The organism is Salisediminibacterium halotolerans, assembly GCF_003814815.1.
In the GTDB taxonomy this organism is placed as follows: domain Bacteria; phylum Bacillota; class Bacilli; order Bacillales; family Salisediminibacteriaceae; genus Salisediminibacterium; species Salisediminibacterium halotolerans.
The window spans coordinates 342255-399392 of sequence record NZ_RKQQ01000003.1; the positions used below are offsets into that span (position 1 = coordinate 342255).

Here is a 57138-nt window from a genome sequence, read left to right on the forward strand (position 1 = left end):
TGCTCGGCGGCTATATTGCCTGTCCGCAAACAGTCAGGGATTACTTGATTCATAAAGCGAGACCGTTTCTTTTCAGCACATCTCATCCGCCGGCGGTGACAGCGGCCTGTTCTGAAGCAATCGATGTATTAATCGATGAACCGGAACGTATCAGCCGTCTGTGGGAGAATACCGCGTATTTTAAAGAAGAACTGTTAAAACTGGGCTTTGATACGGGCAAAAGCGAGACACCGATCACGCCGGTTGTCACAGGTGACGAGAAAAAAGCGCATGAACTATCTGATAAACTGGCTGATTACGGGGTGTTTGCCCAAGGGATCGCGTTTCCGACGGTGCCGAAAGGTCAAGCGCGCGTCAGGACGATCGTCACGTCGGATCATACGAAACCTTTGCTTGATGAAGCGTTGGCTGCCTTTGAAAAAGCAGGAAAAGAATTGGGGCTGATTTGAGCGAACATTCTTTTGCCGGATTGTTTAAGAGCCAGACAATTGTCTGGCTCTTAAAGTGTTGACAAAGTCATGACATCGATTGATGTCCTATTAAAAAGAACGGATGACTACGCATCGTCAGGCTTCTTTCCTGCGGGCGAGCGCCGAGCCGCTTCGGGCTGATGCCCTGCAGGGTCTCGCCTGTCTCGCTATCCCGCAGGAGAAAGCCGGAATGCTGGGTCATCCTCTTTTTTGAAGCGAGTGTATTCATAAAAAAGAAGCCATGCATCCACTCCTCCGACGCCTCCGGGAAAGCAAGAGACAAAGATCCGGATTCGGCGGCCTCAGACCGCCGAATCCTAGCTGAGTCCTTGCCCGGGGCAAGCGGAGGGTAGTGGATTCATGGCTGACATAAAAATATAGTTTGTCTACAGTCTGAGAGCCAGACGATTGTCTGGCTCTTTTTCACGCAGTTTCAACTGTTGTACAATCTGCGTATACACTTTATAATTTAAAGTTGCGGACCTATTTATAAAGGAGACGAGAGATGTATGAATGAAGAGCAAAAAAACGAACAAATGCGTGCAGTAGAAGAAGCTTCTTCCGCGGACAAAAAATCCGGACAGGAAAAAGACTACTCGCAGTATTTTCAAACGACATATACACCGCCTGACCTGAAACAAGCCAAGAAGCGCGGAAAAGAAGATGTCGATGTGCATTATGATTTTACGATTCCTGACGACATGAAAGAGATCGGTGTCGGAAAGAAATTTTTAATTCGGACATACGGCTGTCAAATGAATGAGCATGATTCAGAAAACATGGCCGGGATTTTACTGGAGATGGGCTTTGAATCGACAACGTTTCAAGAAGATGCTGATATTATCTTGCTGAACACGTGTGCGATCCGTGAAAATGCGGAAAATAAGGTGTTCGGTGAAATCGGCCATCTAAAGGCGCTGAAGAGGGAAAAGCCTGAGCTGATTATCGGTGTTTGCGGCTGTATGTCGCAAGAGGAGTCGGTTGTAAACCGTATTTTGGAGAAACATCAGCAAGTCGATTTAATTTTCGGGACACACAATATTCATCGCCTGCCGGAATTGATTAAAAACGCGATTTTTGAAAAAGAGATGGTTGTTGAAGTTTGGTCTAAAGAAGGCGATATTATTGAAAATATGCCGCGGGCCCGCAAAGGAAAAATCCAAGGCTGGGTAAACATTATGTACGGCTGCGATAAATTTTGCACATACTGTATTGTGCCGTTCACCCGCGGGAAAGAACGCAGCCGGCTTCCGGAAGATGTTATCGAAGAAGTCAGGCATTTGGCTAGAAACGGATATAAAGAGATCACACTGCTCGGTCAAAATGTTAATGCGTATGGCAAAGATCTCGTTGAACGTAACTACCGCTTGGCTGATTTACTCGATGAAATCCGGCAAATCGGGATTCCGCGCGTCCGTTTTACGACGAGCCACCCGTGGGATTTTGAAGACGAGTTGATAGAGGTGTTAGCTAAAGGCGGCAATATGATGGAACATATTCATTTGCCGGTTCAAAGCGGAAATAACGATGTATTAAAAATTATGAACCGCAAGTATACGCGTGAGGGCTTTATTGAACTGGCAGGAAAGATCCGTAAAGCAATGCCGCATGCGTCGTTTACAACAGACATCATCGTCGGTTACCCAAATGAAACAGAAGAACAGTTTCAAGATACGCTGTCTTTAATGACAGAAATGCAATTCGACGCAGCTTATACGTATATCTATTCTCCGCGCGAAGGAACGCCGGCTGCACAAATGGAAGACAACGTGCCTAATGAAGTGAAAAAAGAACGTCTGCAGCGTTTAAACGCCGTCGTGAACGATCTTTCAAACAAAAGCAATAAAAAGCTCGAAGGCGAAATTGTTGAAGTGCTTGTCGAAGGAGAAAGCAAAAAAAATGCAGAGGTTCTGATGGGCCGTACGCGGACAAATAAGCTCGTCAATTTCCGCGGCGAAAAATCTTTAATCGGTCAACTAGTCAATGTGCGGGTCACAGAAGCAAAAACATGGTCTCTCGATGGCGAAGTTGCTGAAACGGCAGGAGTGAAATAACAATGAGCGAAGGATATACGAAAAAAGAGATTATGGAAGAATCACGCAAGCTTGCCGAAAAAATTGCCGAAACCGAAGAAGTCGACTTTTTCAAACGTGCTGAAGCACAAATTAATGAGCATTTGCGTGTACAGGAAATCATCGGACAGATCAAATTGCTGCAAAAAGAAGCCGTTAATTTAAAGCATTATGAAAAGACAGAAGCCTTAAAAGAAACAGATGCGAAAATTGATGCGCTTCAAGATGAGTTGGATGATATCCCGCTCGTGCAAGAGTTTAAACAATCTCAAGGTGAAGTGAATGATTTGCTGCAAATGGTAAGCAATACGATTTCGAATACTGTCACGCAAAAAATTGTTGAATCGACCGGCGGCGATCTCTTAAAAGGCACGACACAAAAAAGCCCGTTTGACCGCTGATAATTCAGTTACCAGCTAAACGAGAAGGCTGTTTTCCTGCGGGAAAGCAGCCGTTATTCGTGTCATGAAAATCCATACAGCTGTGCTATAATGTAACACACAGTCTATGTTGGGCAGAAAATAATGATTGGATGATAACGATGGCAACAACTCCGATGATGGAACAGTATTTGCAGATTAAAGAGGAATACCAAGATGCGTTTTTATTCTTCCGCCTCGGCGATTTTTACGAGCTATTTCATGATGATGCGCTGCTTGCCGCGAAAGAATTGGAGATTACGCTGACAGGCCGCGGAAAAGGGGAAGAAAAAATCCCGATGTGCGGGGTGCCTCACCATTCATCGAAACAATACATTGCAACGCTGATTGACAAAGGGTATAAAGTGGCGATTTGTGAACAAACGGAAGATCCCTCTCAGGCAAAAGGCGTTGTCAAACGTGACGTCGTTCAAGTCATTACCCCCGGAACAGTGATGGAAACGAACGATTTGGGCGCAAAAGAGAACAATTACATAGCAGCCATTTGTGAGGATGGTTCAGCGCATTTCGCGATGGCTGCAGCAGATACGACGACGGGCGAAATGTTCGTAACGAAGCTGGAAAGTTATCCTGCTCTTGTCAGTGAAGCATCCGCATACCGTCCGAAGGAAATTGTCGTATCAGATTCTTTATCGAAAGCGATGCAAGCTCAGCTGGAAACGGACCTTGCTGTAACGTTGTCATATGCGGACGCGGCTGAAGACGGACGCAAAGAGAATTTGAGCGACCCGGCTCTGCAAAATGCTTTCGGAATCTTAATCGGATACTTGAACTATACAATGAAGCGTTCACTCGATCATTTGCAAGAACCGACGTTTTATTTGCCGCAAGAGTTTATGACGATCGATCAGCATTCAAAGCGGAATCTGGAGTTAAGTGAAACACTTCGTGACAAAACGAAAAAAGGTTCGCTCCTCGGTGTGTTGGATCGCACGTCGACGGCGATGGGCGGACGTTTGTTAAAGCACTGGCTTGAAAAACCGCTCGTAAAAGAAACAAGCATAAACGAACGTCACTCGTTAGTCGCAGCACTGATCGATCAATTTTTCACGCGAGAAACGCTGAAAGAGCAGCTGCGGGGGGTTTATGATTTAGAACGGCTCGCCGGACGCGTCGCGTTCGGCAATGTTAACGGCCGTGATCTGCTACAGCTGAAACAATCGCTCGGCTGTATTCCGGAAATGCTCGAGACAGTGCGCTCGCTGAATCATCCCGGGGCTGATCAAATGATTGCTCATGCGGATGAAGCGCGCCCGCTGAAAGAACTGTTGGAAGAAGCCATTCATGAAAACTGTCCGGTCAGTATTACAGAAGGGAATGTAATTAAAGACGGCTATTCTGAACAATTGGATATTTACCGTGATGCGATGACAAACGGCCGAACGTGGATCGCTTCACTGGAGAGGCAAGAACGGGAAATCACCGGGATTAAATCGCTGAAAGTCGGCTTTAACAAAGTATTCGGTTATTATATTGAAGTGACGCGCGCAAACCTTCCTTATTTGCCGGAAGGCCGTTACGAACGGAAGCAAACCCTGGCCAATGCTGAGCGGTATATTACAGAAGAACTGAAAGAGAAAGAACGGACAATCCTTGAAGCGGAAGAAAAAAGCGAAAAATTAGAACACGAGCTGTTTTTAGATATTCGCGAACGGGTGAAAGCGTACATTCAGCCGCTGCAAGATTTGGCGCGGATCATCAGCACGTTCGATGTTTTAACAAGTTTTGCGGACGTTTCCGAAGATAGGCGGTTTGTCCGGCCGTCGTTCAACCAAGCAGGGCGTCTGGACGTTTCTTCCGCCCGTCATCCGGTCGTTGAGACGATGATCGATCAGGGGAAATACGTGCCGAATGATATTTGTATGAATGGCAGCCGCGAGATGCTGTTAATTACTGGACCGAATATGTCCGGCAAAAGCACATATATGCGCCAGCTGGCGTTAATAGCGATTATGGCGCAGGCGGGCTGCTGCGTTCCGGCAGATAAAGCGGATTTGCCGATATTTGATCAAATATTTACCCGGATTGGAGCGGCTGACGATTTATCCCAGGGCCAGAGCACGTTCATGGTGGAAATGATTGAGACGCAGCACGCCGTTAATAATGCAACGGAAAACAGTTTGATACTGTTAGATGAGATCGGCCGCGGCACCTCAACGTATGACGGGATGTCGCTCGCGCAATCGATTATTGAATATATTCACAGCCATGTTCGGGCTAAGACGCTGTTTTCGACGCATTATCATGAGTTGACCCATCTGGCCGGAAAGCTTGACCGGCTGGAAAATGTTCATGTCCGGGCTAAAGAAGAAGACGGCAATGTCGTTTTTCTTCATCAAGTCATGGACGGACCGGCTGATCGCAGTTACGGGATTTACGTTGCTCAATTAGCCGATTTGCCGGACGAAATTATTTCGCGCGCCAAACATATTTTAGCAGAATTTGAAAACGGTGCAGGCGCAGAAGGAACTGAAGAACAAACGAACGAACAAAAAGCTGATCAAATTCCGCTTTTTCAAATCGAACAAGGAAACAGTGAGGAAGAATTGCCGGCGCATCTTGAAGAAATAAAAGCCGAAATAGCCCGGTTTAATTTACTTCAAACGACGCCTTTGGAAGCTATGCAGCTCCTGGAGAGGCTGCAGCAGAAATTAACTGACAGCTGATGGTTTAGCAGGAAAGGAGGCCGCAGATGAACGCGATTCACCAGCTCGATACATTTTTATCGAACAAGATTGCCGCCGGTGAAGTGGTCGAACGGCCGGCTTCTGTTGTGAAAGAGCTTGTAGAAAATGCCGTTGATTCCGGTTCCGCACAGATCAGGATTGATACCGCAGAAGGCGGTCTGGCGAAAATCCGCGTTCTCGACGACGGCGGCGGTATTGCTTCTGAAGATATTGCGCTCGCATTTTCCCGGCATGCCACAAGCAAAATTTTTGCAGACGAAGATCTGTTCAGGATTAAAACGCTCGGTTTTCGGGGAGAAGCACTGCCGAGTATTGCATCAGTTTCAAAAGTTACCCTCCGCACGAGTACGGGAGAAAAAGACGGGGAAGAGGTGTTTATCGAAGGCGGCGAAATCCGCGAACGAAAAACAGCGGCGCTTCGGCGCGGGACGGAAATTACCGTAACGGACTTATTTTACAATACTCCGGCGCGATTGAAATATTTGAAGACGGTTCATACAGAACTCGGTCATATTTCCGAAGCTGTCAACCGCATTGCCCTTGCCCATCCGGAAATTGCATTCACACTGACGCATAACGAGAAAACGTTGCTGCAGACGGCCGGCAACGGCGACATTGCCCGGGTCATTGCAGCGATATACGGTACGTCGATCGGCCGAAAGCTGTTAAATATCGAAGCGGAAGACTTGGATTTTCAAGTAACCGGTTATATTGCCAAACCGGAAGTGACCCGGGCCAACCGTAATTACATGACGACGATTATTAACGGCAGGTTCGTTAAAAATTACGCGCTCTATAAAGCCGTTCAAGACGGATTTCATACCCTTTTGCCGATTGGGAAATTTCCGCTTGTCGTGCTCCACATTGAGATGAACCCGCTTCTCGTTGACGTAAATGTTCATCCTTCAAAATTGGAAGTGCGGATCAGTAAGGAAAAGGCGCTCCAAGATCTGGTTAAAAAGGCGGTTCAAGAACGGCTGCAAAAAGAACGGCTCATACCGGAAGCAGAAACACCGCATCCTGTTCACGGTGAAGGGGGAAAACCGCTTCGAACCGAGCAGCTGAATTTAACGTCGAATCAGCCGGCGCCTTTTTCCGAACCGATCAAGGATCCGCCGCTTGAACACGTTAACCGGGGAGATGCCGCCGGCGAAACGGTGCATGAAGAACAGGAAGATTTACACGCATTATCCGCGCCTGAGCCTTTAGATCAAGGCGGAGACAACGAAGACCGTCAAGCAGACAACATTGCCAAACCGCCTGATGAACCGCCGTCTTCAAAAGTTCCTGAACTGGAACCGATCGGGCAGCTGCACAGCACGTACATTGTCGCTGAAAATGAAACCGGTTTGTACTTGATTGATCAGCATGCCGCCCAGGAACGAATTAAATATGAAGAATTTCGCGAAAAGTTGGCTTCGGCCGCGAAAGAAACACAAGAACTTCTGGTTCCGCTGACGATTGAATGCACAACATCCGAAGAAATGCAGATTGAACAGTCGCGTTCATGGCTTGAAGACGTCGGACTCGAGCTTGAACCGTTCGGCAAAGGCACGTATATTGTTCGTGCTTGTCCGACCTGGTTTCCGCAAGGTGAAGAAGAAGCGATCATTTTTGAAATGATTGAACATTTAAAGCAGCTTGACCATATTCATATCGGCAAAATCCGTGAAGAAGCTGCGATTATGATGTCATGCAAAGCGGCGATCAAGGCGAATCACTTTTTAAGAAAAGAAGATATGCGTTACTTGCTCGATGACTTGCGTGCATGCACAGAACCCTACACGTGCCCGCACGGCAGGCCGATTATTGTTCATTATTCGGTCGGCGAAATCGAACGGATGTTTAAACGAATTCAATAACGTGTGAAAGAGGGAAAATGAATGAACGAACACGCGCCGCTTCTTGTCATTATCGGGCCGACAGCTGTTGGGAAAAGTGAAACGTCGTTAAGGGCTGCGGCTGAATTAAACGGCGAAATAATAAACGGCGATTCGATGCAAGTCTATCAAGGAATGGACGTCGGGACCGCGAAAGTATCGGCTGAAGAACGCAATCTGATTCCTCATCATTTATTTGATATTTGCACACCGCAAGACAACTTTTCGGTTGCCGACTTTCAACAGGAAGCGAAACGGGCGATCGCGGATATTCACAGCCGGGGCAAATTGCCGATTATTGTCGGAGGCACCGGACTTTATGTCAGCGCGGTGATTTATGATTACCAGTTTTCTTCGTCAGGCGAAGATGAAACGATTCGCAAGCGACGGGAACAACAAGCAGCTGAATACGGTGATCTGTGGCTTCATGGGGAACTGCAAAAAGTCGATCCGGAAAGTGCAGCACAAATTCATCCCCACAACAGACACCGAGTGATTCGAGCGCTTGAAGTTTATGAGCGGACGGGCCGGCCGATCAGCGAGCGGGCAATGGAAGCGAAAACTTCGCCGTATGATGTTCGTATCATCGGTTTGACGATGGACAGAGAGCAGCTGTATGCGCGGATTAATGCACGTGTCGACCAGATGATTGAAAATGGACTGCTTGATGAAGTGCAAACGCTGCTTGAACACGGTTACCGTGAAACAAAAGCAATGAAAGGAATCGGTTATAAAGAGATGATCCCGGTTATTGACAAAACCGTGCCGCTGGCGGAAGCTTCTGAGCAGTTAAAACGAAACACGCGCCGGTTTGCGAAGCGTCAATTGACGTGGTTTCGAAACAAAATGGACGTGGAATGGTTTGATTTAACGGGAAACAGGGAAGAAAAGATAGAAGAAATCATTGCACGTCTAAAATGATGCTGTAAAAAGAAGCGGTTATTGCGGCGGCACAATGAACAGGGGGCGTGAAAGAAATGAAACAGCAGCCGGTAAATATTCAGGACCAGTTTTTAAATCAATTGCGTAAAGAGAATATGCCTGTGACAGTTTTTTTATTGAACGGATTTCAATTGCGCGGTCATGTGAAAAGCTTTGATAATTTCACTGTCATTCTAGAGACTGACGGAAAGCAGCAGCTGATTTATAAACACGCAATTTCCACGTTTTCGCCGCAGCGAAATGTTCAGCTCTATCAGGACAAAACACAGCCGGCTAACGACGCTGACTGATCATATTCCGACTGAGCTAAGCCTGGCAGCGCCAGGCTTTTTGACTGTTCCGATCCCAAAGATAAAAAGACGAGGTGGCCTATGATCGAAACGAATAAGTCGATTAAAAAAGAACAGCCCGCGGTTCTTGCAGGAGTAATGAGAAAAAAAGCGAAGGAAGAAGATTTTCAGCACCGGATGGAAGAGCTCGCATCCTTAACGAAAACAGCGGGCGGTAAAGTAGCGGCGAAAGTTACTCAAGCGTTGGAACACCCGCATCCGTCCACTTATTTCGGCAGCGGTAAATTAGAGGAATTGGCCGCTGTTTTTGCCGAGACAAATGCGGAACTGATCATCATCAACGATGAATTAACCCCGTCGCAGCTGCGGAATTTAACGAATAAGCTCGATGTTTTAATTATTGACCGGACACAGCTGATTCTCGATATTTTTGCGAAGCGGGCGCAATCGAAAGAAGGAAAGCTGCAAGTCGAACTTGCTCAGCTGAATTATTTGCTTCCCCGGCTGCGCGGACAAGGACATGTATTAAGCCGTCTTGGTGCAGGGATTGGGACACGCGGTCCCGGGGAAACGCAGCTGGAAATCGACCAGCGTCATATTCGCCAGCGGATGGATGACATCCGCAAACAGCTCGATAATGTCGTGAAGCACCGCGAACGCTACCGCGAGCGGCGGAAAAAAAATCAAGTGTACCAGATTGCGCTTGTCGGTTATACGAATGCTGGGAAATCGACACTGCTGCATCGACTTGCCAATGCGGATATTTTAATTGAAGACCAGCTGTTTGCGACACTTGACCCGACGACAAAACAAATCAAACTGCCGTCAGGTATGCAAGCTGTTCTTACCGACACCGTCGGTTTTATTCAGCAGCTTCCGACATCTTTGATTGCAGCTTTTCGCTCAACATTGGAAGAAGTAACGGAAGCGGATTTAATTTTGCATGTTGTCGACGGCTCTCATGCAGATGCGCTCAACCACGAGTATTCTGTCAATGAACTGCTGCATGAACTTGGAGCTGACGCGATTCCTAAATTGACCGTATATAATAAAAAAGATCAAATGAAGCGTGACTTTATCCCGCCTTCAAATGATCCGTCCGTCGTGATTTCCGCTATGGACGAAGCTGATTTGCAGAAACTTTTAAAGGAAACGGAGAACAGCATTTTATCGTCTTTTATTCCTTACTATACAAAAGTTGATGCATCGGACGGAAAATTCCTTCACCGGCTGAGAGAAGAGACAATTACAGAAAAACAGCACTTTGATGAAGAAGCAGCCCAGTATTTTGTTAAAGGCTACGTCGATAAAAACGCGCGTATTTACGATGAAATTATCAAGCGCAGTGCTGAACAGGAGGAAGAGTGAATGACTAGTGAGATCGATCGATGGAAAGAAGAAGCTGAAGCAGCATTGCAGCCTCTTTTTACAGCACGAAATCGGATTGCTGAAAAAAACCAGCGTAAAGTATTAGAGGCATTTCGTGCCGAAGGTGTGTCAGATTTTCATTTTGCCGGTTCGACAGGTTACGGCTATGACGATCAAGGAAGAGAAAAATTAGAACATATATACGCCCGTGTATTTGAAGCCGAAGCGGCGATTGTCCGCCCTCAGCTGATCTCCGGTACGCACGCGATCAGCACCGTACTGTTTGGCATTCTCCGTCCCGGTGATGAAATGGTTTATGTCACAGGAAAACCGTATGACACTCTGGAAGAAGTGATCGGCGCTGATGATCAAGACGGAAGCGGTTCGCTGCGCGATTTTGGGATTTCTTACCGCGAAATCCCGCTTAAAACTGACGGCCAAGTCGATGTCGGCGCGTTTTATAATACGCTTACGTCAAACACGAAACTCGTCGGTATTCAACGTTCGCGCGGTTATGATGACCGTCCGTCGTTAACCGTTTCTGAAATCGAGACGATCATCGGCCGCATCCGTGAAACGGCACCGCAGGCGGTGATTTTTGTCGATAACTGTTACGGGGAATTCGTTGAAGAACGTGAACCGACTCAAGCAGGAGCAGACATCATCGCCGGATCATTGATTAAAAATCCGGGCGGAGGATTGGCGAAAATCGGCGGTTACATAGCAGGCAGACGCGAATTGATTGAACGGTGCGGAAACAGATTAACGGCTCCGGGAATCGGCTTGGAAGGCGGACCGACTTTGCAGACGATGACGGATTTTTACCAAGGTTTTTTCCTTGCTCCGCACGTCGTCAATGAGGCTATGAAAGGTGCTTTGTTCACCGCGCACTTGCTCTCTTCAGCCGGCATGGACGTTTCCCCCCGGTGGGATGAACCGCGGACCGATTTAATTCAATCGGTCGCTTTCCCGGACGCGCAAGCAATGATCGCTTTTTGCCAGTCCGTTCAGGCGGGTTCGCCGGTAGATGCGCACGTAACGCCGAACCCGAGTCAGATGCCCGGTTATCAGAGCGATGTCATTATGGCTGCAGGGACATTCGTCCAAGGATCAAGCATTGAATTGACCGCAGACGGGCCGATTCGTCCTCCGTACCGAGCTTATATCCAGGGCGGCCTGACCTTTGAACATGTAAAAATTACCGTAACCGATGCGTTAAAACAGATTAATAAACAATAAGAAAAGAGAATATTCTCTTTTCTTATTGCAAATATATGACAACGCTGTCATTAGCGGTAAAAGCGATGAAACCAGCTGAAGAGAAAAAACTTTTGAGATCTGTCAGATAATTTCTCTGTCAGATAATCTGACAAAGGCCTACACTTTTTGACGGAACTTCGTTATTATTTACACATCGAACAAAAGAACACTTTTCAGCAAAATTTTTTGAAAAGATGGATTCTTTTGAATTATTGATTATTTCCGTGGTTATGACGGAAGCTACTATTTAAAGGAGGCGTACAAACAGATGAGCAACTATTCGAAAGAAGACATTCTACGCATGGCTAAGGAAGAAAATGTCCGGTTTATCCGGCTGCAGTTTACCGATTTATTAGGGATTATTAAAAACGTGGAAATCCCGGTCGATCAATTGACGAAAGCGCTGGATAACTTGATGATGTTTGACGGATCATCGATTGAAGGGTTTGTCCGGATTGAAGAATCGGATATGTACTTATACCCTGATTTGGATACATGGGTGATCTTTCCTTGGACACCGGAAAAAGGGAAAGTTGCTCGTCTCATTTGCGACGTGTATAATCCAGACGGAACGCCATTTGCCGGAGATCCGCGCGGTGTCCTTAAACACGTTATGAAGCAAGCAGAAGAACTCGGATTTACCGATTTCAACATCGGTCCGGAGCCGGAATTCTTCCTCTTTAAAAACGATGAGCGCGGTGAACCGACACTTGAACTGAACGATAAAGGCGGTTACTTCGACTTAGCGCCGACGGATCTCGGTGAAAATTGCCGGCGTGACATTGTGCTCGAACTTGAAGACATGGGCTTCGAAATTGAAGCGTCTCACCACGAAGTCGCACCTGGGCAGCACGAGATCGACTTTAAGTATGCAGACGCCGTCACGACGTGTGATAATATTCAAACGTTTAAGCTTGTTGTCAAAACGATTGCGCGCAAGCACGGATTGCACGCAACATTCATGCCGAAGCCGCTCTTCGGTGTCAACGGAAGCGGCATGCACGCGAATATGTCGTTATTCCGCGGAGAGAAAGAAAACGCATTTTATGATGAAAACACAGAAAGCCAGTTAAGCGAAACGGCGATGCAGTTTTTAGCGGGGACGCTTAAGCACGCTTCGGCGTTTACGGCGATCACGAATCCGACGGTCAACTCCTTCAAACGGCTTGTTCCAGGCTACGAAGCGCCGTGTTACATTGCCTGGTCGATGCGCAACCGTTCACCGCTTGTCCGTATTCCGTCTTCGCGCGGCATCAGCACACGGATTGAAGTCCGCAGTCCGGACCCGTCGGCCAACCCGTACTTGGCGATGGCAGCTATGCTCGCTGCCGGTCTTGACGGCGTGAAAAATAAGATGACACCGCCGTCGGAAACAGACCGCAATATTTATGCAATGGATGAAGACGAGCGCAAAGCGGAAAAAATCGAGGCGCTGCCTGAAACGCTTAAAGGTGCGATCGATGCGTTGAAAGAAAATGATGTGATTTTGAAATCTCTCGGCGAGCATGCCGTTGAACACTTCATTGAAGCAAAAGAAATTGAATGGGATATGTTCAGAACGCAAGTTCACCCTTGGGAACGCGAGCAATATATGCAAATGTTTTAATCAACATCCTCCGGCACAAAACCGTGCCGGAGATTTTTTTCATCTGTAAGCAGGATAATAAAATTTTTTTACAATTATTTGTTTGGTTTTTGCCGGGACGGGGATAGACAGGTAGGCACTTAAAAATAGGGAGGGGATGGTTATGAAGCATGTGATTCAGCCTTGTCTTTGGTTCGATAATCATGCAAATGAAGCGGCGGATTACTATTCACACGTGTTTCAACAATGCACAGTATTATCCGCATCGCCAATGACCGTTCAAATTGAAATTGAAGGACTGCCGTTTACGCTGTTAAACGGCGGTCCGCATTTTACTCCGAATCCGTCGATCTCGTTTTTTATCACGTACGAGTCGGAGGCGGAATTGGATGCCGTTTGGAACAAACTGTTGCCGGGCGGAGAGTTGCTGATGCCGCTTGCAGAATACGAGTGGAGTAAAAAATACGGATGGATCCAAGACCGTTACGGAATTTCATGGCATCTGTCGCTGGGCCGGATCAGTGATACCGGCCAAAAAACCGTGCCGTTTTTGCTGTTTGTCAACGAACAATACGGCCTTGCAGAAAAGGCGGTTGATCACTATACAGCGATATTCGATGATTCGTTCATCGACGGCATTCTCCGCTACAGTGAAGAGGAACGGCCCGAACGTGCCGGCTCTGTAAAACATGGTCAATTCGGATTGAAAAATGAAAAATTTATGATCATGGAAAGCAGCGACGACCACCGGTTTTCCATGAATGAAGCGATATCTTTGATTGTTTACTGTAAGACACAAAAAGAAGTTGATTATTACTGGGAGCAGTTAACGAGAGGCGGACGCGAAGTGCAATGCGGGTGGCTGAAAGATGCGTTTGGCGTTTCGTGGCAAGTGTGCCGGTGCAATTGATCGAGCTGTTGAAAGATCCGGCCAAGCAAGAGCGGGTGATGGACGCCTTCATGCAAATGAAAAAAATTGATATTGCCAAGTTGGAAGAAGTGTAAAGCGGTTAATATAAAACAGGGACATTCTGAGAATGTCCCTGTTTTAGAGGAGGGAAGTAAGTTGAGCAAACTCCTCCGTGATTAATGAAGCGAACGGAAAACGCCGACAACTTTTCCGAGAATTTGCACATTATCGAGAATAATCGGCTCAAGCGTCGTATTTTCCGGCTGCAGGCGGAAATGATCCTTTTCTTTGAAAAAACGCTTTACAGTCGCTTCGTTTTCATCCGTCATAGCGACGACGATCTCGCCGTTAGCGGCCGTGTTTTGCTGCTGGACGACGACGTAATCGCCGTCGAAAATCCCCGCTTCGATCATCGAATCTCCGGAAATTTCCAGAATGAACGATTCTTCATTATGGACGAGTGTTGCCGGCATCGGCATGTATTCCTCGATGTTTTCAATCGCAGTGATCGGTTCGCCGGCAGTGACTTTTCCGATCACAGGCACTTGAATCGAGGCAGTTTCGCTTGCAACTTCGTCATTTTCCTCACCGATTAATTCAATCGCTCTCGGTTTTGTCGGATCGCGGCGAATATGCCCTTTCTTTTCCAAGCGGGCTAAATGGCCGTGGACCGTTGAACTGGAAGCGAGACCGACAGCTTCGCCTATTTCACGAACAGAGGGCGGATACCCTTTTTGTAATACCTCGCCGCGGATATAATCGAGGATAGCCTGCTGTCTGGCAGAAAGTTTCTTCATAGTTATGCACCTCATTTGTAAGGGATGGTCTTTAAGGGCGTTTCAATTATTCATAACCAAATTGTAGCATGAGAACAGATGTTTTACAAACATCCGTTCTATTTTCCCTTGACACGAACAAGCGTTCTTAGTAAGATTTATAGGAACACACATTCTTGTTTGGAGGGGATTTTATGTTTAACGAAGTAATGAAACGGGCGAAAGACGGGAGTCTTTTCGTGTTCGCAGTTTCTGTGTTATTGTTTTCGTGGACATGGATAACGGACGGAGGTGCCGAAGAACCAGATTCGCTGCCGACAGAAAGTTATCAAATCTCCGAAGGCGAATCCCTTTGGATTATTGCTGAAGAAACCGCGGATTATACCGAGATGAATATCGAACAGACGATCGATTGGATGATGAAACATAATGATATGGAATCGGCTAAAGTTGTTTCTGGAAAGACAATTGAAGTGCCGATTGAAGTGAAAGGGGTAGCAGGTGAGTGAAAGGAATCGTTTATTGCCGGGTAAGCACTGAAAAAGAAGAACAGGCGTCTTCGCTTAAAAGACAAGAACGCGAGTTAACGGCAGCTGCTGAACAATGGGGAATAACGGTTGTTAACGTTTTAAGCGACCAGTCGTCCGGATACGACACCGAGCGCGAAGGTGTATTGCAGACGCTTGATGATTTCCGTGAAGAGAAGGCGGATACATTGCTCATTACTGATGAAACACGGCTCGGGCGCGGCAATGCACGGATTGCATTGATTCATCAGCTGAGAAAAATGAACGTCACCATTTTCACGTTGCAACACAGCGGAGAAATTGCTTTATCCGAAGCCGATACCATGGTACTCGATATTGTTTCCGTCGTAGAAGAATATCAGCGAAAACTGCACAATGCTAAGATAAAGCGCGGAATGCAGGCTGCTATTGAAAGAGGGTATCAGCCGGGAGAAAACTTGAAGGGGTCGCAAACGCACGGAGGAAGAAAAAAGAAAGACGCGCCGCTAGAAGAGATTATTCGCTTGCGGCAGCGCGAGTGGACGTTTCATGACATTGCTGTTGCTTTGCGCGGCCAAGGTTACAGTTTGTCAAAAGCGACAGCGCACCGGCGCTATCAAGAGTATGTAAACCGTACTCAATCAGAGCAGAAAACTTGATTCAAGTACTGATTTCTATTAGAATGAAACGAAATTCATAGGTTATGGAGGGAATTTTGTGCTCGATCAAGCTAAAATTACACGGATTAACGAATTAGCCCGTAAATCAAAAAACGAAGGTCTTAACTTAAAAGAACAAAAAGAACAAAAAGAGCTTCGAAGTGAATATTTGAAAAATGTCCGCAAGTCTTTCAAAAACCAATTGAAATCGGTGAAAGTTGTGGATGAAGAAGGGCAAGACGTGACGCCGGAAAAGTTAAAAGAAGAAAAACGAAACTCCGGATTGAATCATTAAATAAAAACGGCAGGGGCTGAATTCTCCTGCTGTTTTTATTTATGCAGATGTTTTTGCAAAAGTTTTATTAAAACGCTGTTGTCTAACCTTGTCAGAACATATATGATAGAAATAGTGATTGTATTCTATCAAGAAAAGAGAGGTTGATGTCAGATGTCAGTTCAATTGGATGACTTGGCAGTTAATACGGTGCGGACGCTTTCAATCGATGCGGTTGAAAAAGCAGCTTCCGGTCACCCCGGCTTGCCTATGGGAGCAGCTCCGATCGGGTATAAGGTTTTTACTGAATTTATGAAGCACAATCCGGAGAATCCGCAATGGTTTAATCGCGACCGGTTTGTTTTATCTGCAGGACACGGATCGATGTTATTATACAGCCTTCTTCATCTCTCGGGTTACGATGTAACACTCGATGATTTGAAAGCGTTTCGCCAATGGGGAAGCCGCACGCCGGGCCATCCGGAATTTGGACACACCCCAGGAGTCGAAGCTACTACCGGACCGTTAGGCCAAGGGCTCGCAATGTGTGTCGGTATGGCGATGGCTGAAAAACATTTGGCTGGTAAATACAATACCGAAGACTTCAATATCATCGACCACTATACGTATGGGTTATGCAGTGACGGCGACTTAATGGAAGGCGTTGCAGCTGAAGCGTCTTCTTTGGCAGGTCATTTACAGCTTGGAAAATTGATTCTGCTTTATGATTCCAATGACGTATCGTTGGACGGCGAACTCAATCAAGCTTTTTCGGAAAATGTTCTGAAGCGTTATGAAGCTTACGGATGGCATGTTGAATACGTCGAAGACGGCAATGATCTTGAAGCGATCGGTAAAGCGATTGAAAACGCTAAAAATGATGAGCGGCCGTCGATGATTGAAGTACGGACGGTGATCGGGTACGGCTCGCCGAACAAATCAGGCAGCTCCGCTTCGCACGGCGCTCCGCTCGGTGAAGATGAAGTGAAGCTGGCAAAAGAATATTACAAGTGGGAGTCTGACGAAGCGTTCCATATTCCGGACCGCGTGCGTGAACACTTTGCTGAACTGAAAAAGCAAGGTTCCGCGAATGAAAATGCATGGAACGAACAATTCGCCCGTTATAAAGAAGCTCACCCTGAACTGGCGGCAGAATTGGAACAAGCAATAAACGGTGAATTGCCGGCCGATTGGGCTGACAATCTGCCGGTTTATGAAGAAGGCGATAAAGAGGCGACACGCGCAACCGGCGGTGAGGCGGTAAATGCGCTGTCAAAATCTGTCCCGTCTCTGTTTGGCGGTTCAGCTGATTTGTCTGTGTCGAATAAAACAATGATTAAAAATGAGCAAGACTTTGCGGCGAACAATGCAGCAGGGCGAAACATTTGGTTTGGCGTGCGTGAATTTGCTATGGCGGCAGCCGGAAACGGCATGATGCTTCATGGCGGCTTGCGGCCTTACGTTTCGACATTTTTTGTCTTTTCCGACTACCTGCGCCCGGCGCTTCGTCTTTCGGCATTAATGGGGGCACCGGTTACGTACGTGTTCACACATGACAGCATTGCTGTAGGCGAAGACGGCCCGACACACGAGCCGATTGAACACCTCGCTTCATTGCGTGCGATTCCTAACCTGTCTCTTATTCGTCCGGCAGACGGCAATGAAACGGTCGCAGCCTGGAAAATAGCGCAAGAAAACCGCAAACAGCCGACAGCGCTTGTGTTAACACGTCAAGGGCTGCCGACGCTTCCGGGCACGAAAGACGCTGCCTATGAGGGTGTTCGACGCGGAGCTTACACGGTTTCAGAAGCAAGCGGCCAAGTGGACGGTTTACTGTTGGCTACCGGTTCGGAAGTTTCTTTAGCAGTGGAAGCGCAAAAAGAACTCGAAAAAGACGGTATCCATGTTTCGGTCGTCAGCATGCCGAGCTGGGACCGCTTCGAAGCGCAGCCGGCTGATTATAAAGAACAGGTGCTGCCGAAATCTGTTAAAACACGTCTGGCAGTTGAAGTGGGCGCCCCGATCGGTTGGGAGCGTTACACCGGCGATCAAGGTTCTGTACTGGGAATCAACGGCTATGGCGCTTCAGCACCGGGCGACCGTATTATGAAAGAATACGGTTTTACAGCGGAAAACGTAGCTGCACGGTTTAAACAGCTGATCGAAAAATAAGTATAAGCAAACGATGAAGCGGGCATTCGCAACGTGCGGGTGCCCCTTCATCTTTTGTTTTGCACATTTCAAAATGAATCTTCCCAATCACAGCACATTCATGTATAATGAACAGGGTTGTTTGAAAGAATGAAATGCAGATGTAAAGGAGGTCAACGCCGATGTGGGTTAATATTTTAATCGGTGTCATTGCACTGTTGGCAGGACTTGCCCTCGGGTTTTTTATCGCCAGACAGTACATGATGAACTACATGAAGAAAAATCCCCCTATTAATGAGCAAATGCTTCGCACGATGATGATGCAAATGGGGCAAAATCCTTCACAGAAAAAGATTAATCAAATGATGAAGGCCATGCAAAGCCAGCAAACAGATGATAAGAAACCGAAAAAGACCAATGATAAGCAACAGAAAAAGAAGAATTAACACTCCGATTTGGGGTGTTTTTTCATATAAGATTCTTTAACGAAATAACCGGCTGCGGGGAGGGCGGGACATGCGTGTCTTTTTAGAATTAAAATGGTATTTTATCCAAGAACGTCGGCGTTACAGTCTTGGGATTTTAATATTAGCGTCGGTGTCGCTATTGTCGCTGCTTCCTCCTTATGTTGTCGGGATGATCGTCGACCATATTGATCAAAATACGCTCACGCCGCAAATTCTGTTCAATTGGATGACCGCTCTTTTTGGCTTGGCTGTTACGGTGTACATACTCAGATATATTTGGCGGATTATGATTTTCGGGTCATCGATTCGCCTTGCCAGGCAGCTCCGTAACGACCTGTATGAACATTTTACGAAACAGTCAGCGCGTTTTTTTCAAACGAAACGCACTGGCGATTTAATGGCACATTCAACCAATGATATTCGGGCCGTCGAGCAAACAGCCGGCGCAGGAGTGTTAACGCTCGTTGACTCTTTAACACTGGGCGGATTTGTCATTATTACGATGGCGGTATCGATCAGCTGGGAACTGACGATAATTGCGCTTTTACCGATGCCGTTGATGGCGTTAGCCGTCAGTAAATACGGTTTTATGCTCCATAAACGTTTTTCCGGTGCTCAAGCGGCCTTTTCGCGGTTGAATGATAAAGTCCAGGAGAGTATGAGCGGTATCCGCGTAACGAAAACATTCGGAAATGAAAAAGATGACGTCGCGGCTTTTCGGGATGAATCGGCAAACGTCGTTAAAAAAAATATCGATGTAGCCAAAGTGGATGCCCTTTTTGATCCGACGATTATGCTGATCGTCGGAAGTTCGTATTTTCTTTCAATATCCGCCGGGGGATACCTTGTCGTCAATGAAACATTGACAATCGGACAGTTGACGAGTTTTAACGTCTATTTAGGCATGCTGATTTGGCCGATGCTTGCTTTTGGCTGGCTCTTTAATATTGTCGAAAAAGGCCGGGCGTCGTACGGAAGAATCCGCACAATCCTTCAGGAAGAACCTGACATAGAAGACCGTCGCAATGCTGTAAACACCCCGCCGCGAGGTGATATTTTCTTTGACATAAAGCGGTTTTATTTTTTTGAGGACCAAAAGCCGGCGCTTGAAAACATTTCAATTGAATTACCCCGCGGTCAGACATTGGGGATTGCCGGAAAAACCGGTAGCGGTAAATCGACGCTTGTCAGAACACTGATTCGCGATGCGGAAATCCAAGACGGGACGATTTATTTTGCCGGCTTGCCGATTGCAGAGTACACACTGGATGCGCTGCGATCATCAGTCGGGTACGTCCCGCAGGATCATTTTTTGTTTTCCGCGACGATAGCCGATAATATAGCTTTTGCCCGCCCGGATGCATCGTATACGGAGATTATCAACGCGGCTTCATACGCAGCGGTGCACGATGATATCACTGCATTTAAAGATGGTTATGAAACCGTTGTAGGTGAACGCGGCGTAACCCTTTCAGGCGGACAAAAACAGCGGATTTCCATTGCCAGAGCGCTTTTGGCTGATCCGGAAGTATTGATTTTGGATGATTCATTGTCAGCGGTGGATGCGAATACGGAAGAGATGATTTTAACTAATTTGCGTACGCTGCGCAACGATAAAACGACGATTATTACTGCTCACCGGCTAAGCGCGATCCAACATGCCCGGCAAATTGTCGTGCTTGAGAACGGCCGGATCGCCGAACAGGGAACACACAGTCAGCTGATGCAAAAACCCTCATGGTATCGCCGCATGTATGAGCGTCAACAGTTGGAATCGTTAATTGAAAAGGGCGGTGATGATCTATGATTGAACGTCACCGCCACTTAATGACCCCGTTAAACCAAAAAGAAACATTCAAACGCTTGATGGGTTATGCAAAAACTCATTGGAAAAAGCTTGCTATCGCGCTTCTTCTTTTGCTCGGCGGGACGGCTTCGGAACTGATCGGCCCAATTTTGATTCAAATATTTATCGATGATTACTTAACGCCGCGGGAGTTTCCGCAAAATGAACTAGTCATGCTCGGTCTGCTGTATATTGTTTTACATCTCGGCGCGGCCGGGATGAATTACGTGCAAATGCTGTTTTTTCAAAAAGTTTCGCTGGAAATCATTCAGTCGCTTCGGATCGATATTTTCGCAAAAGTTCAAAGCCTCGGTTTGTCTTTTTTCGATCAATTTCCTGCCGGAGGTCTGATCAGCCGCATTACAAATGATACGGAACAAGTGAAAGAACTTTATATCAGCGTTCTCGGGACATTTATTCAAAATATTGTCTTTTTACTCGGGATTTTTGTTGCGATGTTTTATTTAAACCCGCAGCTGGCGTTGTTCTGTTTAGTTCTGATTCCGCTGATTATCGGGCTGATGCTTTTGTACAAGCGGTTCAGCTCGCGGTACTATGCGCGTATGAGTGAAAAACTGAGTGAGTTAAACGCTCGTTTAAATGAGTCGATTCAAGGTATGGCGGTCATTCAAATTTTCCGACAGGAGCGCCGGATGCTGCGGGAATTTAAAGCAGTCAATGAAGATCATCACCAAGCGTGGCTGAAAAGCATTAAATTGGACGGACTGCTTCTGCGCCCGGCAGTCGATTTTATTTCGATCGCCGCGCTTATCTTCATTTTGTCTTATTTTGGCATCACTTCGTTCGATCAGCCGGTTGAACTCGGCGTTTTATATGCATTCGTGAACTATTTGGACCGTTTTTTTGAACCGGTCAATCAGATTATGCAGCGCTTATCGGTATTTCAGCAAGCAATGATTTCTGCAGGACGGGTCTTTCGTTTAATGGATCATGACGAACCGTCGCCGGGGCAAAAAGGAACAGGTTCGCCGGTTATTAACCAAGGCAACATTATATTCGAAAATGTGTCTTTTTCGTATGACGGACATGAAGATGTATTAAAAAATGTCTCATTTACGATTCATGAAGGGGAAACATTAGCGATTGTCGGCCATACAGGGAGCGGCAAAAGCAGCATTATCAATTTGCTGCTAAGGTTTTATCCGTTGGAAAGAGGAGAAATTTACATCGACGGTGTAGCGCTGTCCCGTTACAATAACAAGGAACTGCGGGAGAAAATCGGCCTCGTTTTACAAGATCCGTTTTTATTTGCCGGCGATATATCTTCGAATATCCGGTTATACGATCAGCGTTTAACGGATGCAGATGTGCAAAAAGCAGCCGAGTTTGTCCGTGCTGATCGCTTCATCGAAAATTTAACCGGCGGATACGCCCACCCCGTAGGTGAACGGGGGACGACATTTTCCGGCGGTCAGCGGCAATTAATCGCGTTTGCCCGCACGATGGCGAAAGCACCGAAAATCCTCGTTCTCGATGAGGCCACAGCCAGCATTGATACGGAAACTGAAGAAGATATTCAGCATGCGCTGGAAAATATGCGCAAAGACCGGACGACGATTGCGATCGCTCACCGCCTTTCGACGATCAAACATGCAGACAAGATTTTAGTGATGCATCAAGGAGAAATTGTCGAACAAGGCACACACGAAACGTTGATCGCAGAACAAGGTTTATACGAAAAAATGTACCGTTTGCAAAAAGCGTATTAGCAGCCGGTGCCGCACAGCAGTAAAACACTCCCGTCAGCGGGGGTGTTTTTTAGGGTATCTGTCAATAGTGTTTAACCGCTCTTTATATAGCAAAGGGTAAGTACCCCGGTTGACAAATATACATACCTGGGGTAGGGTATACTTAACAACTGAAATGAGGTGAGAAAATGGATGATGCAAAGCTAGACATTCCGTTATCTCCGGAAAAGACACCGGTGAAAATGCGCACCGAAGAAGATAAAAAACAGCTCGTCCAGCGTTTGAAGCGGGTGGAGGGGCAAGTTCGAGGCATTCAAAAAATGATCGATGAAGACCGCTACTGTGTCGATATACTCGTTCAAGTGTCAGCGATCAACGCGGCTTTAAAAAAGGTCGGTTTTCAGCTGCTTGAAGACCATACAAAAGGCTGTGTAACAAAAGCTGTCCAAGACGGAGAAGGCGACGAAACGATTGAAGAATTGCTTAAAGTATTTCAGCAATTTACAAAATCATGATCAGTTGAAGGCAGGTGAATGAAGTGGCTAAAACGAAAGTCGAACTTCCGGTTGAAGGCATGACGTGTGCGGCTTGTTCCTCACGGATCGAAAAAGTATTGAATAAAGAAGAAGGCGTTCAAGCCTCGGTGAATTTACCGATGGAACGGGCGACGATTGAATATGATGACGAGCGCTTTTCTCCTGATCAAGCGATCGGGAAAATTAACAAAGCGGGATTTTCCGTCCCGGAAAAACAGCTTAGTCTTGATATCGAAGGCATGACCTGTGCGGCCTGTTCAGCAAGGATTGAGAAAGTGTTGAACAAGCACGAAGGGATCCGCGAAGCTTCTGTCAATTTAACGATGGAGACAGCAACGATTACGTATATTCCCGGGCTGATTGACGAAGAGACGATATTTGAAAAAATCGAGAAAGCCGGGTTTCGAGGGAAATATCAGCAAGAAGCTGACGAAGCCTCTTCTGAAAACAAAGATGCAGCTTTGAAAAAACAAAAATTCTTGTTTATTTTTTCACTCATTCTCAGCTTGCCGCTTTTTACAACGATGATTGATCACATGTATCCGCAAGAAATGATTTTGCCTCACTGGCTGATGAACCCGTATTTACAGTGGGCGTTAGCGACACCGGTGCAATTTTACGCCGGACTGCAGTTTTATAAAGGGGCGTACAAGTCTCTTCGCGGCGGAAGCGCGAATATGGATGTGCTTGTCGCTATGGGGACGTCAGCTGCCTATTTTTACTCTGTATTTCTCGTCATGAACGGCGAAGTGTATTTGTACTTCGAAACGAGCGCGGTTATTATTACGCTTGTGCTTCTCGGGAAAATGCTGGAAGCGCGGGCGAAAGGACAAACCTCCGAAGCGATTCAAAAACTGATGGGTCTCCAAGCGAAAAAAGCGACGGTTCTGCGGGGCGGATCTGAACAGCAGGTTGCGATTGAAGACGTGCAAATCGGCGACTGGATCCGGGTGAAGCCGGGAGAAAAAATTCCCGTCGACGGTGTGGTCAAAGAAGGGGCTACATCAGTCGATGAATCGATGCTGACCGGGGAAAGTCTCCCGGTGGAAAAATACGCCGGGGACGAAATGATCGGCGCGACGATCAATAAAAATGGAACGGTGACGTTTGAAGCGACGAAAGTTGGGCGCGAAACAGCGCTGGCGCAAATTATTAAAGTTGTTGAACAGGCGCAAGGATCGAAAGCTCCGATTCAGCGGATGGTCGATGTTATTTCCGGTTATTTCGTGCCGACGGCTGTTGCGATTGCTATATTATCGTTTGGCGGATGGTATTTTATTGCCGGGTTGCCGTTTGAAGCCGCGCTGATCAATTTCACTGCTGTACTTGTGATCGCCTGTCCGTGCGCTCTTGGCTTGGCGACACCGACTTCAATTATGGTCGGCACAGGCAAAGGGGCCGAAAACGGGATTTTGTATAAAGGCGGCGAATATTTAGAACGGGCGCATCACACAGATACGGTCGTTTTGGATAAAACCGGAACGATCACGAAAGGAAAACCTGAAGTCACTGATATTATCCAGTTTGCCGGACTGTCTGATCAGGATCTGCTCCAAGTAAGTGCGACGATCGAAAACTATTCAGAACATCCGCTCGGTGAAGCGATTGTCGAAAAGGCCTCCGAGGAAGGTGTGCGATTGTCGGAAGCGGAAAAATTCGAAGCAGTTCCGGGACACGGACTGACCGGGACCGTTGACGGGGCCGCTGTTCTGATTGGCACCCGGAAACTGATGCATGAACACGGGATCAACGCAGCTGAAGCGGAAGAAACGATTCAAAAACTCGAGCATGCGGGAAAAACTGTTATGCTTATTGCCAGCGGCGGAGAACTGGCTGGTGCGATCGCGGTAGCTGATCCGCTGAAAACATCCTCAGTCCAGGCAGTAACATCGATTCGAGAACTCGGCTATCATGTCACGATGATGACCGGTGATAATGAGCGCACAGCTCAGGCGATCGCGGCATCAGCGGGCATTGATGATGTCTTCAGCGAAGTGCTTCCTGAAGAGAAAGCAGATAAAGTCGCGCAGCTGCAAAAAGCAGGCAAACGCGTTATTATGGTCGGTGACGGCATCAATGACGCACCTGCGCTAGCAACTGCCGACATCGGGATGGCGATCGGCACCGGCACGGATGTGGCGATGGAAGCAGCCGATATCACACTCATGCGCGGCGACCTTCGCTCGATACCGCAAGCGATTATGCTGAGCCGCAAAACGATGCGCAACATTAAACAAAATTTATTTTGGGCGTTTGTTTACAACTCGATCGGCTTGCCGATTGCGGCATTCGGGCTGTTAGCCCCGTGGGTTGCCGGTGCGGCTATGGCATTTAGCTCAGTGTCTGTAGTGACGAATGCGCTCCGCTTAAAACGGGTGAAGCTTGATCAAACGAAAGGCGGCGGCAACGGCCGCGATCCGAAAAGAACGGAAAGCGAGCCGGCAACGGCCTGAATTTTATAAAAGGAGGGTATTTATGAGTGAAGAAACGATTGAAGTGCAAGGAATGACGTGCAAACATTGTAAAGCATCTGTTGAAGGTGCTCTGAGCGGTTTGGACGGCGTAAATAAGGCTGAGGTAAACCTTGATAAAAATCAAGTGACGGTCGATTTTGATGATGACAAAGTTACGATTCAAAAAATGAAAGATGAAATCGAAGACATTGGTTTTGAACCCAAATAATGAACAAGCCGGCCGATTTGATCATAACGCAAATCGGCTGGCTTATGTTATACTCGCATACATACCCCGAAGTGTATAAAGGACGTGTAAACGTGTTAATCATGAAACGAGGTTTATTTTTAATCATGGCGGTGTCTGTCGGCTTCTTTCTGTGGCTTGGACAAGAGCAGGAAAACATTGATGACGGACAAAGCGTCAGTTATCCCCAACCCGGGCACGAGGCTCCTGCCTTTGAAGCCGGGGCGTTTGGCGGCGGCGAATACAGCTGGGAAGAGGGACAACCGGCGGTGCTTTATTTTTGGACATCATGGTGCCCTTATTGTCAAGCCTCAAGTGAAATGATAGAAGAGGCTCATCACCGGTACGGAGATGAGGTTGAAATGATCGGTGTGAATGTGCTGACCCAAGACCGTCAACAAGATGCAGAAACATTTATACGAGAGAACGGGTTATCGTTTACCAATCTGCAAGACAGTGAAGGAGCCATTTCGGATATGTATTACGTACCGCCCGTTCCGACAACCGTTTTCATTGACGAAGACGGGGTGATTTCGCATCGCAAAACCGGTGCGATCGCTGAAGGAGAATTAACTTCTGAAATCAGAAGCTTGAAAGGGGGCGGGGAGTAATGTTTCCTCCGTATGAAACGTGGACGCTCGGACCGCTCAGTTTGCAGACGGAATTGATTTTTCTGCTTCTTACGGCTTTGATCGGAATTTTCACCTTTTCGTTGTATTTAAAATACATCGGTGCAGAAAAAGAAAAGGATATGTCGGACAATATTACCTGGGCGGTCCTGGCTGCAATCGGCGTATTTAAGTTTTGGCCGGTTATCACCTCGCCGGCGCTTTTAACCGATCCGATGAATTTAATTTATTTTACCGGCGGTGCCGGAGCTTTGCCGGCGGCGGTTATTGTCTTCGCCGGGGTTATGACTTTCTTTTTCTTTCGCCGGAGCTGGCCGGTGGTGATGTGGGAAAGTTTGCTCGTCAGCGTAATGACGGCAGCGGTTGTTTATTTTGCGGCAATTGTATTTTACGGGACAGTATCGCCGCTGTCTGTCGGGTACAATGTCAATGATGAAGTCGTACATCCGGTTAATTTATATGCAGCGTACTTATTAGCGCTCACACTTGCAGGTTTGCCGGTCTTTTTTCAGCGCAGAACACGCTGGTATGCGCCGCTCGTCTATTTAATAGCGGCGGCGGGGGCAATCGCATTTCTTTTGCAGCCGTTTTATGTTTCTTCATGACGTTGTATGATACAATATCACAGGAAACATAAAGGAGTGACAACGGATGTACGGTGTAATTTTATCTGTTTTGGCCGTATTGATGGCTGTATTAGCGATGTTTGTCCGCATGAAAGCGATGAAGCGGCCGGCGTCGGTAAAAAAAATTCTTTTGCCGCCGGCGGCAATGTCAACAGGCTTTTTGATGTTTTTGTACCCCCCGGTCCGTGAAATCACGGCGTTGCAAGTTGCCGAAGCGTTCACGGTCGGCCTGATTTTCTCGATTATTCTCATCAAAACGTCATCTTTTGAAATTCGTGACGATCAGATATACATGAAACGGTCAAAAGCGTTTCCGTTCATATTGATCGGGCTTTTAGTCGTGCGGATTCTCTTGCGCCAATTTTTCGGCATATACGTTGAATTAGAAGTGCTCTCCGGGATGTTCTTTATTTTAGCGTTCGGGATGATTTTACCTTGGCGTGTTGCCATGTATGTAAAGTTTAAGCAAGTGCAAAAACAGCATACAGCTCCGTCGGCATCCTGGCAGACGTAAATCCCCGGAAAGATGACGAATGCGTCAGCTTTCCGGGGGTTTAGTTTGACTGAGAAAAAATATTTTCGTACTGCTGTTCATCAATATTTTTTTCCCGGAGTTTTTTACGCAGAAATTTGTGGTCACGTTTTGGTGTGGCGAGTATATACCCGCGAATCAGCAATTCTTCGGTAATCTCTGTTGCCCCCTCGTTTAGAGCAAGTTCGCCGATCTTACCGGCGATTTTTTCTTTTGCAACATCGCGGAAAATTTCCGGGACCGGCTCGACCAATTCGTTCAGAAAGACCTTTTGATCTTCGGTCCATAGATGGAGAGTTTCTTGAATGTAGTAATCTTGCCAGTCCAGTATCGATTTGCCGTCTTCTTTCGGCATTTTTTTCAAAAATTTGCGAAACATAAAATAACCGCCGATGGCGACCATAACAAAAATGAAAACAGACCATAGAAAAATAAACCACATAAACCAATCGTTCATTAAGATCGCTCCTTCCTCCATTTGTATTTTACGATATAGCTACAGTGTTTTAAAGAGAAAGGTCGCAGTGTCCGATCCGACGATAGGAACAAATGTTCGAATCCGCTTATAATCAACGATATTATATGGTAAAATAAAGGCACAGCAGAAAACGCAGATGGGCGGCTGACACTCCCTTATGAAAGGGGGTGATCGGGAAGTGGTGACATACGACACGCTTAATATCCTGATTCAATTCGGGATTTTTCTTACGACCGGTCTTGCTGCAATCGCGGCAATATTGGCGATAGTCACCGACAGCAAAAAAAAGTAACCGCCCATCTCCTCTGCCAAGGTGTGTGGGGCGGTTACCGTCCGTCATTTCACGCATGTTGGTCAGCCGCCGTCAAACGGCGAACTGCTGGATATTCGGCCGGACAGTTAATGTCCGGTCGTTTTCTACTTCCAGTATACACAATGATGCGGCCTGTCTGCAAGATAAATTGTTCAAGCGTATTCGAAGTTGACGTGTTAAAATGATGAAGTTGGTAGATAAAATTCGATGAAACAGAGGGTCGTTATGTCTGAGGAAAATATTACACGCCTGACAGTGAACAATAAAGAGGTTATCTTAATTGGCACTGCGCACGTCTCGAAGCGAAGTGTAGAACAAGTAAAAGAAGTGATTGAAGCTGAAAACCCAGATTCAGTCTGTGTTGAACTGGATGAACAGCGGTATCAATCCGTTATGCAAGATAACCAATGGAAAGACATGGACATATTTAAAGTGATTAAAGAAAAGAAAGCCTCTCTTTTGCTGATGAATATGCTGCTGTCATCGTTCCAAAAACGAATGGCGAAGCAAATGGGCGTTAAGCCCGGCCAAGAAATGATTCAGGGAATTGAATCAGCTGAAGAAACAGGGGCGGAATTAGTGCTCGCGGACCGAAATATTCAAGTGACATTCGCCCGTATTTGGGGCCGGGTAGGTATATGGGGAAAAGCGAAATTGATGGTTTCTGTTTTCGGGAGTATTTTAAACAATGAACAAATCACCGAAGAAGAACTCGAACGAATGAAATCAGAAGACATGCTCAATTCAGCGATGGAAGAGATTACAAAAGCTTTTCCGGGCCTTAAAACGCCGCTGATTGATGAGCGGGATCAATATTTGGCGCAAAAAATTAAAGATGCCCCCGGTGAAAAGGTCGTCGCCGTTTTAGGTGCAGCGCACGTGCCCGGCATCAAAGAACAGCTGTATGCAGAACAAGACCTCGACGCTTTAAACGAACGACCGCCGAAATCTAAAGCGCCGAAGTTTTTTGCCTGGGCGATTCCGGCGATGATTATTGCCATTATTGCAGCAACACTGATTACTAACCCGGCAGCTGGTATGCAGCAAATTGTCAGCTGGCTCTTATGGAACGGCTCGTTTGCTGCGCTCGGGGCGCTGCTTGCCTTCGGACATCCGGCGGCTGTAGCGACGGCCTTTGTGGTCTCGCCTTTGAGTTCGTTAAGTCCGCTGTTAGCCGCCGGCTGGTTTGCCGGCATGGCGCAAACGTATTTTCGCCGCCCGCATGTGACTGATTTTGAGGAGCTATCCGAAGATGTTTACAGTTTTAAAGGGTTTAAAAATAACAAAGTAACCCGAATCCTGCTTGTTGTTATTTTCAGCAACATCGGCAGCACGATCGGTTCGCTCGTCGGCGGAGCAGATGTGATCCGTCTTTTCCTGCAAAATTTCTTTTAAAATTGCATCATTATAAAGAAAAACCGGGCTGATTTATCGCCCGGTTTTTCGTATGGATGCTTGATTTGACGGGGGTTGTCAAATCATTATATTAAAATAACTCCCGTCTTCGAGCGTGTCTCTCTCAGAAGGACATAATGTACGCTATAAAGAACGGCAAGGGGCAAAAAGACCCTCTGTATGATAACAGAGGGTCGCAGTCATTTTTTTGGCGGGACCGTCTGGGAATCGAACCCAGCGGAGACGCCACGCGCCTCCCTGATGGTTTTGAAGACCACGGCAAGCACCAGCTACGCATCCGGCCCCAAGATTTAAAATCCGACCTTCATTATAGCTTGCACGCAGTTTTCCTGCAAGCAATTTTTGACTTTTGAAGCGTCTGAACTTATGACATATGCTAAAATAGGCAAGGTAGAAGCTGATAATCTCAAGAGGTGAGAATATTGTCAAAAAGGTATTACACGATTGGAATGGCAGGTCATATTGACCATGGTAAAACGACGCTGACGAAAGCTCTGACAAACGTTGATACTGACCGTCTAAAAGCGGAAAAAGAACGGTCAATCTCAATCGAGCTCGGGTATGCCCCGCTCAAATTGGATGACAATATGGAAGTTTCAATTGTCGATGTTCCCGGTCATGAGAAATTTATCCGGCAAATGATTGCCGGCGTGGCAGGAATTGATTTAGTGCTGCTCGTCGTTGCGGCGGATGAAGGCGTGATGCCGCAAACAGTCGAACATTTGGATATCTTAAACCTTCTCGGTATTCATGAAGGCTTGATCGTTGTAACGAAAGCAGATTTGGTTGAAGATGATATGGAAGAACTGATTGAAGCGGATATTGCAGACCAGGTAGCGGGTACATTTTTCGAAGGAGCTGATCTTCACTTTGTAGACAGTGTGTCCGGCCGCGGGATCGATGACCTTCGCAGTGCGATCCGAACGAAGCTCGCAGACGTGCAGATGCGCGATGCGCGCGGAGCATTCAGGCTCCCGGTCGATCAAGTTTTTACTGTGCACGGTCAAGGGACGGTGGTCCGCGGAACGGTATATGAAGGAAAGGTGACTGAAGGTGATACACTTGAAGTGCTTCCGGAACGAAAAAAAGTTCGTGCTCGGCAAATTCAGGTTCATCACGAAAAGCAGCCGTCAGGGCGTGCCGGCCAGCGGGTTGCGATCAACCTCGGCGGTGCATCGAAAGATGAGCTGCAGCGCGGAGATGTCCTCGTTTCCACGCAGTATTACAGCACGACGACAACGGTAGATATCACATTGGATACGGTTGAGAATTTAAGGTTTCCGTTAAAGCAGCGCGGATATATTAAACTCCACCTTGGAACAGCCGAGGTGTACGGGAAGATTGTCTTTTTTGACCGCAATGAGCTGGTCGTCTCCGGCGGGCAAGGAATCCTCTGTCAACTGCGTCTCGACCATCCTGTCGTGACAAAACGCGGCGATCGCTTCATCTTAAGGCGCCCGTCGCCTGTTGAGACGATCGGCGGCGGTTTTGTTATTGAGCCGAACGGTCAAAAATACCGCTTCGGTGAAGAAACGATTAAACAATTAGAACGCAAACGGGAAGGGACGCCGGAAGATCTTCTGTTTGATCTGTTAAAAACGGAGCGCTCAATGACACGCAGAGATTTAACTGAAAAGCTCGGTACAGCCGAAGAAGAACTGGATGAGCTGCTCGTTGCCCATATAAATGAAGGGACAATTCGAACTGAAGCCGGCCGGATTTTTCTGCAGTCAGTCGCTGAAGAACTGCTGGAGCTGATTCAAGAAGATCTGGCTGCGTATCATCAATTGTATCCGCTTCGGGACGGCAAAGACCGTGCCGTTTTACTCCAAGAGTTTATATCGTACGGAAAAGAATTAACGTCACTCGTTCTCGATGAAGCTGCTGATCGCGGTGAATTAAAAAAACATGCTTCGGCTGTTGCACTTGGAGATTTCGCGCCGGGTTTTCCGAAGCAATGGGCGAAAAGAATGGAACAAGTGGAGCAAACGATTAAAAATCAAGGGCTTGAAGTCGAACAAGAGAGTGAAATATTTGAACGTGCCGGGCTTCCGGCTGAATGGATACAGGAACTTCGTCATTATTTAATGCGCAGCAAGAAAGTAATTGAGCTCGATGAAAAACATCTGCTCAGTGTTGAAGCATTTAATGAAGCGGCCCGTAAGCTCTCTGCTGAAACAACAGAGCGTTTCAGTCTGCAAGATGCGAAGCAAGTTCTCGGTCTGTCGCGAAAATACCTCGTTCCGTTGATGGAGAAGTTTGATGAAGCCGGTTGGACGAGGCGCGACGGCAGCGAGCGTCTCTGGGTGAAAACGCCTGAATAACGGTAAACCCGCCTTTAGTTAAGCGGCGGTTTGAACATTCGGAAAATTTCGACTTAATATTCTCTTAATACAATCGCAATCTTCTTATTATTAAAATTCATATTCTGATGTTTTAGAATACAATTTGTCGGGAAAAAAAGCAGACTTTTTTTAAAAGAAACTATACATATCAGGAGGATGAATTTTAATGCGAAGATTATCAGCGAAGATTGCAGTAACGACGATTGCAGCAACTATGGCATTTGGAGGAACTGCGGCAGCAAGTGAAGTAACGGTAAGTTCTGGCGACAGCTTATGGAGCATCGGCCAAGAAAACGGCGTCTCAGTCAGTGAACTGAAAGATATCAACAACTTAAGCAGCGACATTATTCATGCAGGCGACACATTGCAAACTTCAAGCGGAGGATCTTCGTCGACAGATGAAGCTTCGTCAGCTTCCAATAGCAGTTCCGGCGGCGAGGTTACCGTTCAAGCAGGCGACACACTCTCTGCGATTGCCAACCGCGAAGGTGTCACAGTCAGCCAGCTGCAAGACTGGAACAACATGAGCGGCACATTGCTTATGGTCGGCGACACATTGCAAGTGGAATCTTCAGGCAGCTCCGGCGGATCAAATGACAGTGCAGAAAGCACATCGTCAACAGGAAGCAGCAACGGGACCGTTGAGAGCTATATCGATACGGCTAAAAGTCAAATGGGCGCACCGTATCAGTGGGGCGGCACAACGCCGGCCGGCTTTGATTGCAGCGGCTTTGTAAATTATGCGATTGACGGCGAAGGATTGCCGCGCACAGTCAGTCAAATGTACAATTCCTTGACGCCCGTAAGTTCCCCGGACCGCGGCGACATCGTCTTTTTTGATACTAGCGGCGGACCGTCACATGCCGGCATTTACCTCGGCGGCGGAGAATTTATTCACGCTGGCGCTTCCACAGGTGTGACCGTCTCGAACATGAACTCTGGTTATTGGAGCAACGCATACCTCGGTGCACGTACGTATTAATAGTAAAAACCGAATTTAAAAATAAGCGAGGCTTCCCGATCTTTCGGGAAGCCTCGCTTTTGTTAGGTCGGCTTACTTGTTGTGATTCACGGTAATCGGTGTAGCGATTTTTTCTGTGACAGAGCCGATAATTTGCGCCTGAAACGGGCTTTTGCTGTTATAGGCTTCGATGTAAGCATCTGCTTCATCAGCCGGAAGACTGATTAATAATCCGCCGCTTGTGATCGTGTCACATAAAATCAATTCATCGCTTTCACTAAGAGATGGATGATAATCGACAAAATCAGCAAGGTAAGCGCGGTTATCTTTGGCGCCTCCGGCAGCGATTCCGTTCTCGGCATGCTTTTTAGCGCCTGCAAGAACGGGAACCGTTTCGTAATCGATATGAAACGTCACTTCGCCGCCGGTCATTTCATAAGCGTGGCCGAGCAAACCGAAGCCGGTCACATCGGTTACAGCAGACGGATGAAATCCTTCAAGCGTTTCGGCGGCCGTTTTATTTAATTCAGCCATAACCGCCATATTTTCATCGATTTCGCTGTCTGCCGCTTGTTTGCGCTTAATCGCTGTCGAAATAATTCCTCCGCCGAGCGGTTTCGTTAAAACAAGCACATGGCCGGGCTTTGCGCCGACATTTTTGAATATCCGGTCCGGATGAACCGTGCCGGTGCAGCTCATGCCGTATTTCGGTTCCTTATCGTCGATCGAGTGTCCGCCGGCGATGACAGCCCCTGCTTCGGCCGCTTTGTCAGCACCGCCGCGCAAAATACCGGCAAGCACTTCCGGGGAAGCCTTTTTAATGGGATAACCGACGATATTCAGCACTGTAATCGGGGTTCCGCCCATGGCATAAATATCGCTTAAAGCGTTCGCAGCTGCAATTTGCCCAAACATGTACGGGTCGTCACAGATCGGGGTGAAATAGTCGATCGACTGCACGATCGCCAAATCTTCTTTTAATTGATAAACACCGCCGTCGTCGTTTGTGCCCAAGCCGACAAGCAGCTTTTCGTGTTCGTCTGTTGCAGGTAAATGACGCAAAACTTGCGCCAGGTCGCTCGGACCGATTTTACATCCTCAACCGGATTTCGCGGTCATTTGTGTTAATGGAAGATCAGTATATTGAAAATCTTCAGCCACTGGAACCACCTCCTTTTCCCTTACAGTATAATCTCCCGGATTGACGTTCGGCAAGAATGAACTTACAATAGCACATACAAAGTCTGTCACAAAATTTTCACAAAGGAGCCGTTGTGTAATGAAATTACGGATTACAGTTGAATTTTGTATGCAGTGAAACTACGCGCCCAAAGCTGCGAGTTTCGCAGAAGATGTTTTTGAAGATATGACGCACGACGTTGAAGTGTTTGAGATGATTCCCGGTTCCGGCGGTGTTTTTGAGGTTTATGCAAACGGAAAAAAAGTCTTTTCCAAGTTTGATACCGATCAGTTTCCTGATCATAAAGAAGTGATCAACAAGCTTCAGTCAATCGTTCAATACGGTTGAAAAACCGGTTCGCTGTATAATTAATCCCGCGGTTATAAAGGGATTAACCGAAAGTGAAGCTTTTCACGGCGCCGGAGTTTTTGTATAATGAAGGAGTGTTAATTCAGTGAACGTTTGAAAGGAGAGAAGAAAATGAAATCATTGTTAAAGATTGTCGGAGTTGTTGTCGGCGCCGTTTTTGCTGTTTATGCAGCAAGTGTTGCGCGGGATGCAAAAGAGCAAAAGGAAATTTTCCGCGAGCGGGAAACGTTCGGCACTGGCAAATAAAAAGGCGGTCTGCGGACCGTCTTTTTATTTGCCGGCTTGCTGTTTTTCAAGTGAAGACGTTTGGAGGACGGTAAAGATGAAAACGATATTAAAAAACCTGCCGTCAATGCAAGAGCTGCTGGCGGAAGATCAGGTGCAACGAATAAAAGAACAGCATCAGATTCCTGAAAAAAAGGCAAAAGAGTGGATGAATGAAACGCTCGATCAGTTTCGAAAGCAAATTATCTCGGACCCTGACAGTTATAAACATTATACAAAAGAGGCGTTCTTAAAAGAAGTTGTCTCGGCAGCGGCAATAAAAATGACATCCGAATCGAAATACCGATTAAGACCGGTAATTAACGGCACGGGGACCGTTCTGCATACCAATCTGGGACGTGCAAGATTAAGTGATCATGCGGTTCAGCACGTTGTAAATACCGCCCGGCAATATTCAACATTGGAATATGACTTAACGACAGGCGAGCGCGGTTCAAGGCATTCGATAATTGAAGAGCTCTTGAAAAAAGCGACCGGCGCAGAAGCGGCGATCGCCGTCAACAATAATGCAGCGGCCGTGTATTTTATTTTGCGTGCACTTGCCCAAGACAGCGAAGTAGTCGTCTCCAGGGGCGAATTAATTGAAATCGGCGGTTCGTTTCGCGTGTCTACTATTATGAGCGAGAGCGGCGCCCGGTTGACAGAAGTGGGGACGACGAATAAGACGCACCTTAAAGATTACAAAGACGCGCTTCACGACGGGACAAAGATGATTATGAAAGTTCATACGAGCAATTTTGCCCCCGTCGGATTTACGGCCGAAGTGACGGTTCCTGAGCTGCGGACATTCCTTGATGATCAAAGATTGCAAGAAGATATTTTATTATATGAAGATTTAGGCAGCGGTTCGCTTTTTCCGTTTGCAGAAGAAGAGATCGGCAATGAACCGATTGTGGAGCAGTCGCTGGCAGCCGGGGCGGATCTCGTGTCGTTCAGCGGCGATAAACTGCTGGGCGGTCCGCAAGCCGGAATTATCGCCGGCAAGAAAGAAGTTATCGATCAGTTGAAAACTCATCCGCTCGCACGCGTTTTGCGTTTGGATAAAATGACGCTGGCTGCACTTGAAGCAACCTTGTTTGATTACATTTATGATGACGAAGCGCGCAATCAAATTCCGGCGCTAAAAGATATTCGCGCTTCAGCAGAAACGATTTATCACCGTGCAACAACGCTTGCCGAACGGATAAACGAGAAGGCGGATCATTTCCATGCTTCCGTCCGACAGGATACATCCAAAGTCGGCGGAGGAACGATGCCGCTCGTTGAACTGCCGACGTATGGGGTGTTTCTCTCTAAAGACGGATGGCGGCCAAATCAGATCGAACGTTATTGCCGAGCATTAAATCCGCCGCTGATCGTGCGGGTGAAAAACGACGGGGTCTTCATTGACTGCCGGACGCTCGATGAAGAAAACGCGGACACTGCAGCTGAAATATTGACCGGCGGTTAACCGCCGGTCAGAGACTGTAGACAAACTATATTTTTATGTCAGCCATGAATCCACTGCCCTCCGCTTGCCCCGGGCAAGGACTCAGCTAGTATTTGGCGGCCTGAGGCCGCCAAATCCGGATCTTCGTCTCTTGCTTCCCCGGAGGCGTCGGAGGAGTGGATGCATGGCTTCTTTTTTATGAATACACTCGCTTCAAAAAAGAGGATGACCCAGCATCCCGGCTTTCTCCTGCGGGATAGCGAGACAGGCGAGACCCTGCAGGGCGTCAGCCCGAAGCGGCTCGGCGCTCGCCCGCGGAAAGAAGCCGGACGATGCGTCGTCATCCGTTCTATTTAACATGACATCTAACGATATCATGACTTTGTCAACACACTAAGACCGGCGGTTAACCGCCGGTCTGTCTGTTATTGCCGAGAAGAGATGTGACGATTTTTCGAAAAAAGGTTTTAGACAATTGTGACAATCTGTTATATGATAGGGGATGAAGGAGGGAGTACATATGTCCAATCCAAACGATACTTTGTACAACGCAAAAAAATCTTTTGAAGTGAACGGCAAGACGTATCATTACTTTGATCTAAAAGCAATGGAAGACGCCGGAGTTGCAAACGTTTCCAAACTTCCGTATTCCATTAAAGTTTTGCTTGAATCGGTGTTGAGACAATACGACGGCCGCGTGATTAAACAAGATCACATCGATAACTTAGCGAAGTTCGGTGAGCCGGATGCAAAAGCGACGGACGTTCCTTTTAAGCCTTCGCGTATTATTTTGCAAGATTTCACAGGGGTTCCGGCGGTTGTCGACCTTGCTTCGCTTCGTAAAGCGATGAACGATTTCGGCGGCGATCCTAAACAGATCAACCCGGCGATTCCCGTTGACCTCGTTGTGGACCACTCTGTCCAAGTTGACTCGTTCGGTCAGTCGGATTCGTTAATGCGCAACATGGAATTAGAATTTAAACGAAATGAAGAACGCTATAAATTTTTAAACTGGGCGCAAAAATCGCTTGATAACTACCGTGCAGTTCCGCCCGCTACGGGGATCGTTCACCAAGTCAATTTAGAGTATTTGGCAGATGTCGTGATGGAAAAAGAAGAAAACGGCGAAACGATTGCTTATCCGGATTCACTCGTCGGCACCGATTCCCACACGCCGATGATTAACGGCCTCGGTGTACTCGGCTGGGGTGTCGGCGGGATCGAAGCGGAAGCCGGCATGCTGAAACAGCCTTCTTATTTCCCTGTACCGGAAGTCGTCGGAATGAAATTCACCGGTGCGATGCCGGAAGGGGCGACGGCAACCGATTTGGCGCTTAAAGTTACGCAAACACTGCGGGCGCAAAACGTGGTCGGGAAATTCGTCGAGTTTTTCGGACCGGGATTGCAAGATATGAGCTTAGCTGACCGGGCGACGATTTCCAATATGGCTCCGGAATACGGGGCGACGTGCGGTTATTTCCCGATTGATGATGAAACGCTGAACTACATGCGTTTTACCGGCCGTTCAGAAGAACTTGTCAACTTGGTCGAAGCGTATGCTAAGGCAAATGACTTGTTTTATACCCCGGATAAACCCGATCCGAACTTTACCGAGGTTGTGGAATTAAACCTTTCCGAACTGGAACCGAATCTCGCCGGTCCGAAGCGGCCGCAAGACCTGATTCCGCTTTCGTCAATGAAACAACAATGGCATAAAGCCTTGACGGCTCCGGTCGGAAACCAAGGCTTCGGTCTTTCAAAAGAAGAGATCGACAAGAAAGTGAAAATTGAGCACCCGAACGGAAAGACGTCCGAAATGACGACCGGGTCGCTCGCGATCGCGGCGATTACGAGCTGCACGAATACGTCAAACCCGCACGTCATGCTCGGCTCCGGCTTGCTGGCGAAAAAAGCGGTCGAAAAAGGCTTGGATGTGCCGGAATATGTGAAGACAAGTTTTGCTCCCGGTTCGAAAGTCGTAACAGGCTATTTAGAAGATTCCGGCCTGATGCATTATTTGAATGAACTCGGATTTAACCTTGTCGGCTACGGCTGCACGACGTGTATCGGCAACAGCGGTCCGCTTCCTGAAGAAATTGAGCAGGCGGTAGGAGAAAATGATTTAACCGTGTCATCGGTGCTGTCCGGAAACCGTAATTTCGAAGGGCGGATTCATCCGCTCGTCAAAGCGAATTACTTGGCGTCGCCTCCGCTTGTCGTTGCTTATGCGCTTGCCGGAACAGTTGACATCGATTTTCATAAAGAACCGCTCGGCAAAGATCAAAACGGACAAGACGTTTACTTCAAAGACCTTTGGCCGACGAACGAAGAAATTCAGCAAGCGATGGACGAAGCGGTTGATCCAAAGCTGTTTAAACGCGAATATGAGCGGGTCTTTGATGATAATGAAGAATGGAATAACCTTGAATCATCCGACGGGGATTTATACGATTGGGACCCAGAATCTACCTATATCCAAAATCCGCCGTTCTTTGAGAACCTTTCGTCTGAACCGGAAGATGTTAAGCCGCTCAGCGGATTGCGCGCTGTTGCGAAAATGGGCGATTCCGTGACAACGGACCATATTTCTCCAGCCGGGGCCATTGCGAAAGACAGCCCTGCAGGAAAGTATTTAATGGAGAAAGGTCTGAAGCCGTCTGAATTTAATTCCTACGGTTCGCGGCGCGGAAATCACGAAGTTATGATGCGCGGCACATTTGCAAATATCCGCATAAAAAATCAGCTGGCACCCGGCACGGAAGGCGGCTTCACAACATATTGGCCGACCGGCGAAGTCATGCCGATTTACGATGCCTGCATGAAATATAAAGAAGACGGCACCGGGTTGTTGGTGATGGCCGGAGAAGACTACGGCATGGGCAGCTCGCGCGACTGGGCTGCAAAAGGTACGAATCTGCTCGGTATTAAAACCGTCATTGCCGCGAGCTTTGAACGGATTCACCGCAGCAACCTTGTTTTAATGGGGGTTTTGCCGCTGCAGTTTAAAGAAGGTGAAAACGCTGATACGCTCGGTTTATCCGGAACGGAACATTTTGATGTAGATGTCAGCAATGATTTGCAGCCGCATGATTATGTGACGGTTACAGCAAAAGACCCGGAAACCGGAAAGGAAACATCCTTTGAGGCGCTCGCACGCTTCGACAGTGAAGTGGAAATTGATTACTACCGTCACGGCGGTATTTTGCAGATGGTCCTTCGCAACAAACTGCAAAGTCAATAAAGACGAACGAACCGGTGCCGGCAGACTGTTCTCTGCAGCGCCGGTTCTTTTTTTACTTGCATCGCTCGGCAATACATATGATAATGAACGGGCAGTAGAATAGTGGAGGAGTGCGCTGACGATGGCAAAGAAAACACAACTTAAGAAAAAGCAGCCGCGAAAAAAAGGGAATTCAAACGGCCGCTCCCGTTTGCGCTGGTTATGGGCAGCCGGTCTCTTTATCTATCTGGCCGGGTTGTTTTACATCACTCTGTTCGCATGGAACCACGGATCTTCTTACGGAAACTTAGGACCGGGCGGCCGAAACTATAATTTGGAACCATTTTTAAGTATATATAATATTCTTACGTTCAGTGACGGCCCGCAAGATCCGCTGAGAATTCTTGCCGGAAATGTCGTGCTTTTTTTGCCGTTCGGTTTTTTGCTCAGCGCTTCTATAGAAAGTTTCAGACGGAATCGTAAGCGGTACAGCCTTTTGAGCGCTGTTGTAATGTCCGCCGTTGTGTCGACAATCATTGAAGTGAACCAGTTTCTATTTACTTACCGGGTCGCCAATATAGATGATGTGATTTTAAACACAGCCGGAGGATTGCTCGGTGCGCTGTTGTACCGTTTTTTCTCGCGGAAAAAGGGGAAGAATAAAAAAAGCAAGCGAAAATAAGCAAAAAAGCGCCGCTTGAAAGACGGCGCTTTTAAGAAACGATTTATGAAGAAAGATTGTTGACCGCGGTTTGCTTAATTTTTCCTGTCCAGTACCGGTAGCCGGTATAAACAACGGCGAGGAAACTTCCGTAAATGACAGCCATGTACACTAATTCCGCCGGGTCTGTCACGATTGTATGGCCAATCATAGCGAATAAAGTCATCGCGGGGATTTTCCCGAGACCGGATGCTGTGGAATAGAGCAGAAAATGTACGCGGCTCAGTGCGGCGTAAGCATTTATGACGATAGAAGGAATAACAGGAATCATCCGGAGCACGGTAAGCGACATGAACGCGTTTCGTTCAAATAACAGCGTAATTTTTTTCGTTACCGGGTATTTGAGCAAAACCTTTGTCCCGAGCTTATGAAACCCGCCGTAGCGAACCATCAAAAAGAAGAGCACGGAAGCGGAAGTGGAGCCGATCCAAATAATCAATGCGCCTGTCACCGTGCCGTAGGCCGCACCGATCACTCCGCCGACAATCGGATAAGGAATAACAGGAAATAAGCTCATTAACGTCGCGATTACTGAGGCAAGCAGGATATGATCCCCTTCTTGTCCGTGTATCCATGCTAAAAAAGATTCGTGATACACAGCTAAGAGCGTAATGATGATAAGGCTGACGGCCAGAACAGAAATTTTTCGGTACATACAAGACGCCCCGCTTTCATTAAACTATTCAAACTATAACAAACTGTTTTATTAAAGACCAATAATAATTCCCGAAAGGCTGATGAATCCGTATGGAACATCGTGAAAAACCGGAACAACCATTTTCGGAAAAAATTGAAGAGCTGCGGCGAACGTCATTCAGCCGCTTGAACGAAGCCCGGCTTGTCAGGCTTTACGAACAAGCAGCCGGCGGCGCGCTCAGTCAAGAAGAAGAAGCGGACCTCCAAGCGATGATGGCTGCGGCGCGGTTCGAACGGAAAAAAACCTGGGATGTCCGCGTCGATCAATGGCTCCGTTCGGCTGTGGCGGCTGATCCTTCCCCGTATGTCAAAAACACGCTGGAATACTTAATTGCCGCGTTAATGGATGAACCATGGTTCACAGCGGATATTCCGAAAATTCGTGAAACGGATCACAGCCAAGGTAAAAAAACGAAAACTGAGGCGGTCATTTCGCTGATGAAAGAAGCGAACGAACGTTATCATAAACTTCAAGGCATTTTTTCGATGCTGCAAGCTTTTCAAGCTTCTTCATCAGCAACGATTCGTCAAGCGGATGATCTGCTGAAAGAAATCGGCGCGCTTTTAAACCGTGTAATCGATGATGCCCGGGCATATGAAACGACGATCAGCGGAATATATGCTTCGAAAGAAAAAAAACAACAGTTTGACGAAAGCTTGGCGGCGCTGTTTCATTATATTGAACAATGGGAAGCGCTGCGCGAAACATCATCAGAAAGCCCGCACAGCCCATTGCGGGACTTGCAGCGGATGGTCGGCCTGGAGGAAGTTAAACGAAAAGTTGAAACGTATTATTATTATCTAGAGTATCAGCGCGAGCGAAAAAAGCAAGGGTATCATTTTGAAGATGAACGAAGTCTTAATATGGTGATCACCGGCAATCCAGGTACCGGTAAAACGACGATCGCCCGGATGCTCGCGCGGATTTATCATGAGTTGGGCGCTCTCCCGCGTGAGGAAGTGCTTGAGGTGGACCGCTCGCATCTTGTGGGCGCGTACGTCGGACAAACGGAAGAGAAGACAATGAATGTGATTGAACAAGCGGTCGGCGGTGTGCTTTTCATTGACGAGGCATACAGTTTAAAACGTGAAGGTGCCGGCGGGGCCGATTACGGACAGACCGTTATCGATACGCTCGTTGCAGCGATGACAAGCGGAGAATATGCCGGCCGGTTTGCGGTTATTCTTGCCGGTTATCCCGAGGAAATGCGGAGATTTCTTTGGAGCAATCCCGGCCTGAGAAGCCGCTTTCCGGAAACGAACCATATCCATTTGCCGGATTTTTCGATGGACGAACTTGTTGAAATTGCTGAGCACGTCGCTCTTGATAACGATTTTACGTTGACGGATGAAGCGGTCCGCCGTTTGAAAAATCACATCGAAAAAGAGCGGGTCGATGAATCATTCGGCAATGCTCGCGCCGTCAAAAACCTCGTACTGGAAGCGATTTTTTACAAAGGCGCTGAGGCGGCAAAAGAGAAGAATTACTCCCGGCATATGCTGACGGTGTTGGATGAGCATGCTTTTTCTTTCGATGACGACCATTCTTCCGGCAATGAACAAACGGCTTGGACAGAACTTGACCGCCTCATCGGTTTGACGGAAGTGAAAGAAGAAGTGAAGAAATTGTCCTCGTTTGTCCGTATTCAGCAAGAAAGGGATCAAAAAGGCTTGCCGTCGATCCCGATCCAGCTGCACGCCGTCTTCAGCGGTCCGCCCGGAACTGGGAAGACAACAGTAGCGAAACTTTACAGCCGGATTCTTTACGAACTCGGGCTGTTGAAAAGAGGCCATCTCGTCGTTACCGGTCGCAGTGACTTAGTGGCGGGCTACGTCGGTCAGACGGCACTGAAGACGAAACAAAAAATTCGCGAAGCGCTCGGAGGCGTCCTCTTTATCGATGAGGCGTATGCACTTTTAGAAGGTCAAGGGACGGAAGGGTTCGGCAAAGAAGCTGTCGACACTTTGGTAGAAGAAATGACAAAACATGAGGAAAACTTGATCGTCATCCTGGCAGGGTACGAACAGCCGATTCAGCAGCTCTTGGCATCGAATCCCGGCTTGTCTTCAAGGTTTAAAAAGTTTATTACCTTTCCGTCTTACAATGTCAATGAACTCGGTGAGATTATTACGTTCTTTACCGAGGATTACGGTTATGAACTTCAGCCGGGAACCCTCGAAGCACTGATCAATTATATGGATGAAGCTCCGCCGGAAGGCAACGCCCGTGCGATGAAAGATTGGGCGGAAGAAGCGATCCAGCGCCAAGCGTACCGGCTTGTTCATCAACAATACAGCGATGATGATTTGACTGTATTGAAAAAAGAAGATTTTTTATTAACGGAGTGAAACGGAGGACTGTGTCATGAAAACGGCATCTGCTACTTTCCCTGTCCGCTATGCGGAAACAGATCAAATGGGCGTCGTCTACCATGCTAATTACGTCATTTGGTGCGAAATCGGCCGGACAGCCTTAATTAATGATTTCGGCTTTTCATATAAAGAAATGGAAGAAGCCGGTGTCATCTCACCGGTTACAAATATTAACCTTTCTTATAAAAAGCCGGCGAAATACGGCGATGATATTACTGTGCATTCCTGGATTGAAGCATATAGCGGAGCGCGGGTCACTTACGGGTACACGATTGAAAATGCAGCCGGCGACCGGTTGTCAGAAGGAACGAGCGAACACGTCTGCTGTGACGATCAATCGTTTCGGCCGATTCCGTTAAAGAAACGTTTTCCGGCCTGGGATCAAGCGTATAAACAGCACCGCCGCAAGAAATAAATGCTGTGAAGTTTTTTGACGATTTCTTGTCGTTTGCTTGAACTGCCGGTTCGTCTAAGTTTAAGATAGAAACAGAAAGGGGCTTTCCGATGGCGTTTGGTGTCACAAAACGAGAACTGTATGAGTGGAAGCAGGAAGCCCGGCAAGGGGAGATCGCGTTTTTGACCCATTTTTGGTACGATGAGCGATTTCCAACCTGCACGACCGTGACAAAAGTGGCGTGCAGCGATGTGCAACGGTTAATCAGCTGGGGAAGACAGCACGGATTACATCCTGACTGGATTCACATACGCGAAGATTATCCGCACTTTGATTTGCTCGGCAAGACGCAAAGGGAAGTTTTAAAGCGTGAAAGCCGCGAAGATAAGCTGGATGAACTATTACAAAGAATTGAGCAACGTGAGGGAGGCGGTGCAAGTGGACACAATGCAGAATGAAATTATCCGCGAGATGGGCGTGAAGCCGGCAATTGACCCGGAAGAGGAAGTTCGCAAGCGAATTGATTTTTTAAAAGCGTATGTTAAAAAAACAGGTATGAACGGGTACGTTCTCGGCATTTCCGGGGGACAGGATTCATCGCTCTTGGGAAAACTGCTGCAAATGGCGATGGAAGAATTAAATCGTGATGAGCAGACATCCGTGTATACGTTTAAAGCGCTTCGCCTCCCTTACGGAGAACAAAAAGATGAAGATGACGCGCAAAAAGCGCTGCAGTTTATTGCGCCTTATGAACAGTATACGTTTAACATTGAAGCGGCGGTCGCTGCCTCACTCGCAACGTTTGAGCGCGCGACCGGGGAAGTGCTGAATGATTTTGTCAAAGGGAACACTAAAGCCCGGGAGCGGATGAAGGTGCAGTACGATCTCGGCGCGCATACGCGCTGTCTTGTTGCCGGAACCGATCACGCCGGGGAAGCTGTAACGGGATTTTTCACGAAATTTGGCGACGGATCCTGCGATGTTGCCCCGCTCTTCGGGTTAAACAAGCGCCAAGGCGCTGAATTGCTGAAGTATTTAGGCGCGCCGGCTGATATTTTTGAAAAAGCTCCGACCGCAGACTTAGAAGACGACCGGCCGCTCATTGCAGATGAAGAGGCGCTAGGCATCTCCTACAAAGATATTGATGATTATCTTGAAGGCCGAACGATTGCTGAGGACGTACAAAAAAAATTGGAACATTTATACAAAGTGACCGCTCATAAGCGCGCCCTTCCGGTAACCATTTTTGATGATTGGTGGAAAAGACTTTGATTAGCAGGCGGGAAAACAAAGCGGATTTGCATATGCACACACTCGCTTCAGACGGGGGGTATTCCCCGGCTGAGCTCGTTCGCAAGTGCGCGGAAGCGAATGTCACTTTAATCGCCATTACCGACCACGATACGACTTCAGGGTTGGCTGAAGCGGCGAAGGAGGCGGCAAGGCATGGTCTGTCATTTGTGAACGGAATTGAATTATCGACACGCTTTAATGAAGAAAGCATCGATATTCTCGGATACGGGATCGATCCTTCCGACGCTTCCCTGCAGGACAAACTGGCGTTTCACCGCAACCAAAGGATGAAGCGTATGACAGAAATGATCGGCAAATGCCGGGAACAGGGGTTTGAGATCACAGAAGAAGATGTGAAAAAGTTTGTAACCGGTGACACGTATTCGCGGCCGCATTTAGCGAAGGCGTTGGAGGCGAAAGGGTATGTGCGCAATGTGGCGGATGCATTCGACCGTTTTATCGGTTACGGCCGGCCGTGTTATGTCCAAAAAGCTGAGGAAATGGATCCGCGTGAAGCGATTCAATTGATTCATTCAGCCGGCGGCGCGGCGGTTCTGGCGCATCCGGTATACTATCAGCTCGATGATGAGGTTCAAGAATGGGTGCGTTTATACGGATTAGACGGGATTGAAATTTATCACCGCGATCACAGCGAAAAAGATATTGCTCGTTTTAAGAAGCTGGCAGAACAAATTGAGCAGGATCAGAGCTGTTCGTTGTTTCGTACCGGAGGCAGCGATTTTCATCATGAATCTTACGGCCGAACGGGTGAAGAAATCGGTTTGACGAAGCTTCCGTTTAAATATGCTCGTTCCTTGGCTGATGCTTTCAACGTGAAATAATCCAGGTGAGTTGATTCTTTTTTGAGATGACAGGCATTACAATCTAACAAAACATATGATAAAGGCAGCTGGGAGGGACAGATCTTGGAAGCTCATGATGTAATCGATCGTCTTGATCAGGTTTTCCCGGTTTTTCAGCCGGTTTTTAATACGGAAGAATTTCGTATTATCGGTTATGAAGTGCTCGGGCGGATTGAACAAAACGGTGAGCCGCGTTCATTGGCCTCGTTTTTTAATGATGAAACGGTTCCGGCTGAATACCGCTGGGAAGCAGAAAAAACCGTTCAAGATCAAGCGGTAAAACAAGTCTTGGCGTCAGCAGAAAAACCGAAATTGTTTTTTAATTTGAACGCGAAAGTGATTTTTCAGCTCGATTGTCTAGAAGAGCTGATGGAGCGCTTTGCCGACTATGAAGCGAAAGGACTCCCGCCGGATCGGGTCGTGTTTGAATTTCAAGTTGACCGGCTGAAAGAACAGGAAGAAGATTTCAGCCACATGTTGATGTATATGAAAGCAAGCGGGTTTCACGTCGCAATTGACGACATTCGCATTAACGAAACGAACTTAGACCGTTTTTCACGTTTGGAGCCTAATGTAATGAAAATTGATCTTTCTGATTTACGAAGCGGGAAAGATCCGAATACGTATCAAGACGTGCTGAATGCTCTCGCTTTGTTTGCCCGAAAAATCGGCGCGATCCTTCATTTTAAAGGGATCGGCGAATCGTTTCAGCTCTTGCAGGCGTGGCGGCACGGCGGCCGTTTTTTGCAAGGGACGTATTTAATGAAGCCGGTCCAGTCTTTTCAGGATCCGTTTGCCGCCCGTCCGCTGCTTGAATCAAATATTCATGCATTTATTCAAGCCCGGCACCGTAAATTGAAAGATCAAATTGCATTTATGCAGTCGCTCGAAAAAGTGCTGGAAGCAAATGTAAAGGGCAAACAAGATGATCCGGACGCTTTTATCCGCTCGATAACTAAACGTGTTCATGAAGTGTCGTCACGTATTTACGTTTGTGATGAGTTCGGTTATCAGATCAGTTCGAACTGGGTGAAAAATGAGCGCGGACAATGGGAGATGGACCCCGAAGCGGAAGGGAAAAACTGGAGCTGGCGGACGTATTTTCTTGATTTAATTATGCAGATGAAATATCGGAAATCAGGTATGCTCTCGGATAAATACCGCGATATCGAAACGAATGTGTTTATTCGCACGTTTTCGTATCCGATTGATCATAAGCGGTATGTATTTATTGATATTGATCCAACGTACTTATTCGAGAATGATTGGCTCATGTAAAACGGACTCTTTATAACGAAGGGAAGTACTTATGCAATCTACGTGGAAATTAAAGGGCATGTTGTTTTTCTTTCATGCCTCAATGACAATTATGATCAGCTATTTACCGGTTTATTTTCAGTATTTAGGCCTGTCCGGTTCGGAAATCGGCATTTTGCTCGCTGTCGGTCCGGCGGCGGCGATTATCGCCCAGCCGTTTTGGGGATTTATGAGCGATAAATGGAAAACGGTTAAACGGGTCATGCTCCTTTGTATGAGCAGCGCGGTTGTGATCGGGTTCGTCGTCTTCCAAATGACGGCCTTTCTGTTTATTTTGCCGGTTTTATTCATTTTTTTCAGTTTTATGTCCCCTTCCGGAGCGCTCGGTGACAGCTTGGCGCAAAAGTTATCGCAGCAGCGCGGCGTGTCGTTTGGGAGCATCCGGATGTGGGGGTCGCTCGGGTTTGGCAGCGCTTCGTTAGCGGGAGGTATTATTTTAACGGAGATCGGCATCTGGAATATGTATTATGTTTATGCTTTTTTTATGCTTCTGGCGTTGACATTTACGGTTTTTGCCCCGGACAGCGAGCCGTCGAAAAAACCTGTGAAATTATCTGCAGCATTGAAATTGCTGAAAAAACGTCAGCTTCTGTTGTTTTTAGCGGTGATTTTTTCGGTCAGTTTAACGCATCGGATGAATGATTCTTTCATCGGTCTCTACATCGTTGAACTTGGCGGCAACGAAACATTTATCGGCTTGGCTTGGTTCATCGGTGTTTTAACCGAAGCGCTCGTCTTTGCGCTCAGTTTTTATTGGGCAGGTCGGGCCCATCCGCTCACATTCATTTCCATTGCAGCTCTCCTCTACGCTCTGCGGTGGCTCTTAATGATTTTTGTCGGCGATCCTGTTTCACTCCTTTTCGTCCAAGTTCTGCACGGTGTGACGTTCGGGCTCTTTTATTTAACCGCATTTCAGTTTGTCACAAAGCTTGTTCCGGAAGAGCTCGCATCAACCGGGCATTTATTGTTTATTTCCGTCTTTTTCGGGATTTCCGGGGTTATCGGTTCTGCATTTGGCGGTTTTGTGATGAACGCCTTCGATGTGAATGCTTTGTATATTTTAATGTTTTTCTTCGCTTCCGGCGGCTTTATCGGTTCGCTTATTTATCGTAAATACATTTTTAAGCGAAATGCGGCTGCGGCCGGTTCCGTTTAACGGAAACAGAACAAGCACGGCTTGTTTTCGTTTAGTTTTCAGCGAATCTCCGCTATAATAAAAGTAAGAAGTTTGGCAGAGAAATACAGGTGACGTGTATGAAGCCGTATGTACTAACCGTGATAACTTTGGCGCTCGCAATTTTTGTCTGGTCGCAGTGGGAGTGGATTCTTGAACTGCGTAATGAAAATATCCCGTTTTTTGCGGAAACGCTCTATGCCCGATGGGGGCACGGTCTTTTATTTATTACACTTCCTTTGATGGTTGTGCAAAATGTCATAACGATTTTTCCGATCATTGTTGTGATTATCGTTCATTACTTGGTGTTCGGTGTTTGGGAAGGGTTTATTTACAGTGCGGCCGGCACCTCGCTCGGAGCGCTGTATTGTTTTTATTTAGCGCGAACGGCACTGTGGCGCCGGATTTCTTCGTTTTGGCAGAAAAAAGAGCAGGATTTGCAACGGATTCTTCGTTTGCTCGAGGTTTACGGGGTATGGATGATTGTCTTGCTCCGGAGCATTCCGGTTATGCCGAGCAACCTGATATCAATAGCTGCTGCCCTCAGTCCGATTCCCGCCCGTACTTATTATTGGTCGACGCTTATCGGCAATATGTCGATGGTCTGGATTTTAAGTTTCATATCTATGCCGTTCTGGCTGCAAGGACGTCTCGATCCACTTTATATCCCGGTGTTTCTGCTCTTTTTGTCCGGTATTGGCGCGGTATTTTTCCGAACGGTTGGATTAAATCGTTCAAGGGAGGGGACAGAGCGTGAATAATGTCTTGTTTTTATCGCTTTTTATCGTGTTGGCGGCAGTTTCGCTGATTTTTCTCTTCATTGACCGGAAGAAACGCACTCCGAAAACAGGTTCAGCAGCGGAAACAGAAAGGGTGTTCCCGCCGGTTTTGGCAAAACTTGTCGACGGGACAGGCGTCGTCTCACGCCACATGACGGCCGGTCTGCTTTCGTTCGTGCAAGACAATTATGCCTCATTAAACAGGGAAGGGACGGAAGGGATGCCGGTGTTTACAGCCGTGGAAGAACCTCCAGGGGCGAGCGCCGGCTATCTTTACCGTTGGCTGTTTTATAAAATTGGTGAAAACGGCCGATTCGAACCGGACCGGCTTTTTATGTACACTTCTGCCGAACACGGCAAAAGAGCTTTTTTTGAAGACCTCAACGAGTGGGAAACGATTATGGAAAAAGAACTGACAGATACCGGCCTTCTTCGTCCGTTCACCCCGCTCAGAAAAACGATCGTCATGCTGCAGCTGTTTATGATGGTATTTGGCAGCGCGCTGTTAATCGTCTCGCCTTGGACCGGACTGTTATATCTTATGTTTGCTTTAGCGGCGTTTATTACCGTATTTGCCTCGTCGCCGCGCTCAGCTGAAGGGGAACGGCTTTTCCAATTCGGGAAAGCGTATAAGCAAAAGCTCGCCGGCACGGACGAACCTTTGAATGCGGCGGACCCCGAAGCTCTCACAGATCATTTCGTTTACGCGGTTGCTTTCGGAGTCTGGCGTTCTTATACCCGCCAATTCCCTGTACGGGAAGCCTCAGAAGTCGCATTGGTCTCCAATCAGCTGCCGCTTTATTATTATGCAGCGCCCGGAACGGCCGTTCTGTCGCTTGAAGGTATCAGGATGATCGACGAAACAGAAGCCTCGTTCTCGTTTGCTGCCGGCGACGGTGAAAGTCCGGCTGTTTGGGAAGACAGTGATTCGTCATTGCCGCTTGAATAAGTTATTTTCGTGTTAAAAAACGGTTCATGACAAAGGGGTGAACTGCTCCCTGGGTCAGCACATACAGTTTCCAAGGAAGAGCAGGCTGAAAATCGGTTAATGCTGTATAAATCCCTTGTCTGCCGGAAGGCGCTTTTGACGCGGCAATCCAAAACCGGCCGTGCGGGCGGACTGCATTCCTTTCTTTATTTAACAGTCCGCCGCAAATGGTCCAGCAGCAAAGGGTTTCAGAGCCGAAATCCTTCTTGAAACGAAGCAGACAAACCTTGTTGAATAGGAAAAACACCGCTTCATTTTCACTGTTGTAAACGCGGATGATCCCTTTCATAACCCGGTCGAGCCAGGAGAAGTATTGATACATTTGCCTGTCCGCCGGGTCGTGCCGGTTTCTTTCTTTGTATTGCACGGACAGGACACGCTTATTTCCGGGCGGAGCTTTACGCGTTAATCCGGTCATGTTCAAAAAAGCGCTTATTGCAGCGGGAGTGCCTTGCTGCCATTGCTGTGAATTTTGAGCGCCGGCACAGGAGTGTTTTATCTTGTTCATCAGCTGATCCCGTCCTTTTGTTTAACGTGATGGAGACTGCCTTTATTTTTACGTAATAACAGCCGGAATGCAAGTTTGCAGAAAGGAGTTTGTGATGAAGACGTTTAAGTTATGTTCATTGATGATCGTGCTGGACGAGGAGGGAGTTTCCGAAGAAGAAATGAGTGCTCACGAAATACCGCTTGTTGACGGTCTAATTATTAATAAAGAAGAAGCTCAAAAAGATTGGCTTTTAGAAGCTGTAGTCGACCGTGAGTGGGAAACGTTTTTCCGTAATTATCAAGAAGCCGCAGAGCCTTTTATGGCTGAAGTGACGATCACGAAACGGACGAATGAGCCAGCGAGCCTCGTTTGTCATGTCAGCTCGATTTTTGAACTGGAAAACCATCTGTCTGTTCATCTCGAAGGGGTGCTCGTAGTTAAGCGGGACGATTTATCAGATATGCTGCTGAAAAATTTAATCGATGAAGGATACGAAGGAGAAGAACTTTACCGTGAATACAGATTGCGCAAGAAAAACCGCGGGCAGGCGATTCAAGGTATTTTGACGAATGCGTATGAACAGGTGAAGGAAAAAGGGTTTTACCGCCCGGATGATCATTGATTGTCTGCGCGCAGTATTGAGGGGGCTTTATGAGCAGGATCATCGACAGTCACATTCATTTATCTTATATTGACTCTTTTTTTCAAACAGCGGAACATCAGTCTTTCGTTGATTATTCTTCTTCCGGTCTGCAGATGGAAATGAAGCATAACGGCGTGCAGGCGGCTGTTGCGATGGGGGTAAGGGAAATCGAAGGCGGCGAGGAATTTCCGGATTCGAGTGTTTCTTCACCGATGGGGATTGACCTGTCATCAGGCGCGGAGAGCGGCATCTATTATTGTGCAGGTATCAATCCTTACCGTTTAAATAAGCAGGATTTAATCCGCCTGGAAAAAGAACTGTTGAAACCGGAAGTCGTCGGGATCAAGATTTATCTCGGTTATTACCCGTTTTATTCAGCCGATCCTGTCTATGATCCAGTATATGAACTGGCTCGTTCGTACGATCTTCCGGTTGTATTCCATACGGGTGATACGTTTTCTGAACGGGGAATTCTCAAGTATGCTCATCCGTTGACGATTGACGAAACCGCCGTCAAACACCGCGGAACGCGTTTTGTCCTCGCTCATTTCGGTGATCCGTGGATGCTTGATGCCGCAGAAGTTGTCTACAAAAACGGCAATGTTTATGCGGATTTATCCGGTCTGATCGTTGGGGATGCTAGAGAAGTTGCCCGTCTTAACAACAAAGCGCATTTTTTTGATCATTTTGCCCATGCGCTTTCGTTTTGCGACCGCTACGATAAGCTTATGTTCGGCACGGATTGGCCGCTTGTCCCGATGAAGCCCTATATCGATTTTATTCAGTCCCGTTTGCCTTCCGCAGCGCAAGATGACGTGTTTTACCGCACTGCTTTATCAGTGTTTTCGAAAATTCCGCTCGCCGGCAAATGATTAATAAAGCTGTTTCGGTTTGGCAGGAGTGTCTGTGAAAAGCTGTTCAATTGTTCGGCTGACTTGGTTTCGCAAGTGCGGATTTAAATATTTGGCTGTGACGACGTAACCGCGGAAAAAAATGCTGTATTCAGAAAACGTGCTGTCCATACGCTGGAGCTGAACTTGAAGATCCGCCTGTTTCATTTCCCATTTTGTCCGGTACATATGTGTGCTCAGTTTTTCTAAAGCCGCTTCGATTAAACGTATATACGGTTCTTTGATTTTTAAAGGCGCATGTTGAAGCCTGCTTAAATCTTTTTCCAACACTTTGCGCGCTATATCGAGAAAAATAAAGGACTCAACAATCTGTTCTTCTTCACGGGAAAGTACAGCCACCAGCATTTCACCACCTTAATAAAATATACGAACAAATGTTCTTATGTATATTATATCGCATCGTTTTTAACAGTCAAGATCGATACGATTGAATTCGGTAAAAAGGAGAGAAACAAATGAAAAAGTATATTCGAACGATAAGTGCAGCAGGAGCATTGGCGGGGATCGGCTTGATTGCCGGATGTGCCGATTCATACGATGATGCGGAGATCAATCATTCGGACAGCGAGGCAGGAAGCGGCGAACTGCCGCAGCTGACAGAAGAAGCAGCGGAAAATGAAGCGGAAGCGGTGATGTCGACAAACCACGGTGAGATTCATTTAAAACTGTTTCCTGATGCGGCCCCGAAAGCGGTGGAGAATTTTATTACATTGAGTGAAGACGGCTATTATGACGGGGTTATTTTTCACAGAGTGATTGAAGATTTCATGATTCAAGGCGGCGATCCTGAAGGTACCGGAATGGGCGGTGAGAGCGCGTTTGGCGAACCGTTTGAAGATGAATTTGATGACTCTGTTTACCATTTTAACGGCGCGCTGTCGATGGCGAACAGCGGACCGGACACGAATGCAAGCCAGTTTTTCATCGTCCACGCCGATGAGGTGAGCGAAGACATTTTGGCGCAATTTGCAGATCAATATGATGATGAAGTTTTGCAAGCGTATGAAGAAAAAGGCGGCACACCGAATTTAGACGACGGGCATACCGTCTTCGGCCATGTGATTGACGGCATGGATACGGTTAACAGCATTGCTGAAGTGCCGACAGCAGAGCAAGACCGCCCGGAAGAAGAGGTTGTTATTGAAGAGATCGAGATTATCAGCGAATAAGCTTAAAAGTCAACACGAACCGTGTTGACTTTCTTATTGTACCAGTGTACTATTTACTTAATACACTAATACTTAAGAAGGTGCGGGGTGCTAATGGAAGCGGCGATTCAGCTTAAAAATGTATCGAAAACGATCAATAAAAAAACAATTATTGACAGCATCAGCCTTGACGTTTATCCGGGCGAAATTTTCGGCCTGCTCGGTCCAAACGGGGCTGGGAAAACAACGACGATCCGGATGATTGTCGGACTGATGAAAACGTCAGCCGGAGAAATCCATATTCAAGGGCAAAACTTGGCCGTCTCTTTTGAAAATGCGCTCAAACATATCGGTGCTGTCGTTGAGAACCCAGAAATGTACGATTATTTGACCGGAAGAGAAAACCTTATTCACTATCAGCGGATGATGCCCGGCGTGACAAAAGAGCGGATTGAAGAGGTCACCGCGCTTGTCGGAATGTCTGAGCGGATCAATGAACCTGTCGGAAACTATTCGCTCGGAATGCGTCAGCGTCTCGGCCTTGCACAGGCGCTCTTGCATCAACCGGCTATTTTAATTTTAGATGAACCGACGAATGGACTGGACCCGGCAGGTATTCAGGAGATCCGGGCTTACTTGCGTTATTTGGCTGAAGAGGAGAATGTATGCATTGTTGTATCAAGCCATCTGCTGGCGGAAATGGAGAAAATGTGCGACCGAATCGGCGTTTTGCAACACGGAAAGCTGATTCAAACGGCGGAGATCGGCGAATTTACAACTGAGAACAACCGTGTTTGTTTCAAAGTATCGCAAGCATCTGAAGCGGCTGAACAGATTCGCCACGCTTTTGGCTACGCGCTGGCAGTTAAAGATACGTATATTGATATCAGCATGAGCGAAAAAGAAGTGCCGGATGTCGTTCAACTGCTTGTCAGCGGAGGATTCAGTATTTTTCAAGTCAAGCCCGCAGGACGTTCGACGCTTGAGGAGAAGTTTCTCACTATTACTGGAGGGGACAGCTGATGCCGGGGCTTATTCGCAATGAATGGATGAAAATATACCGCCGAAAAGGAACAAAAGTGATGGCCGCCCTTCTCATCGCGGTCGTTATCGCTGTCGGGCTGCTCTCGAAATATGCCCTTCCCGCTCCGGACGAACCGTTTGACGGACAGACGGCAGAAGAGCATCTTCACTTGATTGAACAAGAGCAAAGCGTAAATGATCTTCCTCCGGCTGTAGAAGCGGAGTTGGCTGAACAGCAGCAATTGTACAATTATTATCTTGAAAAGGATGTTGAACCGATTCCCAATGAACATGTTTGGTCCTTTCTGCTGGATAATCCGCAGCTCGTGACGTTTATGACGATGTTTACTGTGATTGTCGGTGCCGGAACTGTTGCCGGCGAACATGCGAGCGGTACGATTAAACTGCTGTTGATTCGTCCGGTTAAACGGGGAAAAATTTTGCTTTCAAAATGGATCGCGACGATGCTGTTTGCTTTGATGATGCTCTTTGTTTTGTTACTCGCAACGGTCGTAAGCGGGTGGGTTCTTTACGGTTTTTCTGTTGAATCGTACCGGGTCATCGAGCTTGTTAACGGCAGCATTCGCGACATGCCGCTTTGGGAATATACAGCTGCCGTTTACGGTTTAGCATTTACAGAGCTTGTGATATTTACAACGTTTGCTTTTATGATTGGAACTGTTTTTCGCAACCAGTCGCTTGCGATTGGTTTATCCCTTGTACTTCTCTTTACAGGCGGACAAATCGTCTATTTGCTTAATGATTACGAATGGATAAAATACCTGCTTTTCGCCCATACAAATACGCTGCAGCAATTTCAAGGCGAGCCGCTGCTTGACGGTGTCACGCCGCTGTTATCCACGCTCATTTTGCTCAGCTATTTTTTCATTTTTGCTGCTGCCGCCTGGATAGTTTTCACCCGGCGCGATGTTGCTGATTAAACAAAGGGGGAGGGACAAGTATGCCATCGTTTCATCACGACCGGCCGATATATAAACAAATCAGTGAGATTATTTACGGCCGGATTTGCCGCGGCCACTTACCTGCAGGGGAGAAGCTGCCGTCTGTCAGAGAATTGGCTGTAGAATTAGGCGTGAACCCCAATACGGTTTCGCGAACGTATATTGAATTGGAACGAGAAGGAATTGTGCTGTCAAGGCGGGGGCAAGGGACGTTTGTAACGGAAAATGAGCATGTCATTGACGACTTGCGCACGGCGATTGCTAAAGAAAAAACGGCTGCGTTTTTAACGCTGATGAATGATATAGGGTTTACTGCAGAAGATACCGTTTCGCTGATTCAGCGAGAAATCAAGGAAGGGGGGGAGTGTTGATGACCCGAATTGAAGTCGCAAATGTCCGCAAAAATTATCGGACCAAAAAAGCATTGGCGATTGATCATCTTACGTTTGATCAGCCCGGTTTAACGGGTGTAATCGGCCCGAACGGGAGCGGGAAGACGACGCTGTTGAAATTATGCGCCGGCCTGATTAGACCGAGCCGGGGATCTGTATGGATTAACGGAAAAAAAGTAACGCGAGCTGCAGGGGATGCGGTCAGTTTTTCTGCTGAGGATGAGTCGCTGTATGAATTTATGACGGTTCAGGGGAAAATTCGCTTTTGCAGCAAAGCGATTCCCGGATTTAATGAAGAAAAAGCGGAAAAATGGTCAATGAACTGAAGCTTAACTCTAAGCAAAAAATTGACAGTTTATCGAAGGGGAATAAAGCAAAGGTGAAATTTATCATCGCACTGTCCCGGGAATGTCCGGTTCTTTGTCTCGATGAACCGCTCGCCGGATTGGATCCGATCGTGCGCGAGGAAATTTTGCAGCTGCTGATCAGTTATGTCGATTTGACTCGGCAAACGGTTATTTTGTCGACGCACGAAGTAGCGGAAGTTGAACCGTTTCTTGACCGTGTGATTCTGTTAAAAGCCGGCGGGTGCGAACTTGACACAGATGTTGAAGCGCTGCGCACAGAAAAAGGCCAGTCTGTGCTTGAAGCGATGCAGGAGGTGATCAAATGATCTGGTTTGCCCTTTTGTATAAAGAACTTCAGCAAAGCAGCGCCCGTTTTTTTATCAGTCTTGGTTTAATTTCAGCTGCTTATTTGCTTATGTTTTGGCTCGTTCATTATGAATTAACGTTGTTATTTTTACTGGCGGCTGCGATTGTCTTTTTTCACGTTTTTTATTTGTTTATCGCCTGGCTGGCAGCATTTTCGCAAGAATGGCGCAATAAAACGCAGCTGTTTTGGCTGAACCTTCCCTCAGGAGCTGTCCGCCTTCTTTCAGCGAAAATGGCTGCGGGCCTTATACAAATGATGGTTTCCTTGGCTTACGCGATGGTTTTCGCTTTCTTTTTGATCCGAAGAATCGCCGCTCAAAATATTTCCGGGAGCCCGGAGTTAGCAGCAACAGTCAGTGACGGGCTTACAATCGTGCAAACAGTTTATCTTGAATCAGCACCGCTGATCTATGTCTCCGTCATTTATGGCGCGCTTCACCTGGGTTTTGCGGCAGTGTTCATTTTTCTTGTTTCCAAAGTGATTCGGCCGTTCGGCTGGCTTGCCGGTATTGCTGTGACGATTTTGGCACAGGCCGGTTTATCCTCGCTGCGTTCAAAGCCGTTTTACGAAACTATGACGGAATGGGGGCAAATTTTTCGGATCGACGGGGTGCGGGAGCGGATTGCAGCGAATATAAACGGTTACAATCAGGCTGCCGCAGTTGAGACCGGAGAAGTACTTTATATCGGCGAAGTTTTAGCCGCGAGCGGATGGTTTTTATTGCTTTTTGCCCTTTTTGTTTATTTATTTAATCACCGCGTACAAGCATAAACAAGCAGAGGGATTTTTTCCCTCTGCTTGTTTTAAGATGATCACCGAGACCGGGTTATTCACGAATCATATAATATGCCATCACAATCAGTGTTGCAAAAGCGACAATCACAAACGGCCCGTCGCTCAGCGATCCGCCGTTTCCGTTTTCATCCGCTAACACGGTTGAAGCCGG

General features: G+C 47.2%; 58 protein-coding genes, 1 tRNA gene and 2 pseudogenes (2 of these 61 running past the window's edge). 51 read left to right on the forward strand and 10 right to left on the reverse strand.

What is annotated here, in order from left to right; all coding sequences use genetic code 11:
* The 12 genes from EDD67_RS07465 to EDD67_RS07515 form a co-directional block, all read left to right on the forward strand.
* A protein-coding gene (locus EDD67_RS07465; RefSeq protein WP_121439612.1) for a glycine C-acetyltransferase crosses the window boundary here: on the forward strand, nt 1–449 show its 3' portion. The gene continues 727 nt to the left of window position 1, outside the view; 449 of the gene's 1176 nt are visible here — the last part of the coding sequence; the start codon falls outside the window, past its left edge; its stop codon occupies nt 447–449.
* A gap of 103 nt (nt 450–552) precedes the next feature.
* A complete protein-coding gene (locus tag EDD67_RS14155; protein ID WP_280524548.1) occupies nt 553–684 on the forward strand; it encodes a hypothetical protein in 132 nt (43 codons plus the stop codon).
* Between the two features lie 295 nt (nt 685–979).
* The gene (gene miaB, locus EDD67_RS07470) at nt 980–2524 is read left to right on the forward strand and encodes a tRNA (N6-isopentenyl adenosine(37)-C2)-methylthiotransferase MiaB (protein ID WP_121439610.1); all 1545 of its coding nucleotides are present in this window, start codon (nt 980–982) and stop codon (nt 2522–2524) included.
* A 2-nt stretch (nt 2525–2526) separates the two neighbouring features.
* On the forward strand, nt 2527–2943 hold the full coding sequence (locus EDD67_RS07475) for a YlbF/YmcA family competence regulator (protein ID WP_121439609.1): 417 nt from the start codon (nt 2527–2529) through the stop codon (nt 2941–2943).
* Nucleotides 2944–3083: 140 nt separating this feature from the next.
* Nucleotides 3084–5648, forward strand: coding sequence for a DNA mismatch repair protein MutS (mutS, locus tag EDD67_RS07480; RefSeq protein ID WP_121439608.1), 2565 nt, complete (start codon nt 3084–3086; stop codon nt 5646–5648).
* Nucleotides 5649–5674: 26 nt separating this feature from the next.
* Nucleotides 5675–7531 (forward strand): DNA mismatch repair endonuclease MutL, encoded by a 1857-nt coding sequence (gene mutL, locus EDD67_RS07485; RefSeq protein WP_121439607.1) that lies wholly within the window; start codon nt 5675–5677, stop codon nt 7529–7531.
* A gap of 21 nt (nt 7532–7552) precedes the next feature.
* Nucleotides 7553–8470 (forward strand): tRNA (adenosine(37)-N6)-dimethylallyltransferase MiaA, encoded by a 918-nt coding sequence (miaA, locus tag EDD67_RS07490; protein ID WP_121439606.1) that lies wholly within the window; start codon nt 7553–7555, stop codon nt 8468–8470.
* A gap of 56 nt (nt 8471–8526) precedes the next feature.
* Complete coding sequence (hfq, locus tag EDD67_RS07495; protein ID WP_093074423.1) at nt 8527–8781, forward strand: RNA chaperone Hfq; 255 nt, start codon at nt 8527–8529, stop codon at nt 8779–8781.
* An 81-nt stretch (nt 8782–8862) separates the two neighbouring features.
* Nucleotides 8863–10149 (forward strand): GTPase HflX, encoded by a 1287-nt coding sequence (gene hflX, locus EDD67_RS07500; RefSeq protein WP_121439605.1) that lies wholly within the window; start codon nt 8863–8865, stop codon nt 10147–10149.
* Entirely contained in the window at nt 10150–11388 is a 1239-nt protein-coding gene (locus EDD67_RS07505) for a methionine gamma-lyase family protein (protein ID WP_121439604.1), read from the forward strand.
* Nucleotides 11389–11677: 289 nt separating this feature from the next.
* Nucleotides 11678–13015, forward strand: coding sequence for a type I glutamate--ammonia ligase (gene glnA, locus EDD67_RS07510; RefSeq protein WP_121439603.1), 1338 nt, complete (start codon nt 11678–11680; stop codon nt 13013–13015).
* A 142-nt stretch (nt 13016–13157) separates the two neighbouring features.
* Nucleotides 13158–13904 (forward strand): VOC family protein, encoded by a 747-nt coding sequence (locus EDD67_RS07515; protein WP_199739593.1) that lies wholly within the window; start codon nt 13158–13160, stop codon nt 13902–13904.
* Between the two features lie 176 nt (nt 13905–14080).
* On the opposite strand, the gene lexA is transcribed toward EDD67_RS07515, so the two are convergent.
* Complete coding sequence (gene lexA, locus EDD67_RS07520; protein WP_121439602.1) at nt 14081–14701, reverse strand: transcriptional repressor LexA; 621 nt, start codon at nt 14699–14701, stop codon at nt 14081–14083.
* Nucleotides 14702–14874: 173 nt separating this feature from the next.
* On the opposite strand from lexA, the gene yneA reads away from it, so the two are divergent.
* The 13 genes and pseudogenes from yneA to EDD67_RS07585 all read left to right on the forward strand — a co-directional run bounded on the left by yneA (nt 14875) and on the right by EDD67_RS07585 (nt 27297).
* Nucleotides 14875–15189, forward strand: coding sequence for a cell division suppressor protein YneA (gene yneA / locus EDD67_RS07525; RefSeq protein WP_093074411.1), 315 nt, complete (start codon nt 14875–14877; stop codon nt 15187–15189).
* Nucleotides 15186–15845 carry a YneB family resolvase-like protein gene (locus EDD67_RS07530; RefSeq protein ID WP_093074408.1) on the forward strand — a complete coding sequence of 220 codons (660 nt, stop codon included), beginning with the start codon at nt 15186–15188 and terminating at the stop codon, nt 15843–15845. Before yneA ends, EDD67_RS07530 begins: the two co-directional genes overlap by 4 nt.
* 58 nt (nt 15846–15903) lie before the next feature.
* Nucleotides 15904–16140 (forward strand): DUF896 domain-containing protein, encoded by a 237-nt coding sequence (locus tag EDD67_RS07535; RefSeq protein WP_093074406.1) that lies wholly within the window; start codon nt 15904–15906, stop codon nt 16138–16140.
* 153 nt (nt 16141–16293) lie between these two features.
* Nucleotides 16294–18291, forward strand: a complete 1998-nt coding sequence (gene tkt / locus EDD67_RS07540; protein WP_121439601.1) for a transketolase — start codon at nt 16294–16296, stop codon at nt 18289–18291.
* Nucleotides 18292–18452: 161 nt separating this feature from the next.
* The gene (locus EDD67_RS07545; protein ID WP_121439600.1) at nt 18453–18716 is read left to right on the forward strand and encodes a YneF family protein; all 264 of its coding nucleotides are present in this window, start codon (nt 18453–18455) and stop codon (nt 18714–18716) included.
* Nucleotides 18717–18786: 70 nt separating this feature from the next.
* Nucleotides 18787–20544: an ABC transporter transmembrane domain-containing protein gene (locus EDD67_RS07550; protein ID WP_121439599.1), complete on the forward strand. Its 1758-nt coding sequence runs from the start codon at nt 18787–18789 to the stop codon at nt 20542–20544.
* Nucleotides 20541–22313 carry an ABC transporter ATP-binding protein gene (locus tag EDD67_RS07555; protein WP_121439598.1) on the forward strand — a complete coding sequence of 591 codons (1773 nt, stop codon included), beginning with the start codon at nt 20541–20543 and terminating at the stop codon, nt 22311–22313. The genes EDD67_RS07550 and EDD67_RS07555 overlap by 4 nt, the downstream gene beginning before the upstream one ends.
* Nucleotides 22314–22480: 167 nt before the next feature.
* On the forward strand, nt 22481–22807 hold the full coding sequence (locus EDD67_RS07560; protein WP_093074396.1) for a metal-sensitive transcriptional regulator: 327 nt from the start codon (nt 22481–22483) through the stop codon (nt 22805–22807).
* Between the two features lie 59 nt (nt 22808–22866).
* A pseudogene (locus EDD67_RS07565) lies at nt 22867–25209 on the forward strand (heavy metal translocating P-type ATPase); the annotation flags it as partial.
* Nucleotides 25210–25303: 94 nt separating this feature from the next.
* On the forward strand, nt 25304–25510 hold the full coding sequence (copZ, locus tag EDD67_RS07570; RefSeq protein ID WP_121439596.1) for a copper chaperone CopZ: 207 nt from the start codon (nt 25304–25306) through the stop codon (nt 25508–25510).
* A gap of 101 nt (nt 25511–25611) precedes the next feature.
* Nucleotides 25612–26139, forward strand: a complete 528-nt coding sequence (locus EDD67_RS07575; protein WP_158638196.1) for a TlpA family protein disulfide reductase — start codon at nt 25612–25614, stop codon at nt 26137–26139.
* Nucleotides 26139–26762: a hypothetical protein gene (locus EDD67_RS07580; protein WP_121439594.1), complete on the forward strand. Its 624-nt coding sequence runs from the start codon at nt 26139–26141 to the stop codon at nt 26760–26762. Before EDD67_RS07575 ends, EDD67_RS07580 begins: the two co-directional genes overlap by 1 nt.
* A 46-nt stretch (nt 26763–26808) precedes the next feature.
* The gene (locus EDD67_RS07585) at nt 26809–27297 is read left to right on the forward strand and encodes a CcdC family protein (RefSeq protein ID WP_121439593.1); all 489 of its coding nucleotides are present in this window, start codon (nt 26809–26811) and stop codon (nt 27295–27297) included.
* 40 nt (nt 27298–27337) lie between these two features.
* Here EDD67_RS07585 and EDD67_RS07590 read toward each other — a convergent pair whose 3' ends face one another.
* Nucleotides 27338–27772 carry a DUF2621 domain-containing protein gene (locus tag EDD67_RS07590; RefSeq protein ID WP_121439592.1) on the reverse strand — a complete coding sequence of 145 codons (435 nt, stop codon included), beginning with the start codon at nt 27770–27772 and terminating at the stop codon, nt 27338–27340.
* 121 nt (nt 27773–27893) lie between these two features.
* Nucleotides 27894–28142: a hypothetical protein gene (locus EDD67_RS07595; RefSeq protein ID WP_123875818.1), complete on the reverse strand. Its 249-nt coding sequence runs from the start codon at nt 28140–28142 to the stop codon at nt 27894–27896.
* 189 nt (nt 28143–28331) lie between these two features.
* Here EDD67_RS07595 and EDD67_RS07600 point away from each other — a divergent pair, with 189 nt between their 5' ends.
* The gene (locus EDD67_RS07600; protein WP_121439591.1) at nt 28332–29501 is read left to right on the forward strand and encodes a TraB/GumN family protein; all 1170 of its coding nucleotides are present in this window, start codon (nt 28332–28334) and stop codon (nt 29499–29501) included.
* A gap of 209 nt (nt 29502–29710) precedes the next feature.
* Here EDD67_RS07600 and EDD67_RS13875 read toward each other — a convergent pair.
* Nucleotides 29711–29807 (reverse strand) — tRNA-Sec (locus EDD67_RS13875).
* A 128-nt stretch (nt 29808–29935) separates the two neighbouring features.
* Here EDD67_RS13875 and selB point away from each other — a divergent pair.
* Complete coding sequence (selB, locus tag EDD67_RS07605; protein ID WP_307723705.1) at nt 29936–31846, forward strand: selenocysteine-specific translation elongation factor; 1911 nt, start codon at nt 29936–29938, stop codon at nt 31844–31846.
* A gap of 187 nt (nt 31847–32033) precedes the next feature.
* Complete coding sequence (locus EDD67_RS07610) at nt 32034–32849, forward strand: C40 family peptidase (RefSeq protein WP_121439588.1); 816 nt, start codon at nt 32034–32036, stop codon at nt 32847–32849.
* Nucleotides 32850–32921: 72 nt separating this feature from the next.
* On the opposite strand, the gene selD is transcribed toward EDD67_RS07610, so the two are convergent.
* Entirely contained in the window at nt 32922–33947 is a 1026-nt protein-coding gene (gene selD, locus EDD67_RS07615; protein WP_121439839.1) for a selenide, water dikinase SelD, read from the reverse strand.
* A gap of 211 nt (nt 33948–34158) precedes the next feature.
* Here selD and EDD67_RS07620 point away from each other — a divergent pair.
* The 3 genes and pseudogenes from EDD67_RS07620 to selA all read left to right on the forward strand — a co-directional run.
* Nucleotides 34159–34356: pseudogene (locus EDD67_RS07620) on the forward strand (SelT/SelW/SelH family protein); the annotation flags it as partial.
* 132 nt (nt 34357–34488) lie between these two features.
* Nucleotides 34489–34623, forward strand: a complete 135-nt coding sequence (locus tag EDD67_RS14160) for a hypothetical protein (RefSeq protein WP_277872121.1) — start codon at nt 34489–34491, stop codon at nt 34621–34623.
* A 76-nt stretch (nt 34624–34699) separates the two neighbouring features.
* Nucleotides 34700–36112, forward strand: coding sequence for an L-seryl-tRNA(Sec) selenium transferase (gene selA, locus EDD67_RS07625; protein ID WP_121439587.1), 1413 nt, complete (start codon nt 34700–34702; stop codon nt 36110–36112).
* A 192-nt stretch (nt 36113–36304) separates the two neighbouring features.
* Here selA and EDD67_RS13880 read toward each other — a convergent pair whose 3' ends face one another.
* Complete coding sequence (locus EDD67_RS13880; RefSeq protein WP_154718752.1) at nt 36305–36469, reverse strand: hypothetical protein; 165 nt, start codon at nt 36467–36469, stop codon at nt 36305–36307.
* 142 nt (nt 36470–36611) lie between these two features.
* Here EDD67_RS13880 and acnA point away from each other — a divergent pair, with 142 nt between their 5' ends.
* Both acnA and EDD67_RS07635 read left to right on the forward strand, forming a co-directional pair.
* Nucleotides 36612–39332 carry an aconitate hydratase AcnA gene (acnA, locus tag EDD67_RS07630; protein ID WP_121439586.1) on the forward strand — a complete coding sequence of 907 codons (2721 nt, stop codon included), beginning with the start codon at nt 36612–36614 and terminating at the stop codon, nt 39330–39332.
* 121 nt (nt 39333–39453) lie between these two features.
* On the forward strand, nt 39454–39993 hold the full coding sequence (locus EDD67_RS07635; protein WP_121439585.1) for a VanZ family protein: 540 nt from the start codon (nt 39454–39456) through the stop codon (nt 39991–39993).
* 43 nt (nt 39994–40036) lie between these two features.
* On the opposite strand, the gene EDD67_RS07640 is transcribed toward EDD67_RS07635, so the two are convergent.
* Nucleotides 40037–40687: a TVP38/TMEM64 family protein gene (locus EDD67_RS07640; protein WP_121439584.1), complete on the reverse strand. Its 651-nt coding sequence runs from the start codon at nt 40685–40687 to the stop codon at nt 40037–40039.
* A gap of 92 nt (nt 40688–40779) precedes the next feature.
* On the opposite strand from EDD67_RS07640, the gene EDD67_RS07645 reads away from it, so the two are divergent.
* The 9 genes from EDD67_RS07645 to EDD67_RS07685 all read left to right on the forward strand — a co-directional run bounded on the left by EDD67_RS07645 (nt 40780) and on the right by EDD67_RS07685 (nt 49870).
* On the forward strand, nt 40780–43077 hold the full coding sequence (locus tag EDD67_RS07645) for an AAA family ATPase (protein WP_242005978.1): 2298 nt from the start codon (nt 40780–40782) through the stop codon (nt 43075–43077).
* A gap of 16 nt (nt 43078–43093) precedes the next feature.
* Nucleotides 43094–43516, forward strand: coding sequence for an acyl-CoA thioesterase (locus tag EDD67_RS07650; protein WP_121439583.1), 423 nt, complete (start codon nt 43094–43096; stop codon nt 43514–43516).
* Between the two features lie 89 nt (nt 43517–43605).
* Nucleotides 43606–43953: a hypothetical protein gene (locus EDD67_RS07655; RefSeq protein ID WP_093072277.1), complete on the forward strand. Its 348-nt coding sequence runs from the start codon at nt 43606–43608 to the stop codon at nt 43951–43953.
* Nucleotides 43943–44767, forward strand: a complete 825-nt coding sequence (gene nadE, locus EDD67_RS07660) for an ammonia-dependent NAD(+) synthetase (protein ID WP_121439837.1) — start codon at nt 43943–43945, stop codon at nt 44765–44767. Before EDD67_RS07655 ends, nadE begins: the two co-directional genes overlap by 11 nt.
* Nucleotides 44764–45630 carry a PHP domain-containing protein gene (locus EDD67_RS07665; protein ID WP_242005977.1) on the forward strand — a complete coding sequence of 289 codons (867 nt, stop codon included), beginning with the start codon at nt 44764–44766 and terminating at the stop codon, nt 45628–45630. The genes nadE and EDD67_RS07665 overlap by 4 nt, the downstream gene beginning before the upstream one ends.
* Nucleotides 45631–45714: 84 nt before the next feature.
* Entirely contained in the window at nt 45715–46929 is a 1215-nt protein-coding gene (locus EDD67_RS07670; protein ID WP_121439582.1) for an EAL domain-containing protein, read from the forward strand.
* Nucleotides 46930–46960: 31 nt separating this feature from the next.
* Nucleotides 46961–48124 (forward strand): MFS transporter, encoded by a 1164-nt coding sequence (locus EDD67_RS07675; RefSeq protein WP_121439581.1) that lies wholly within the window; start codon nt 46961–46963, stop codon nt 48122–48124.
* 98 nt (nt 48125–48222) lie between these two features.
* Complete coding sequence (locus tag EDD67_RS07680) at nt 48223–48903, forward strand: TVP38/TMEM64 family protein (protein ID WP_121439580.1); 681 nt, start codon at nt 48223–48225, stop codon at nt 48901–48903.
* Nucleotides 48896–49870, forward strand: a complete 975-nt coding sequence (locus EDD67_RS07685) for a DUF2207 family protein (RefSeq protein WP_158638195.1) — start codon at nt 48896–48898, stop codon at nt 49868–49870. Before EDD67_RS07680 ends, EDD67_RS07685 begins: the two co-directional genes overlap by 8 nt.
* 1 nt (nt 49871) lies before the next feature.
* Here the strand turns inward: EDD67_RS07685 and EDD67_RS07690 are convergent, their stop codons facing one another.
* Nucleotides 49872–50417 (reverse strand): hypothetical protein, encoded by a 546-nt coding sequence (locus tag EDD67_RS07690; RefSeq protein WP_121439578.1) that lies wholly within the window; start codon nt 50415–50417, stop codon nt 49872–49874.
* Nucleotides 50418–50511: 94 nt separating this feature from the next.
* On the opposite strand from EDD67_RS07690, the gene EDD67_RS07695 reads away from it, so the two are divergent.
* Nucleotides 50512–51021, forward strand: a complete 510-nt coding sequence (locus EDD67_RS07695) for a YwpF-like family protein (RefSeq protein WP_121439577.1) — start codon at nt 50512–50514, stop codon at nt 51019–51021.
* 29 nt (nt 51022–51050) lie between these two features.
* Nucleotides 51051–51914: an amidohydrolase family protein gene (locus tag EDD67_RS07700; RefSeq protein ID WP_121439576.1), complete on the forward strand. Its 864-nt coding sequence runs from the start codon at nt 51051–51053 to the stop codon at nt 51912–51914.
* Here the strand turns inward: EDD67_RS07700 and EDD67_RS07705 are convergent, their stop codons facing one another.
* Nucleotides 51915–52298, reverse strand: a complete 384-nt coding sequence (locus EDD67_RS07705; RefSeq protein WP_121439575.1) for a YhjD family protein — start codon at nt 52296–52298, stop codon at nt 51915–51917.
* Between the two features lie 110 nt (nt 52299–52408).
* Here EDD67_RS07705 and EDD67_RS07710 point away from each other — a divergent pair, with 110 nt between their 5' ends.
* From EDD67_RS07710 to EDD67_RS07740, 7 genes are all read left to right on the forward strand, one after another.
* Nucleotides 52409–53122: a peptidylprolyl isomerase gene (locus EDD67_RS07710; RefSeq protein ID WP_121439574.1), complete on the forward strand. Its 714-nt coding sequence runs from the start codon at nt 52409–52411 to the stop codon at nt 53120–53122.
* 93 nt (nt 53123–53215) lie between these two features.
* Nucleotides 53216–54124: an ABC transporter ATP-binding protein gene (locus EDD67_RS07715; RefSeq protein ID WP_121439573.1), complete on the forward strand. Its 909-nt coding sequence runs from the start codon at nt 53216–53218 to the stop codon at nt 54122–54124.
* Entirely contained in the window at nt 54124–55065 is a 942-nt protein-coding gene (locus EDD67_RS07720) for an ABC transporter permease (protein WP_121439572.1), read from the forward strand. The genes EDD67_RS07715 and EDD67_RS07720 overlap by 1 nt, the downstream gene beginning before the upstream one ends.
* Nucleotides 55066–55085: 20 nt before the next feature.
* Nucleotides 55086–55457, forward strand: a complete 372-nt coding sequence (locus EDD67_RS07725) for a GntR family transcriptional regulator (RefSeq protein ID WP_121439571.1) — start codon at nt 55086–55088, stop codon at nt 55455–55457.
* Nucleotides 55457–55804, forward strand: a complete 348-nt coding sequence (locus EDD67_RS07730) for an ATP-binding cassette domain-containing protein (RefSeq protein ID WP_121439570.1) — start codon at nt 55457–55459, stop codon at nt 55802–55804. Before EDD67_RS07725 ends, EDD67_RS07730 begins: the two co-directional genes overlap by 1 nt.
* Nucleotides 55789–56151 carry an AAA family ATPase gene (locus tag EDD67_RS07735; protein ID WP_121439569.1) on the forward strand — a complete coding sequence of 121 codons (363 nt, stop codon included), beginning with the start codon at nt 55789–55791 and terminating at the stop codon, nt 56149–56151. The genes EDD67_RS07730 and EDD67_RS07735 overlap by 16 nt, the downstream gene beginning before the upstream one ends.
* Nucleotides 56148–56963, forward strand: coding sequence for a hypothetical protein (locus EDD67_RS07740; protein ID WP_121439568.1), 816 nt, complete (start codon nt 56148–56150; stop codon nt 56961–56963). The genes EDD67_RS07735 and EDD67_RS07740 overlap by 4 nt, the downstream gene beginning before the upstream one ends.
* A 55-nt stretch (nt 56964–57018) precedes the next feature.
* On the opposite strand, the gene EDD67_RS13885 is transcribed toward EDD67_RS07740, so the two are convergent.
* Nucleotides 57019–57138, reverse strand: the 3' portion of a protein-coding gene (locus EDD67_RS13885) for a hypothetical protein (RefSeq protein ID WP_154718751.1). The gene runs 54 nt beyond the window's last position; 120 of the gene's 174 nt are visible here — the last part of the coding sequence; its start codon lies beyond the right edge, outside the window; it ends in the stop codon at nt 57019–57021.

What these genes read in the sequence shown, in the direction of transcription:
- miaA (WP_121439606.1), top strand. Translation starts at nt 7,553, where the DNA reads ATGAACGAACACGCGCCGCTTCTTGTCATTATCGGGCCGACAGCTGTT.
- EDD67_RS13880 (WP_154718752.1), bottom strand. Translation starts at nt 36,469, where the DNA reads ATGATATCGTTAGATGTCATGTTAAATAGAACGGATGACGACGCATCG.
- EDD67_RS07475 (WP_121439609.1), top strand. Translation starts at nt 2,527, where the DNA reads ATGAGCGAAGGATATACGAAAAAAGAGATTATGGAAGAATCACGCAAG.
- EDD67_RS07600 (WP_121439591.1), top strand. Translation starts at nt 28,332, where the DNA reads ATGTCTGAGGAAAATATTACACGCCTGACAGTGAACAATAAAGAGGTT.
- EDD67_RS07690 (WP_121439578.1), bottom strand. Translation starts at nt 50,417, where the DNA reads ATGAACAAGATAAAACACTCCTGTGCCGGCGCTCAAAATTCACAGCAA.
- EDD67_RS07580 (WP_121439594.1), top strand. Translation starts at nt 26,139, where the DNA reads ATGTTTCCTCCGTATGAAACGTGGACGCTCGGACCGCTCAGTTTGCAG.
- EDD67_RS07610 (WP_121439588.1), top strand. Translation starts at nt 32,034, where the DNA reads ATGCGAAGATTATCAGCGAAGATTGCAGTAACGACGATTGCAGCAACT.
- EDD67_RS07635 (WP_121439585.1), top strand. Translation starts at nt 39,454, where the DNA reads ATGGCAAAGAAAACACAACTTAAGAAAAAGCAGCCGCGAAAAAAAGGG.
- EDD67_RS07595 (WP_123875818.1), bottom strand. Translation starts at nt 28,142, where the DNA reads ATGCGTGAAATGACGGACGGTAACCGCCCCACACACCTTGGCAGAGGA.
- EDD67_RS14160 (WP_277872121.1), top strand. Translation starts at nt 34,489, where the DNA reads ATGAAATCATTGTTAAAGATTGTCGGAGTTGTTGTCGGCGCCGTTTTT.
- EDD67_RS07560 (WP_093074396.1), top strand. Translation starts at nt 22,481, where the DNA reads ATGGATGATGCAAAGCTAGACATTCCGTTATCTCCGGAAAAGACACCG.
- hfq (WP_093074423.1), top strand. Translation starts at nt 8,527, where the DNA reads ATGAAACAGCAGCCGGTAAATATTCAGGACCAGTTTTTAAATCAATTG.
- EDD67_RS07585 (WP_121439593.1), top strand. Translation starts at nt 26,809, where the DNA reads ATGTACGGTGTAATTTTATCTGTTTTGGCCGTATTGATGGCTGTATTA.
- copZ (WP_121439596.1), top strand. Translation starts at nt 25,304, where the DNA reads ATGAGTGAAGAAACGATTGAAGTGCAAGGAATGACGTGCAAACATTGT.
- EDD67_RS07695 (WP_121439577.1), top strand. Translation starts at nt 50,512, where the DNA reads ATGAAGACGTTTAAGTTATGTTCATTGATGATCGTGCTGGACGAGGAG.
- EDD67_RS07550 (WP_121439599.1), top strand. Translation starts at nt 18,787, where the DNA reads ATGCGTGTCTTTTTAGAATTAAAATGGTATTTTATCCAAGAACGTCGG.
- EDD67_RS07720 (WP_121439572.1), top strand. Translation starts at nt 54,124, where the DNA reads ATGCCGGGGCTTATTCGCAATGAATGGATGAAAATATACCGCCGAAAA.
- EDD67_RS07575 (WP_158638196.1), top strand. Translation starts at nt 25,612, where the DNA reads ATGAAACGAGGTTTATTTTTAATCATGGCGGTGTCTGTCGGCTTCTTT.
- nadE (WP_121439837.1), top strand. Translation starts at nt 43,943, where the DNA reads ATGCAGAATGAAATTATCCGCGAGATGGGCGTGAAGCCGGCAATTGAC.
- EDD67_RS07700 (WP_121439576.1), top strand. Translation starts at nt 51,051, where the DNA reads ATGAGCAGGATCATCGACAGTCACATTCATTTATCTTATATTGACTCT.
- mutL (WP_121439607.1), top strand. Translation starts at nt 5,675, where the DNA reads ATGAACGCGATTCACCAGCTCGATACATTTTTATCGAACAAGATTGCC.
- EDD67_RS07515 (WP_199739593.1), top strand. Translation starts at nt 13,158, where the DNA reads ATGAAGCATGTGATTCAGCCTTGTCTTTGGTTCGATAATCATGCAAAT.
- miaB (WP_121439610.1), top strand. Translation starts at nt 980, where the DNA reads ATGAATGAAGAGCAAAAAAACGAACAAATGCGTGCAGTAGAAGAAGCT.
- EDD67_RS07555 (WP_121439598.1), top strand. Translation starts at nt 20,541, where the DNA reads ATGATTGAACGTCACCGCCACTTAATGACCCCGTTAAACCAAAAAGAA.
- EDD67_RS07730 (WP_121439570.1), top strand. Translation starts at nt 55,457, where the DNA reads ATGACCCGAATTGAAGTCGCAAATGTCCGCAAAAATTATCGGACCAAA.
- hflX (WP_121439605.1), top strand. Translation starts at nt 8,863, where the DNA reads ATGATCGAAACGAATAAGTCGATTAAAAAAGAACAGCCCGCGGTTCTT.
- EDD67_RS07655 (WP_093072277.1), top strand. Translation starts at nt 43,606, where the DNA reads ATGGCGTTTGGTGTCACAAAACGAGAACTGTATGAGTGGAAGCAGGAA.
- yneA (WP_093074411.1), top strand. Translation starts at nt 14,875, where the DNA reads ATGTTTAACGAAGTAATGAAACGGGCGAAAGACGGGAGTCTTTTCGTG.
- EDD67_RS07505 (WP_121439604.1), top strand. Translation starts at nt 10,150, where the DNA reads ATGACTAGTGAGATCGATCGATGGAAAGAAGAAGCTGAAGCAGCATTG.
- acnA (WP_121439586.1), top strand. Translation starts at nt 36,612, where the DNA reads ATGTCCAATCCAAACGATACTTTGTACAACGCAAAAAAATCTTTTGAA.
- EDD67_RS07740 (WP_121439568.1), top strand. Translation starts at nt 56,148, where the DNA reads ATGATCTGGTTTGCCCTTTTGTATAAAGAACTTCAGCAAAGCAGCGCC.
- EDD67_RS07710 (WP_121439574.1), top strand. Translation starts at nt 52,409, where the DNA reads ATGAAAAAGTATATTCGAACGATAAGTGCAGCAGGAGCATTGGCGGGG.
- EDD67_RS07680 (WP_121439580.1), top strand. Translation starts at nt 48,223, where the DNA reads ATGAAGCCGTATGTACTAACCGTGATAACTTTGGCGCTCGCAATTTTT.
- EDD67_RS07725 (WP_121439571.1), top strand. Translation starts at nt 55,086, where the DNA reads ATGCCATCGTTTCATCACGACCGGCCGATATATAAACAAATCAGTGAG.
- mutS (WP_121439608.1), top strand. Translation starts at nt 3,084, where the DNA reads ATGGCAACAACTCCGATGATGGAACAGTATTTGCAGATTAAAGAGGAA.
- EDD67_RS07650 (WP_121439583.1), top strand. Translation starts at nt 43,094, where the DNA reads ATGAAAACGGCATCTGCTACTTTCCCTGTCCGCTATGCGGAAACAGAT.
- EDD67_RS07590 (WP_121439592.1), bottom strand. Translation starts at nt 27,772, where the DNA reads ATGAACGATTGGTTTATGTGGTTTATTTTTCTATGGTCTGTTTTCATT.
- EDD67_RS14155 (WP_280524548.1), top strand. Translation starts at nt 553, where the DNA reads ATGACTACGCATCGTCAGGCTTCTTTCCTGCGGGCGAGCGCCGAGCCG.
- EDD67_RS07715 (WP_121439573.1), top strand. Translation starts at nt 53,216, where the DNA reads ATGGAAGCGGCGATTCAGCTTAAAAATGTATCGAAAACGATCAATAAA.
- tkt (WP_121439601.1), top strand. Translation starts at nt 16,294, where the DNA reads ATGTCAGTTCAATTGGATGACTTGGCAGTTAATACGGTGCGGACGCTT.
- EDD67_RS07545 (WP_121439600.1), top strand. Translation starts at nt 18,453, where the DNA reads ATGTGGGTTAATATTTTAATCGGTGTCATTGCACTGTTGGCAGGACTT.
- EDD67_RS07675 (WP_121439581.1), top strand. Translation starts at nt 46,961, where the DNA reads ATGCAATCTACGTGGAAATTAAAGGGCATGTTGTTTTTCTTTCATGCC.
- EDD67_RS07735 (WP_121439569.1), top strand. Translation starts at nt 55,789, where the DNA reads ATGGTCAATGAACTGAAGCTTAACTCTAAGCAAAAAATTGACAGTTTA.
- selA (WP_121439587.1), top strand. Translation starts at nt 34,700, where the DNA reads ATGAAAACGATATTAAAAAACCTGCCGTCAATGCAAGAGCTGCTGGCG.
- EDD67_RS07645 (WP_242005978.1), top strand. Translation starts at nt 40,780, where the DNA reads ATGGAACATCGTGAAAAACCGGAACAACCATTTTCGGAAAAAATTGAA.
- EDD67_RS07640 (WP_121439584.1), bottom strand. Translation starts at nt 40,687, where the DNA reads ATGTACCGAAAAATTTCTGTTCTGGCCGTCAGCCTTATCATCATTACG.
- EDD67_RS07705 (WP_121439575.1), bottom strand. Translation starts at nt 52,298, where the DNA reads ATGCTGGTGGCTGTACTTTCCCGTGAAGAAGAACAGATTGTTGAGTCC.
- glnA (WP_121439603.1), top strand. Translation starts at nt 11,678, where the DNA reads ATGAGCAACTATTCGAAAGAAGACATTCTACGCATGGCTAAGGAAGAA.
- lexA (WP_121439602.1), bottom strand. Translation starts at nt 14,701, where the DNA reads ATGAAGAAACTTTCTGCCAGACAGCAGGCTATCCTCGATTATATCCGC.